Annotated in this window: 47 protein-coding genes, 1 rRNA gene and 1 pseudogene; 18 read left to right on the top strand and 31 right to left on the bottom strand. The window is 58.3% G+C overall.

The genetic code is table 11. From position 1 onward, the window contains the following. Together HY067_06645 and HY067_06640 are read right to left on the bottom strand one after the other, a co-directional pair. A 16S ribosomal RNA gene (locus tag HY067_06645) occupies window positions 1-721 on the bottom strand; the annotation flags it as partial. Between the two features lie 284 nt (window positions 722-1,005). After that, window positions 1,006-2,202, bottom strand: a complete 1,197-nt coding sequence (locus tag HY067_06640) for a tyrosine--tRNA ligase (GenBank protein ID MBI3527631.1) — start codon at window positions 2,200-2,202, stop codon at window positions 1,006-1,008. Window positions 2,203-2,338: 136 nt separating this feature from the next. Between HY067_06640 and HY067_06635 the strand changes: the two genes are divergently transcribed. Next, window positions 2,339-3,658, top strand: coding sequence for a M23 family metallopeptidase (locus HY067_06635; protein MBI3527630.1), 1,320 nt, complete (start codon window positions 2,339-2,341; stop codon window positions 3,656-3,658). 51 nt (window positions 3,659-3,709) lie between these two features. Then, window positions 3,710-4,810 carry an anhydro-N-acetylmuramic acid kinase gene (locus tag HY067_06630; GenBank protein ID MBI3527629.1) on the top strand — a complete coding sequence of 367 codons (1,101 nt, stop codon included), beginning with the start codon at window positions 3,710-3,712 and terminating at the stop codon, window positions 4,808-4,810. Window positions 4,811-4,885: 75 nt separating this feature from the next. On the opposite strand, the gene erpA is transcribed toward HY067_06630, so the two are convergent. The 6 genes and pseudogenes from erpA to rplM form a co-directional block, all read right to left on the bottom strand. Beyond that, on the bottom strand, window positions 4,886-5,236 hold the full coding sequence (erpA, locus tag HY067_06625; GenBank protein MBI3527628.1) for an iron-sulfur cluster insertion protein ErpA: 351 nt from the start codon (window positions 5,234-5,236) through the stop codon (window positions 4,886-4,888). A 57-nt stretch (window positions 5,237-5,293) separates the two neighbouring features. Continuing rightward, window positions 5,294-5,701, bottom strand: coding sequence for a polymer-forming cytoskeletal protein (locus tag HY067_06620; protein ID MBI3527627.1), 408 nt, complete (start codon window positions 5,699-5,701; stop codon window positions 5,294-5,296). 13 nt (window positions 5,702-5,714) lie between these two features. Then, window positions 5,715-6,458 carry a hypothetical protein gene (locus HY067_06615; protein MBI3527626.1) on the bottom strand — a complete coding sequence of 248 codons (744 nt, stop codon included), beginning with the start codon at window positions 6,456-6,458 and terminating at the stop codon, window positions 5,715-5,717. Further along, window positions 6,455-7,482 (bottom strand): annotated as a pseudogene (locus HY067_06610) (N-acetyl-gamma-glutamyl-phosphate reductase). Before HY067_06610 ends, HY067_06615 begins: the two are co-directional and overlap by 4 nt. A gap of 98 nt (window positions 7,483-7,580) precedes the next feature. Continuing rightward, a complete protein-coding gene (gene rpsI, locus HY067_06605; protein MBI3527625.1) occupies window positions 7,581-7,973 on the bottom strand; it encodes a 30S ribosomal protein S9 in 393 nt (130 codons plus the stop codon). 8 nt (window positions 7,974-7,981) lie between these two features. Then, window positions 7,982-8,410, bottom strand: a complete 429-nt coding sequence (rplM, locus tag HY067_06600; GenBank protein ID MBI3527624.1) for a 50S ribosomal protein L13 — start codon at window positions 8,408-8,410, stop codon at window positions 7,982-7,984. A 259-nt stretch (window positions 8,411-8,669) separates the two neighbouring features. Here rplM and HY067_06595 point away from each other — a divergent pair, with 259 nt between their 5' ends. After that, a complete protein-coding gene (locus HY067_06595; protein MBI3527623.1) occupies window positions 8,670-9,833 on the top strand; it encodes a Do family serine endopeptidase in 1,164 nt (387 codons plus the stop codon). Window positions 9,834-9,853: 20 nt separating this feature from the next. Here HY067_06595 and tatC read toward each other — a convergent pair whose 3' ends face one another. From tatC to HY067_06485, 22 genes are all read right to left on the bottom strand, one after another. After that, window positions 9,854-10,600 carry a twin-arginine translocase subunit TatC gene (gene tatC / locus HY067_06590; GenBank protein MBI3527622.1) on the bottom strand — a complete coding sequence of 249 codons (747 nt, stop codon included), beginning with the start codon at window positions 10,598-10,600 and terminating at the stop codon, window positions 9,854-9,856. Between the two features lie 50 nt (window positions 10,601-10,650). Then, entirely contained in the window at window positions 10,651-11,112 is a 462-nt protein-coding gene (gene tatB, locus HY067_06585; protein ID MBI3527621.1) for a twin-arginine translocase subunit TatB, read from the bottom strand. 27 nt (window positions 11,113-11,139) lie between these two features. Beyond that, window positions 11,140-11,364, bottom strand: coding sequence for a Sec-independent protein translocase subunit TatA (gene tatA / locus HY067_06580; GenBank protein ID MBI3527620.1), 225 nt, complete (start codon window positions 11,362-11,364; stop codon window positions 11,140-11,142). A gap of 25 nt (window positions 11,365-11,389) precedes the next feature. Beyond that, on the bottom strand, window positions 11,390-11,755 hold the full coding sequence (locus HY067_06575; GenBank protein MBI3527619.1) for a histidine triad nucleotide-binding protein: 366 nt from the start codon (window positions 11,753-11,755) through the stop codon (window positions 11,390-11,392). A gap of 53 nt (window positions 11,756-11,808) precedes the next feature. Continuing rightward, window positions 11,809-12,132, bottom strand: coding sequence for a phosphoribosyl-ATP diphosphatase (locus HY067_06570; protein MBI3527618.1), 324 nt, complete (start codon window positions 12,130-12,132; stop codon window positions 11,809-11,811). Further along, entirely contained in the window at window positions 12,129-12,524 is a 396-nt protein-coding gene (gene hisI / locus HY067_06565) for a phosphoribosyl-AMP cyclohydrolase (GenBank protein ID MBI3527617.1), read from the bottom strand. Before hisI ends, HY067_06570 begins: the two co-directional genes overlap by 4 nt. Next, entirely contained in the window at window positions 12,521-13,291 is a 771-nt protein-coding gene (hisF, locus tag HY067_06560; GenBank protein ID MBI3527616.1) for an imidazole glycerol phosphate synthase subunit HisF, read from the bottom strand. Before hisF ends, hisI begins: the two co-directional genes overlap by 4 nt. A 127-nt stretch (window positions 13,292-13,418) precedes the next feature. After that, the gene (hisA, locus tag HY067_06555) at window positions 13,419-14,183 is read right to left on the bottom strand and encodes a 1-(5-phosphoribosyl)-5-[(5-phosphoribosylamino)methylideneamino]imidazole-4-carboxamide isomerase (GenBank protein ID MBI3527615.1); all 765 of its coding nucleotides are present in this window, start codon (window positions 14,181-14,183) and stop codon (window positions 13,419-13,421) included. 80 nt (window positions 14,184-14,263) lie between these two features. Continuing rightward, on the bottom strand, window positions 14,264-14,950 hold the full coding sequence (gene hisH, locus HY067_06550) for an imidazole glycerol phosphate synthase subunit HisH (protein MBI3527614.1): 687 nt from the start codon (window positions 14,948-14,950) through the stop codon (window positions 14,264-14,266). A 48-nt stretch (window positions 14,951-14,998) separates the two neighbouring features. Further along, window positions 14,999-15,586, bottom strand: a complete 588-nt coding sequence (gene hisB, locus HY067_06545; protein MBI3527613.1) for an imidazoleglycerol-phosphate dehydratase HisB — start codon at window positions 15,584-15,586, stop codon at window positions 14,999-15,001. Window positions 15,587-15,623: 37 nt separating this feature from the next. Next, window positions 15,624-16,721 (bottom strand): histidinol-phosphate transaminase, encoded by a 1,098-nt coding sequence (locus HY067_06540; protein ID MBI3527612.1) that lies wholly within the window; start codon window positions 16,719-16,721, stop codon window positions 15,624-15,626. Continuing rightward, window positions 16,718-18,019: a histidinol dehydrogenase gene (hisD, locus tag HY067_06535; protein MBI3527611.1), complete on the bottom strand. Its 1,302-nt coding sequence runs from the start codon at window positions 18,017-18,019 to the stop codon at window positions 16,718-16,720. Before hisD ends, HY067_06540 begins: the two co-directional genes overlap by 4 nt. After that, window positions 18,016-18,666, bottom strand: a complete 651-nt coding sequence (locus tag HY067_06530; protein ID MBI3527610.1) for an ATP phosphoribosyltransferase — start codon at window positions 18,664-18,666, stop codon at window positions 18,016-18,018. Before HY067_06530 ends, hisD begins: the two co-directional genes overlap by 4 nt. A 28-nt stretch (window positions 18,667-18,694) precedes the next feature. Next, complete coding sequence (gene murA / locus HY067_06525) at window positions 18,695-19,948, bottom strand: UDP-N-acetylglucosamine 1-carboxyvinyltransferase (protein ID MBI3527609.1); 1,254 nt, start codon at window positions 19,946-19,948, stop codon at window positions 18,695-18,697. A 13-nt stretch (window positions 19,949-19,961) separates the two neighbouring features. Continuing rightward, window positions 19,962-20,198: a BolA family transcriptional regulator gene (locus tag HY067_06520; protein ID MBI3527608.1), complete on the bottom strand. Its 237-nt coding sequence runs from the start codon at window positions 20,196-20,198 to the stop codon at window positions 19,962-19,964. Between the two features lie 13 nt (window positions 20,199-20,211). Then, a complete protein-coding gene (locus tag HY067_06515) occupies window positions 20,212-20,985 on the bottom strand; it encodes an ABC transporter permease (protein ID MBI3527607.1) in 774 nt (257 codons plus the stop codon). Between the two features lie 3 nt (window positions 20,986-20,988). Next, entirely contained in the window at window positions 20,989-21,891 is a 903-nt protein-coding gene (locus tag HY067_06510) for an ABC transporter ATP-binding protein (GenBank protein MBI3527606.1), read from the bottom strand. 43 nt (window positions 21,892-21,934) lie between these two features. Further along, window positions 21,935-22,219 carry an STAS domain-containing protein gene (locus tag HY067_06505; protein ID MBI3527605.1) on the bottom strand — a complete coding sequence of 95 codons (285 nt, stop codon included), beginning with the start codon at window positions 22,217-22,219 and terminating at the stop codon, window positions 21,935-21,937. After that, entirely contained in the window at window positions 22,216-22,863 is a 648-nt protein-coding gene (locus HY067_06500) for an ABC transporter substrate-binding protein (protein ID MBI3527604.1), read from the bottom strand. Before HY067_06500 ends, HY067_06505 begins: the two co-directional genes overlap by 4 nt. Window positions 22,864-22,895: 32 nt before the next feature. Then, window positions 22,896-23,366 carry an outer membrane lipid asymmetry maintenance protein MlaD gene (gene mlaD / locus HY067_06495; protein MBI3527603.1) on the bottom strand — a complete coding sequence of 157 codons (471 nt, stop codon included), beginning with the start codon at window positions 23,364-23,366 and terminating at the stop codon, window positions 22,896-22,898. Window positions 23,367-23,369: 3 nt separating this feature from the next. After that, the gene (mlaE, locus tag HY067_06490; protein MBI3527602.1) at window positions 23,370-24,164 is read right to left on the bottom strand and encodes a lipid asymmetry maintenance ABC transporter permease subunit MlaE; all 795 of its coding nucleotides are present in this window, start codon (window positions 24,162-24,164) and stop codon (window positions 23,370-23,372) included. 1 nt (window position 24,165) lies between these two features. Further along, the gene (locus HY067_06485; GenBank protein MBI3527601.1) at window positions 24,166-24,969 is read right to left on the bottom strand and encodes an ABC transporter ATP-binding protein; all 804 of its coding nucleotides are present in this window, start codon (window positions 24,967-24,969) and stop codon (window positions 24,166-24,168) included. A gap of 226 nt (window positions 24,970-25,195) precedes the next feature. On the opposite strand from HY067_06485, the gene HY067_06480 reads away from it, so the two are divergent. The 12 genes from HY067_06480 (at window position 25,196) to HY067_06425 (ending at window position 40,271) form a co-directional block, all read left to right on the top strand. Then, the gene (locus tag HY067_06480) at window positions 25,196-26,638 is read left to right on the top strand and encodes a sigma-54-dependent Fis family transcriptional regulator (protein MBI3527600.1); all 1,443 of its coding nucleotides are present in this window, start codon (window positions 25,196-25,198) and stop codon (window positions 26,636-26,638) included. After that, a complete protein-coding gene (locus HY067_06475) occupies window positions 26,638-28,035 on the top strand; it encodes an AAA family ATPase (protein MBI3527599.1) in 1,398 nt (465 codons plus the stop codon). The genes HY067_06480 and HY067_06475 overlap by 1 nt, the downstream gene beginning before the upstream one ends. A gap of 155 nt (window positions 28,036-28,190) precedes the next feature. Next, window positions 28,191-29,996, top strand: coding sequence for a secretin N-terminal domain-containing protein (locus tag HY067_06470; protein MBI3527598.1), 1,806 nt, complete (start codon window positions 28,191-28,193; stop codon window positions 29,994-29,996). Then, a complete protein-coding gene (locus HY067_06465) occupies window positions 29,993-31,312 on the top strand; it encodes a tetratricopeptide repeat protein (GenBank protein ID MBI3527597.1) in 1,320 nt (439 codons plus the stop codon). Before HY067_06470 ends, HY067_06465 begins: the two co-directional genes overlap by 4 nt. 10 nt (window positions 31,313-31,322) lie before the next feature. Beyond that, complete coding sequence (locus tag HY067_06460; protein ID MBI3527596.1) at window positions 31,323-33,029, top strand: type II/IV secretion system protein; 1,707 nt, start codon at window positions 31,323-31,325, stop codon at window positions 33,027-33,029. Window positions 33,030-33,105: 76 nt separating this feature from the next. Further along, window positions 33,106-34,311 (top strand): type II secretion system F family protein, encoded by a 1,206-nt coding sequence (locus HY067_06455; GenBank protein ID MBI3527595.1) that lies wholly within the window; start codon window positions 33,106-33,108, stop codon window positions 34,309-34,311. A 4-nt stretch (window positions 34,312-34,315) separates the two neighbouring features. Then, a complete protein-coding gene (locus HY067_06450; GenBank protein MBI3527594.1) occupies window positions 34,316-35,857 on the top strand; it encodes a hypothetical protein in 1,542 nt (513 codons plus the stop codon). After that, window positions 35,858-36,469 carry a hypothetical protein gene (locus HY067_06445; GenBank protein ID MBI3527593.1) on the top strand — a complete coding sequence of 204 codons (612 nt, stop codon included), beginning with the start codon at window positions 35,858-35,860 and terminating at the stop codon, window positions 36,467-36,469. It begins immediately after the preceding gene. After that, a complete protein-coding gene (locus tag HY067_06440; GenBank protein MBI3527592.1) occupies window positions 36,433-36,993 on the top strand; it encodes a hypothetical protein in 561 nt (186 codons plus the stop codon). The genes HY067_06445 and HY067_06440 overlap by 37 nt, the downstream gene beginning before the upstream one ends. Before the next feature lie 12 nt (window positions 36,994-37,005). Continuing rightward, window positions 37,006-38,619, top strand: coding sequence for a hypothetical protein (locus HY067_06435; protein ID MBI3527591.1), 1,614 nt, complete (start codon window positions 37,006-37,008; stop codon window positions 38,617-38,619). 21 nt (window positions 38,620-38,640) lie between these two features. Then, window positions 38,641-39,285: a type II secretion system protein gene (locus HY067_06430; GenBank protein ID MBI3527590.1), complete on the top strand. Its 645-nt coding sequence runs from the start codon at window positions 38,641-38,643 to the stop codon at window positions 39,283-39,285. After that, a complete protein-coding gene (locus tag HY067_06425; GenBank protein MBI3527589.1) occupies window positions 39,282-40,271 on the top strand; it encodes a hypothetical protein in 990 nt (329 codons plus the stop codon). The genes HY067_06430 and HY067_06425 overlap by 4 nt, the downstream gene beginning before the upstream one ends. A gap of 92 nt (window positions 40,272-40,363) precedes the next feature. On the opposite strand, the gene HY067_06420 is transcribed toward HY067_06425, so the two are convergent. Further along, entirely contained in the window at window positions 40,364-42,073 is a 1,710-nt protein-coding gene (locus HY067_06420; protein ID MBI3527588.1) for a HAMP domain-containing histidine kinase, read from the bottom strand. Window positions 42,074-42,547: 474 nt separating this feature from the next. On the opposite strand from HY067_06420, the gene HY067_06415 reads away from it, so the two are divergent. The 3 genes from HY067_06415 to HY067_06405 all read left to right on the top strand — a co-directional run. Continuing rightward, window positions 42,548-42,901: a hypothetical protein gene (locus HY067_06415; GenBank protein MBI3527587.1), complete on the top strand. Its 354-nt coding sequence runs from the start codon at window positions 42,548-42,550 to the stop codon at window positions 42,899-42,901. Window positions 42,902-43,016: 115 nt separating this feature from the next. After that, window positions 43,017-43,694 carry a prepilin-type N-terminal cleavage/methylation domain-containing protein gene (locus tag HY067_06410; protein ID MBI3527586.1) on the top strand — a complete coding sequence of 226 codons (678 nt, stop codon included), beginning with the start codon at window positions 43,017-43,019 and terminating at the stop codon, window positions 43,692-43,694. 135 nt (window positions 43,695-43,829) lie between these two features. Then, window positions 43,830-44,325, top strand: a 496-nt coding sequence (locus HY067_06405) for a prepilin-type cleavage/methylation domain-containing protein (GenBank protein MBI3527585.1), incomplete at its 3' end; no start/stop codon positions are given.

Here is a 44,325-nt window from a genome sequence, read left to right as displayed (position 1 = left end):
GTGTTCCTCCACATCTCTACGCATTTCACTGCTACACGTGGAATTCCACCCCCCTCTGCCACACTCAAGCCCGCTAGTTTCAAGCGCAATTCCCAGGTTAAGCCCGGGGATTTCACACCTGACTTGGCGAACCGCCTGCGCACGCTTTACGCCCAGTAATTCCGATTAACGCTCGCACCCTACGTATTACCGCGGCTGCTGGCACGTAGTTAGCCGGTGCTTCTTATTACGGTACCGTCATCAGTCAGCGCTATTCGCCCTAACCATTTCGTCCCGTCCGAAAGAGCTTTACAACCCGAAGGCCTTCTTCACTCACGCGGCATGGCTGGATCAGGGTTGCCCCCATTGTCCAAAATTCCCCACTGCTGCCTCCCGTAGGAGTCTGGGCCGTGTCTCAGTCCCAGTGTGGCTGATCATCCTCTCAGACCAGCTACGGATCGTCGCCTAGGTAGGCCTTTACCCTACCTACTAGCTAATCCGACATCGGCCACTCCCGCAGCGCGAGGCCCGTTTCCAGGTCCCCCGCTTTCCTCCTCAGAGCGTATGCGGTATTAATCCGGCTTTCGCCGAGCTATCCCCCACTCCAGGACATGTTCCGATGTATTACTCACCCGTTCGCCACTCGTCGCCAGGGTTGCCCCCGCGTTACCGTTCGACTTGCATGTGTAAAGCATGCCGCCAGCGTTCAATCTGAGCCAGGATCAAACTCTTCAGTTCAATCCCTTCTTCTCAAAGCTTCTTCACAGGACAGGCGTCCCTCCATCCCGAAGGACAAAAGAACCGGGCGATCACCCTCGACCCGTTCCCGTGCAGCGCCCCAAAACCACGAAGCACCCACACGCATCGGCTGTTTAGTTTGTTAAAGAGCAACGCCGTTTTCCGGCGGCCGTTTCCGGCGAAGGTGCGCATTATACGGATCGAAATCCTTCGGTCAACATTTTTCGGGGTTTTTGCAGAAAAAACAGCTTGTTTGGCGACGCTGCAACCGAATCGCGAAACAAGCTGTCAGGACAGCAACACCCGCGCGAACTTGCGCTTGCCTACCTGGATGACGAACGGTCCGCCGGCGGGCAACTTGAGGGCCTTATCGCTCACTTTCTCGCCGTCGAGCTTAACCCCACCCTGTTCGATCATGCGCATGGCTTCGGAGGTGCTGGCGGTCAACCCGGCCTGTTTGAGAATCTGAGTAATAGGCAGGGCTTCGCCCCCCGCTGAAAGCGTCAACTCGGGGATGTCTTCCGGTATCTCCCCTTGCTTGAATCGTGACTCGAAATCCGCGAGTGCCCGCTCGGCCGCCGCGCGATCATGGAAGCGCGCCACGATCTCCTGTGCAAACGTAACCTTGATGTCGCGCGGATTGCGCCCCGCCGCGACTTCATCCTTCCATTTCCTGAGTGTGGCCAGCGACTCGAAAGACAAAAGCTCCATGTAGCGCCACATCAGTTCGTCGGAAATCGACATCAGCTTGCCGAATATCTGGTCGGGACTTTCTGCAATTCCGACATAATTTCCAAGCGACTTCGACATCTTGTCGTCGCCGCTGAGCCCCTCCAGCAACGGCATCGTCAGAATGCACTGCGTCGGCTGTCCGTAGTCCTTCTGCAACTCGCGCCCCACCAAAAGATTGAATTTCTGATCTGTGCCGCCGAGCTCCAGATCTGCCTTCAGAGCAACGGAGTCATATCCCTGCACCAGTGGATACAGAAATTCATGGATCGCAATCTGCTGGCCGCTCTTGTAACGTTTGCCGAAATCGTCGCGCTCGAGCATGCGCGCCACGTTGTACTTCGCTGCCAGCTTGATCATGTCGACGGAAGTAAGCTTGTCCATCCAGGTCGAGTTGAACGCCACCTCGGTCTTTGCTGGATCGAGAATCTTGAAAATCTGCGCCTGATAGGTCTTGGCATTTTCCGCGATCTGATCTCGGGTCAGAGGTGGTCGTGTGGCATTTTTCCCCGTCGGATCACCGATCATTCCGGTGAAATCCCCGATCAGAAAAATGATGTGATGGCCGAGCTCCTGCAGCTGCCGGAGCTTGTTGATGAGAACCGTATGCCCAAGGTGAAGGTCGGGAGCAGTCGGATCGAATCCGGCCTTCACTCGCAGCGGCCGGCGCAACCCGAGCTTCTCTACAAATTCCGTTTCGATGAGCAACTCGCTGCACCCGCGTTTGGTAATTTCCAGTTGTTCTTTGATATCCATGTTGTTTGTTGTAACGGTCAGATTCCGTCTACGTGCCGGGAGGCCCACCGGCTGGAACGCTAGTTGCGAGTTCCGGGTTACGTTCAGTGGGGGATTCTGCTAATCTCCGCGCCAAGTCGGCAAATAATGTGAGTGCATGTCGTTGAACAAATACAAAATTCTAGCGCAAAAGCCAGCGTCCGAGCCGCGATCGTTGTGGCACCACTGGCCTGTGGTGGTCGCGATATTGCCGTTTTTCGGCGTTGTTGCCGCATTCGGTATCGCACCGGATACCGTTCCGGAACCCGTCGAACTGCAGCACGTCGTCGAAGACATCGCCCTTCCCGCAGCACCTGTCGCATCCCCGGAAGAGACACGATATTGGCGCGAGGAGCGCATCCAGCGCGGCGACACCGTCGCTTCGGTGTTGGCGAGATTAAATGTAAACGACGCTGATGCGTTGACTTATCTGTTGCAGGCCAAAGATGTCCGCTCGCTATACCAGCTGATCCCCGGCCGGACCATTCGTGTTGTGACGACCGACGACGGCCGACTGGAATCTCTTGCCTACGTGAATACCGACGGGCGCCGTCTTCATGTCACTCGCGGCGAGTCAGGATTTTCCTCGTCCGAAGAGTTGCCGCAAACCGAGCAATGGGTAATGCAAAGTTCAGGGGAAATCGAGACTTCGCTTTTTGCGGCAACGGACTCTTCCGGCATCCCGGAATTTGTAGCCCTGCAGCTCGCGGAAATCTTTTCCAGCGACATCGACTTCCATCGCGATTTGCGTCGCGGCGATCGCTTCTCCGTGGTCTACGAAGCGCTGGCTGCCGATGGCGAATTTGTAGGGTTTGGCCGAGTATTGTCTGCGGAATTCGTCAATCAGGGACACCCCTTCCGAGCAGTATTTTTCCGCGACGATCAAGGACGCAACGGCTATTACACTCCCGACGGACGCAACATGCGCAAGGCTTTCCTGCGTTCCCCGATCGAATTCTCTCGCGTGACTTCCGGATTCACCAGCGCGCGTTTCCATCCGATCCTCAAGACGTGGCGCGCCCATAAAGGGATCGACTACGGCGCACCCACCGGCACGCGGGTACGCGTGACTTCCGACGGCTATGTCACCTTTGTCGGTCGCAAGGGTGGCTATGGCAACGTCGTGACCGTGCGCCACCCCAATGGCTATGTCACGTTGTATGCGCACCTGTCCGGATTCAGCCAGGGTCTGCGGCAGGGAAAACGCGTAGTGCAGGGGGAAATCGTTGGCTTCGTTGGCAGTACCGGACTGGCCACCGGTCCGCATCTGCATTACGAATTCCACGTCAATGGCGTGCATCAGAATCCGATGCGACTCGCCATGCCTCCTGGGCCGCCGATAACTGCGCAGTTGCGGCCCGCCTTCGAAGAATTCGCCCAACCCCTCTTCGCGCGGCTGGACATGCTGCGCAATACCGACCTCGCCCGTCTGGATTGAAATCCGTCGACAGCATCCGCCATCCCGGCTGACTGTTGCCTGCTAGACTTCATGTCCATGGCGAGCGCAGAGCATTACATCGGCCTGATGTCCGGAACCAGCCTTGACGGCGCGGACGCCGTCTTGATCGACTTTTCCAGCGGCGGGCATCGGATCATTGGCGAGGCCTTCTTGCCTTTTGGAGATTCGCTGCGCGCCAGACTGCTGGCTATTCATAAACCTCAATCCGACGAGATTCATAATGCGGCGGTGCTCGGCAACGAGCTTGCGCAAATTTACGCACGGGCCGTTCACAAGTTGATGAGCAAGACACGAGTGAGTTCCACCGGTGTGCTAGCCATCGGCTGTCACGGCCAGACGATTCGGCATCGTCCCGATGCCGGCTACACTATCCAGCTCGGCAACGGCGCATTGCTGGCGGAGCTGACCCAAAATATTGTGGTCTGCGATTTTCGCAGCCGCGATATTGCTGCCGGCGGCGAAGGCGCACCGCTGGTCCCCGCATTCCATCAAGCGATGTTTGGCCACCCCTCGATCCATCGCGTCATCGTCAACATCGGCGGCATTGCCAATATCACTGATCTGGGATCCGGTACAGTTCAAGGGTTTGATACCGGACCAGGCAACATGCTGATGAATGCCTGGATCCAACAGCATCTTGGAAAGCCTTTCGACCGGGATGGCGCATGGGCAAAAGGCGGACGCTGCATAGACGACCTTCTGCAGGCACTGCTTGGTCACGAGTATTTTTCCCGCAATCCGCCCAAGAGCACAGGCCGCGAGCTTTTCAATCTCGCCTGGCTCGAAGAGCGGCTTTCGGGAAAAGAAAATCCGCGGGATGTCCAAGCCACCCTGCTTGCGCTGACCGCCGTCAGCATCGCACGCGCCGCCAAATCATGCTGCGACGGCGCGAAGGAGATCTACGTATGCGGCGGCGGCGCAGCCAATTCGGCGTTGATGTCAGGACTCGCTGCCGCACTTCCCGGGGTGACGATCACAACAACCGCGAAGCTTGGCATCGATCCCGACTGGGTGGAAGCCTGCGCGTTCGCCTGGCTCGCCCGCCAGGCTCTGCTCTTGCACTCCGGAAATCTTCCCTCTGTAACCGGTGCGAAGGGTCCGCGAATTCTGGGCGCAATTTACCCGGCATAGAAACAATTTTCCTGGCCTGGAAAAACCAAAAGGCGGCAATTCATGCCGCCTTGCGTTCGTTGCCCTGGCTGGACTTTACGCGGTAAAGGAAGAGCCGCATCCGCATGTGGAAGTCGCGTTCGGGTTCTTTATCACGAACTGCGCACCTTCAAGACTTTCCTGATAGTCGATTTCCGCGCCTACCAGATATTGATAACTCATCGCATCGATCAACAGCGTCACGCCGTTCTTCTCCATGGATGCGTCATCTTCATTCATGTCCTCGTCAAAGGTAAAACCGTACTGGAAGCCCGAACAGCCGCCGCCCGTGACGAACACGCGCAACTTGAGGCCGGGGTTACCCTCCTCGTCGATCAATTCCTTCACCTTCTTTGCCGCGTTGTCCGTAAACATCAGCGGCGACGGCATTTCAGTAACGGCGTTCATTGCCTGCTCCCGAAGTGAACCCTGCGCAAACCATTATCTGGCGCCGGCGCCAGCCGGTCAATCTCCGCCAGACCCTTTCAGCGACACGACTTTCTGCGCCTTGTCCTCATCCTGGTGCACCAACCTGCCCTGCACCACCGCACCCAACTGAATTTCCAGCGTCCGGTAATACACATCTCCTGTGACATTGGACTTGGGCTGCAGTTCGACATATTCGGCGCCGTGAACCGGACCGATCACGGTCCCATTGATAACGGCGTGCGAAACTCTTATTTCCCCTTCAATTTGGGCCTTTTCGCTCAAAACCAAGGTGCTTGGCTGATCATCGGACGTCAATACGTTACCGCGCACCCGCCCGTCCACGCGCAAGCCTCCACTGAACGAAATGTTACCTTCGACGATCGTGCCCGCGCCGATCAAGCTGTCTATGCGATTTTGCGGTTTTGGGGGTTTGGCTCCGAACATAGCAGTACTCCGCTCACGACAGGGTCACGGTCTGTGTCGACACCGGCGTCGGGTTGCCGGTTTCCAAGACGCGAACCTGCACTTTCTTGATGACAGCGCCGGGAGGCACCAGAAATGTCCCCTCGACGCGCTGATAGAACTTGAACGCCAAATTATACGCCTGGCTCCCGTCGTCCCCCTTGGGAATGCTGATGACTTCCGATTTTCCACCCTGTTCGAGATCGACGATGAACTGCAGTCGTCCGCGGAAATCCTTCACCCGTTGTTTGGACTGCGCAATCAAAAGACGATAGCGATATTCACCGGGTAGGGCATCTGACTGTACGCGGAATCGGTTCACACTGATGCCGCCGGCTTCCCCTCCGGACGCCATCAGCGTCTGGAAGAAAGCCAGGTCCTCCTTGAGCAGCGCATTCTCTTCTGAGAGGTTGCGTATCTGTCCCGACAGATTTCCGTGCGTCGCCAGTTCGATCTGTAGCTGGCGCTCGGCGGCCGCAATCTCCCGACTCAATGCAACGTTTTCATCCTGAAGCTTGGAATTCAGGTCTTGCAAGTGACTCTTCTCTCGCTGGGCTTCGCTGTTGTCGAATCCTGCGTACTGACGGCCAAGGTCGTATGTCAGCCAACCCACACCAACGACCGCGCCGGCAAACGCCGCCACTGAAAGCCAACGCCAGTACCACGGCACATGAGTGTGAATCGCAACTTTGGGGGCGGCGATGCCGAAGCGGCGCTTTATGGCCCTGATCAGCGTCACGGCAATAGCGGTACGTGTTCGATGCCAATGGTCTCCGGCAGCCCGAACATCAGATTCATGTTCTGAACCGCCTGCCCGGCGGCTCCCTTAACCAGATTGTCGATGACCGAAAGTATCACCACTGCGTCGCCACCACCGGGGCGATGCATCGCGATTCTGCAATCATTGGCACCCCTGACCGAACGTGTATCCGGATGACTTCCGGGCGGTAGGATATCGACGAATGGTTCGGTTGCGTAGCGCTTTTCGTAGAGCCCCTGCAGATCAACCGCCTTGGTCAATCGAGCGCATAGCGTCGCGTGGATGCCGCGTATGGCGGGCATGAGGTGCGGCACGAAGGTGAGGCCCACTTTCTTTCCCGCTGCGCGGCTCAAGCCCTGCGAAATCTCGGGCAGGTGCCGGTGCCCCGGCACTCCGTAAGCCTTGAAGTTATCCGAAGCTTCCGAGAACAGAATATGCACCTCGGCCCTCCGCCCTGCACCGCTGACGCCCGATTTTGCATCGGCAATCAAGTCGGGGTTGTCTACAGCTCCTGCTTGGATCAACGGCAAGAATCCCAGCTGAACCGCCGTCGGGTAGCAGCCTGGATTGGCAACCAGGCGTGCCTTGACGATCTGATCCCTATTCATCTCGGGAAGGCCATAAACAGCCTCGGCAACGAGGTCCGGACACGCGTGAGTCATGCCGTACCACCTTTCCCATTCGGCAATGTCTTTATGCGAAAATCCGCTGCGAGATCGATTACGCGAACGCCCGCTTTGAGCAACGCCGGCGTTTCTGCCATCGCCACGCCGTTGGGCGTGGCGAAGAACACGACATCGCATTTCTCGAGGCCGACCGTCGCAGGATCAGAGAAGTTGAGCGTCACCCGCCGGCGCAGGCTGGGGAATAAGTCGGCAACCGGTGTGCCTGCCTCCTTACGTGAAGTGATGACCGCCAGCTCGGCTTCAGAGTGTGTCGAAAGAATCCGCAGAAGCTCTACGCCGGTATAGCCAGTGCCTCCGACGATGCCAACTTTTTTCATGTTCGCCAATGACTTATTGAGCTTTGATGATATAACCTGATAAGGCATTGACGCAAATAAAAAAGCCGCCCGCAGGCGGCTTTTTTTGTCTCATGGCACTATCGCTTGGAGAACTGCTTGCGGCGTCGCGCCTTGTGAAGACCCACTTTCTTTCGCTCGACTTCTCTCGCATCCCGGGTAATCAGCCCCGCCTTGCTGAGAACCGGCTTGAGCGACGCGTCGTAATCGACCAACGCTCGAGAGATGCCATGTCGGACGGCACCAGCTTGGCCCGACTCCCCGCCGCCATCGACATTGATCAGGATGTCGAACGTATCCAAATGATTGGTCAATACCAGTGGCTGGCGTACGACCATGCGACCGGTCTCGCGGGAAAAAAACTCATCGACCGGCTTGTCATTGACGATAATCTTGCCTTTACCTGGCTTGATGAAGACACGCGCAACCGCGCTCTTGCGGCGGCCGGTTCCATAGTTGTACTGGATTGCCATGTAATTCCCTAAACGTTGAGAGTTTGCGGTTGTTGTGCCGAATGCGGATGATCGGACCCCGCATACACCTTCAGCTTTTTCAACATCGCGTAACCGAGTGGCCCCTTGGGCAACATGCCTTTCACCGCCTTTTCCAGCACGCGCCCAGGGAAACGGCCATGCAACTTGGCAAATGTCGCACTGTAAATACCACCCGGGTAGGTGGAGTGGCGGTAGTACACCTTCTGCTCCGCCTTGTCGCCGGTAACACGCAGCTTTTCGGCATTGACGACGACGATGTAGTCACCCGTGTCGACATGCGGAGTGAAAGTCACCTTGTGCTTTCCCCGCAAGCGCTTGGCAATCTCGGAGGCGAGGCGCCCCAATATCTTGTCGGTGGCGTCGACCACGAACCAGTCGCGCTTTACCTCATGTGATTTGACTGAAAACGTCTTCATGGCGGATGTTCCGCGGGGGTCATTAACGAAAGCCGCGTAGTGTAGTTGAACGCCCCATCGCTTGTCAAACCAGGTTTTCCAACTCAAGTAGCGGATTTCTAAGCATTTATGAGCCAGTTATCCATCTGCGTGCGACGGGTGGATAACGGCATCACTGGGCGCCCCTCATTCTCGTAAGGAACCTAGACGCTTTAATGGCAAGAGCATTTAGTGAATAATGCGCTTCCTTACGCAGCCACCCTCCCGTCCACTTCGTCCCATGCGCAAGCTCTGGCTCATATTTGCTCAGGCGGTAACGATCAGCCTCGCGGCGCTGTTTGTCGTCGTGACGCTGAGGCCTGATCTCGTTTCCTGGACCGGACACAACGGCGGAATCGTCACTGTTCGCGAAGCAGCGGACGCACCGCGCGACCGTCCCTTGTTCGTATCGCTGAGTCCTGCCGCCAAGAAGGCGATGCCCTCAGTGGTCAATATCTTCACCAGCAAAGACGTCAAGGTTCCGCGGCATCCTTTCATGGATGATCCGTTGTTCAGGCGTTTTTTCGGTGATCAACTTGACGGCGATACGCAGCACAGTTCCAGTCTCGGATCAGGCGTAATCGTCGGACCGGAAGGTTACATATTGACGAACCACCACGTCGTCGAGGCGGCGGACGAAATTGAACTTGCGCTTGCCGACGGTCGCAAGACGCCGGCAAAGGTCGTCGGAACCGATCCGGAAACCGATCTGGCGGTATTGAAAGTAGGCATCTCCGGACTTCCCGCAGCGACTTTCGGCAACCCGGACAAGCTTTCTGTCGGCGACGTGGTCCTCGCCATTGGCAATCCGTTCGGCGTCGGGCAGACCGTTACGATGGGCATCGTCAGCGCGCTCGGGCGCAGCCATCTCGGTATCAGCACTTTCGAAAATTTCATACAAACGGACGCGGCAATCAATCCTGGCAATTCCGGCGGCGCTCTCGTTGATGCCACCGGCAACCTCGTCGGCATCAATAGCGCGATCTATTCACGCAGCGGTGGCTCCCTTGGCATCGGCTTCGCCATTCCCGCCAATCTGGCCAAGCAGGTAATGGAACAAATCGTCCGCACCGGATCGGTAACTCGCGGATGGATCGGAGTGGAAGTGCAGGACCTCTCTTCGGAACTGGCGGAATCGTTCAAGCTGTCAAACCTACGCGGTACCTTGATCGCGGGAGTCTTGCGGGGAGGGCCGGCGGATCGTGCAGGAATCAAGCCCGGGGACATTCTCGTATCGGTGGAATCGAGCCAAGTTCTCGATTCGACCAGCATGCTCAATCTGGTTGCTGCGCTCGAACCTGGGAAACAGGCCACGCTGAAAATCCTTCGCAACCGGAATGAAATGCTGGTAAAGGTGAGCGTCGGCAAGCGCCCGCGACCCAACCGTCGCAACGAACTCGAATAGCAACAGCTCGAATCGTTAACTCAGCCGGCAGAGCCGGACTGGGATTCCTTAGGACCAGGCTTGGTAATCCATTGCGACACGAAGATCCCCAATTCATAGAGGATCCAGAGGGGAACTGCGAGCATGACCTGGGAGACCACATCCGGTGGAGTGAAAATCGCCCCGACCACGAAAGCGCCGACGATCATGTACGGGCGTATTTCCTTCAGCGTCTTGACGTTTACCAAGCCCATCCTCACCAGAATCACCACCGCTACCGGCACCTCGAAAGTCACGCCGAACGCCAGGAATAAGGTCAGCACGAAATCCAGGTATTTGCCGATATCCGTCATCACCGCCACACCCTCCGGGGCGACCGACACCATGAAGTGGAACACCACCGGGAATACCAGGTAATACGCGAACGCCATGCCGCAGATGAACAACAGCGTGCTGGTAATGATGAGCGGAGCCACGAGCTTTCGCTCGTGCGCATACAGTCCCGGGGCCACAAATGCCCAGATCTGATAGAGCAGGTAAGGCAACGCTATTACGAAGGCGGCCATCATCGTTACTTTCACCGGAACGAAGAACGGCGCGGTCACTTCAGTTGCAATCAACCTTCCGCCCGCCGGCATCGAAGCGATCATCGGCTGCGCAAGCAACGCATACAGGTCACGCGCCCACGGAAAGAGGCAGATGAATACGAGCAGCAAGGCGAGTACGCAACGCAGCAACCGATCGCGCAACTCGATCAGATGCGACATGAAAGAATCCGGCTCGGCCATCGATTGTTGGATGTGTCGCGGAAAAGAGGCGGTAAGGATCCGGCTAAAAATCAGACCGGCTTGTCGTTCGTGGGCGGCTTGTCACGCTGCAAGGCCGACGTATCCGGCGGACCGTCAGCTGGTGTTGCCTCGCCAACGCTCGCCGTCGGATTTTCCGGAGCTGGCGTCCCAGGGGGCATCAACTGGATCCCGGTTACGGGAGCGATTGTCGTTTCGACCTGTTTTTGCACTTCGGCACCGGCCTGCTTAACCTCGCTGTCGATGTAATTGACTTGCGAAGTGACGGACTGCTCTATGGAGCGAGCAGCATCCTGCATCGTGGCCTTCAGCTTGCGCAATTCGTCAAGTTCGATTTCACGGTTGATATCCGACTTGACCTCGGAAACATAGCGCTGCAACCGCCCGAACAAGTGGCCGAGCGTCTTCGCCACGCGCGGCAGACGCTCGGGGCCGATCACGATGAGCGCGACGACCCCAATAACGAAAATCTCGGATGCCCCGATATCGAACATGACGGCGGCCGGAAAGAAGACGCTCGGTCAGATTTTGGTCTTGTCCTTCACTTCGCCTTCGAATGTCTGGCCGGCATTCGCGCTATCCAGCCTGGCGGCCGGTTTGTCATCATCCGCACTCTTCATGCCTTCCTTGAAGCCCTTTACCGCACCGCCCAGATCCGAGCCGATATTGCGCAGTTTCTTGGTGCCGAATATCAATAACACCACCACCAGAACGATTAGCCAATGCCAGATGCTGAATGAACCCATCTTGTGTACTCCTGAATCAAAATATCTACGTTGAGCGCTGGATCATTCCCGGCAGCGGATCTTTGCCACCGAGCACATGCATGTGCACATGAAATACATCCTGCCTGCCGATCCGCCCGGTATTGACGATAGTCCGAAATCCGTCCGTCGAACCTTGCTCGCGTGCCAATCGGCCCGCCAGCACCATCATTTTTCCCAGCACCATCTGGTGACATTCCTGCACATGCTCGAGAGATTCCACATGCTCCTTGGGAATCAGCATGAAATGCACTTGCGCCACCGGATTGATGTCGTGAAAGGCAAGTAAATCTTCGTCTTCATAAACCTTGCGGCTGGGAATCTCGCCTCTGACAATCTTGCAGAAGACACAGTTCTCGACTGACGCTTTCATCCGTCTTCGCTCAGGCAGCGCTACCGTTTTCGCACGGCTTGTCGATCATCGATTCATCCAGTCCGTGAGTTCTTTTCGTCGACGCCCGATATGCCCTCGCGACGTTTCAGTTCCGCAATCACATCGTCGGGACCGAGACCGTGCCACGCGAGCATGACCAGGCAGTGAAACCAGAGATCGGCGGTCTCGCGAACGATATGAAGTTTATCACCGTCCTTCGCCGCAAGCAGGGTCTCGGCCGCTTCTTCCCCGATCTTCTTCAGGACGGCATCGTGACCCTTTGCAAACAGGCCGGCCACATAGGAATCGGCCGGATCGGCCCCTTTTCGGGACTCGATGGTCTGCGCGAGGCGACGAAGAATGTCGGCGTCTATCATGGCTTCGAATCGTAGATTTCCCCGGGGTCTTTGAGAACCGGTTCGGCTTCCACCCACATCCCATTTTCGAGTTTTCGGAAAAAGCAGCGGCCGTGGCCAGTATGGCAGGCGATTCCCCCCACTTGCTCCACTTCGAGCATGATCACGTCGCCATCGCAGTCGAGCCGGACTTGCCTGACAAGCTGCACGTGGCCCGATTCCTCGCCCTTGCGCCACAAACGCTTGCGCGAGCGCGACCAGTATACCGCCCGGCCGGAACGCACCGTCTCCGCGAGCGCTTCGCGGTTCATCCACGCCGTCATCAGCAGCCGGCCTGTCCCGACCTCCTGCGCGATGACCGGGATCAGGCCATCGGAATCGAAAACCACCTCGTCAAGCCACGACTCGCTCACAGCCTGACCTCGATGTTGTTCTGCGCCATGAAGCACTTCGCCTGTTGCACGGTGAGCTCGCCGTAGTGAAAAACACTGGCTGCAAGCACCGCATCGGCCTTGCCCACAAGAACGCCATCGACCAGATCCTGAAGGCCGCCGACGCCGCCACTCGCGATAACGGGAATTTCCAGCGCTTCGGAGAAAGCACGCGTAATCTCCAGATCGAAACCGGCCCTGGTGCCATCACGATCCATGCTGGTAAGCAGGATTTCGCCGGCGCCTGCCGCTTGCATGCGTTTTCCCCACTCCAGCGCATCCAATCCGGTAGAACGACGACCGCCGTAGGTAAACACCTCCCAACGCACCGGCGTCGAACCGGGTACCCGCCTGGCGTCCACCGCGACTACGATGCATTGCGATCCGAATCGCCCGGCCGCCTCTTCGACCAGCTTGGGATTCTCTACCGCTGAAGTATTGATGCTGACCTTATCGGCACCAGCGTTAAGCAAGCGGCGCACGTCGTTGACTTCACGTACGCCACCTCCGACGGTAAGCGGAATGAAAACCTGCGAAGCGACCTGTTCGATGATTCCGAGTATCAGTCCGCGATTGTCGGCGCTCGCGGTGATATCCAGGAACGTGAGTTCGTCGGCACCCTGTTCATCGTATCGGCGGGCAATCTCGACAGGATCGCCGGCATCGCGCAACGCGACGAAATTGACTCCTTTGACGACCCGTCCATCAGTAACATCGAGACAGGGAATGATGCGCTTGGAAAGGCCCATGGCGGAAAGCTTTACGAGAAGCGAGAGTAGGTTCGAAGAAAAATGTAATCCGACGATCAGGTCGAAATGCCTGACAAGCTCTGGTCGGGATCGGTCTGGTCAAGGCGGCGCAATCAATGCGCCAAGCCTATCCTTTCTTCTTTTGGACATTCTCGCCCGCTATCTTGTCCGCAAGCTTCTGCGCTTCCGCGAAATCCAGCGTTCCTTCGTAAATCGCCCGGCCGGTGATGGCGCCTAAGATGCCCTCGCCTTCCGCCTCGCATAACGCCTTCACGTCCTTCAGGTCGGCAATGCCGCCGCTGGCGATTACCGGAACCGACAGTTCGCGGGCCAGGTTTACCGTCGCTTTGATATTGACTCCGCTCATCATGCCGTCGCGACTGATATCGGTGTAGATGATCGCTTCGACGCCCAGATCCTGGAATTTTTTCGCCAGATCCAGCACGTCGTGCCCCGTTACTTTCGACCAACCATCCACTGCGACCTTGCCATCCTTCGCATCCAGTCCGACCATGATATGACCGGGGAAGGCATAGCAGGCGTCGTGCAGGAAACCAGGCGTTTTCACGGCGGCAGTGCCAAGAATGATGTAAGTAATGCCGTCATCGAGATAGCGCTCGACAGTATCGAGATCGCGGATACCGCCGCCGAGCTGCACCGGGATGTCCCCGCCGATCGCCTTGACGACTGCTTTTACAGCCTCCTCGTTCTTCGGCTTTCCGACGAACGCACCGTTGAGGTCCACCAGATGCAGGCGGCGCGCACCTTTGCCAACCCAGTGCTTCGCCATCGCGCCAGGGTCTTCTGAAAAAACGGTGGCGTCCGCCATCAAACCTTGCTTCAAACGGACGCAATGTCCGTCTTTGAGGTCAATTGCCGGGATGATCAACATGGTTTGGAATGGATTCGCCGTACCAACCGAACGTTTATGACGCAGTCAGCCGGATTGCGTACCCGAATTGTGAAATCGTGTCAGACGTTAGCCGCAGGGACGGCGCGCGTTTGTATGGATACGCGCTTCGCCCCGCTCCAGGAAACGAAATTGGATAACAGACGTAAGCCAGCAGACTGGCTTTTTTCCGGATGAAACTGCACGGCAAAAATATTATTCCTTGCTACGGCGCAGGTAAAGCTCGACGGATACCGGCTGGTTCCGGCGACCAGGTCCTGGTCGGGCGTATCCACATAATAGCTGTGCACAAAATAGAAGCGACTGCCGTCGGCGATCCCTTCCCACATCGGATGGGACATGGCTTGGTAAACCTGGTTCCAACCCATATGCGGGACTTTGAGCTTTTCTCCCTGATCGCCTTGACTGAGAGGGCTGGAAAAGCGCACGACCTTGCCGGGAAGCACGCCCAGTCCCGGAGTATCCCCTTCCTCACTGCGTTCGAACAACATTTGCAGGCCGATGCAAAGTCCCAGAAAAGGCTTGCTGCGCGCAGCCTCGAGCAACGGCGCGCGCAGTCCGCGTGCGTCCATTTCGCACATGCAATCCGGCATGGCACCCTGCCCGGGAAAGACTACCCGCTCGGCCGCAAGGATGGCAGCCGGGTCACTGGTGACGGCTATGACTTTCGCCGGCGCAACATGCTCCAGCGCCTTCGCTACCGAGCGCAAGTTGCCCATCCCGTAATCGACCACTGCGATATCAATCATGAGCCAGTGTTTGCGGCTTCGAAACGACTGCCTGCATACCCAACCAGTTCAGAGGCTTCCCTTGGTGGAAGGCAACGTGCCGCCGGCTCGCGCATCGAGTTCGACGGCCATGCGTAGCGCCCGGCCAAACGCCTTGAAGATGGTCTCGGCCTGATGGTGAGCGTTGCGACCTTTCAGGTTGTCGATGTGCAGCGTTACCAGTGCGTGATTTGCAAATCCCTGGAAAAACTCGTGCACGAGATCGACGTCGAATTCGCCGATCAGCCCGCGGGCGTAGTCGACCGAATATTCGAGCCCCGGCCGCCCTGAAAGGTCGATCACCACCCGCGACAACGCCTCGTCCAGCGGAATGTAGGCGTGACCGTAGCGGCGAACGCCCGTTTTGTCGCCAATAGCCTTGATAAAAGCCTGGCCGAACGTTATCCCGACATCCTCGACGGTATGGTGCGCATCGATGTGAAGATCGCCTTTGGCCTCGATCTCGAGGTCGACCATACCGTGGCGCGCAACCTGGTCGAGCATGTGGTCGAAGAATCCGACACCGGTTGCAAGCCTGGATTTGCCACTACCGTCGAGATTGAGCCGAACCTCGATCTGGGTTTCGAGAGTATTGCGGGTGACTTGGGCTTGGCGCATGGGATAACGGTCTGAAATTGGCCTTATCCTAACTCAATTACGACAATGCCGACGACGGCGAGGCAGCGGTCGACTCGTTGAGAATTTCACCTAGGGCTCCTACCAGCGCTTCGCACTGCGCATCCGTGCCGACGGTAATGCGCAGATACGGCGCAATCCTGGCCGGGTTGTGAAAATTTCTCACGAAGATGCCGTGCCCGCGCAAGCGGGCGGCCAACTCGGCACCCGTGCGCCCGGCATGGCGAACAAACACAAAGTTTGCAGTCGAGGGGACAACGTCGAAATCCAATTTCACGAGCCCGGCAACCAGACGTTCACGACTTTCGACGACTCTGCGCCAGGTTTCCTCGTAGTAAGGCTCATCCTCGATCGCGGCGACGGCACCTGCCTGGGCGAAACGATCCAGCGGATAGGAGTTGAAGCTGTCCTTGACCCGGTTCAGCGCTTCGATCAGGTCCGGGTGACCTATCGCATAACCCACTCGCAGTCCAGCGAGCGAACGCGACTTGGACAGGGTATGCGTCACCAGCAGATTGGGATAACGCAACACCAGCGGCACGACAGATACGCCGCCGAAATTCACATACGCCTCATCGATCACCACCACGGAGCCGGCGTTCGCTTGCAACAGCCTTTCGATTTCCGCCTCGGCAAGCAGGCGCGCGGTCGGGGCGTTGGGATTCGGAAAGACAATCCCGCCATTCGCTTGCAGGTAGTCGTCGACATCGATCTCCAAGGAATCGGTCAGCGGAATCTCCCGGTACTCGATGCCGTACAGACGGCAATACACCGGATAGAAGCTGTAGGTGATGTCCGGAAACAGGGCTGGTGCCTCGTGCTTGAGCAACGCTTGAAAGGTGTGCGCCAAGACCTCGTCCGAACCATTGCCCACGAATACGTATGCCGCTGGCACCTCATGGCGCATGGCGATCGCCTGCCTCAGCCGTTCGCTGACAGGATCGGGATACAGCCGCAGGGAATCGCCCACTTCGGCACGCAGTGCCTCCAGCACTCGCGGGCTGGGGCCATAGGGATTCTCGTTGGTGTTGAGCTTGACCAGGTTGGGCAACTTGGGCTGCTCTCCCGGAACATAGGGTGTCAGTCCCTCAACGACGGCACTCCAGAAGCGGCTCATCGATGGATCCGGTACTGAGCGGATCTTGCGTGCGCGGGAAGCCCCTCGCCGCCGGCCAATTCGGCCGCGATAAGGCCGAGCTTGCGTGCGCCTTCGGGTGAGACTTCGATCAAGCTGGTGCGCTTTTGAAAATCATAAACGCCCAGCGGCGATGAAAAACGCGCGGTGCGCGAAGTCGGCAGCACGTGATTCGGCCCGGCGCAGTAGTCGCCCAATGCTTCAGACGTATAGCGGCCAAGGAACACGGCGCCGGCATGGCGGATTTTCTCAGCCCAGCGTTGCGGCTCTTCTACGGACAGTTCCAGGTGCTCCGGTGCGATGCGGTCAGCGATCGCGCAAGCCTCTTCCAGGTCGCGGGTTTCGATCAATGCGCCGCGCCCGTTCAGCGAAGCCGTGATTACGCTGGCACGCGGCATATCCTTGATTTGGCGATCGATGCTGGCGGCAACCTTTTCGATGAACCCCACCTCCGGACAGAGCAGGATCGCCTGCGCCATCTCGTCATGCTCGGCTTGCGAAAAAAGATCCATCGCAATCCAATCCGGATCGGTTCTGCCGTCGCAGATCACCAGGATCTCGGAGGGTCCCGCCACCATGTCGATGCCAACCACACCGAATACGCGGCGTTTCGCAGCAGCAACATAAGCGTTGCCGGGGCCGACGATCTTGTCCACTTGCGCAATGGTTTGGGTGCCGTAAGCCAGTGCCGCCACCGCCTGCGCGCCACCGATGGTGAATACCCGATCCACGCCAGCGATACTGGCCGCCGCCAATACCAAATCGTTGCGTTCACCGCGAGGGGTCGGCACCACCATGATGATTTCGGATACACCCGCGACCTTTGCCGGCAATGTGTTCATCAACGCGGTGGACGGATAAGCCGCCTTTCCGCCAGGGACATACACGCCGACACGATCCAGGGGCGTGACTTTCTGTCCCAGCGTGGTGCCGTCGGATTCCGTGTATTGCCAGGACACCAGCGGCTGGCGTTCGTGATAGCCGCGAATGCGCGCGGCCGCCTGTTCGAGTGCGTCCCGTCGGGCTGGGGACAGGCCGGCGAGCGCCCGGTCGAGTTCGTTCCGCGGAATTTCGAGCGCGGCGAGCGATTCTGCCTCGATCTGGTCAAACCTGTTCGTGTATTCGAGAACTGCCTCATCACCGCGCGACCGTACATCCCGCAAAATCGCCTCGACGGTGCGCTCGATGCGCTCATCCTGGTGGCTTTCGAAAGCCAGCAACTTCGTGAGCTTCGCTTCAAAACCCGATTCACGGGTCGACAGGCGCGCGATCCGGGTCATGCCGGTTCCTTCAGCGTCGCCGCACGAAATGCGTCGATCACCGGCTGAATCTGCAGACGTTTGAGCTTGAGAGCGGCCTGGTTGACGATCAACCGTGCGCTGATCGGCATGATCTCCTCGACCGCCTTCAGTTGGTTTGCACGCAGCGTATTGCCGCTGGAGACCAGATCGACGATGACATCAGCCAGTCCGACCAGAGGCGCAAGTTCCATGGACCCGTAAAGTTTGATCAGATCGACGTGCACACCCTTTGCCGCGAAGTGTTCGCGCGCCGTCTTGAGATATTTGGTTGCGACACGCAGCCGGGCGCCCTGACGCACGGCAGCTTCGTAGTCGAAGCGCTCGGGCACCGCCACCATCATGCGGCATTTCGCGATGCCGAGATCGAGAGGCTGGTAGAGCCCCGTTCCGCCGTGCTCGAGCAACACGTCCTTGCCCGCTATGCCAATGTCCGCGGCACCGTACTGCACATAGGTCGGTACATCGGAAGCCCGCACGATGATGACGCTCACGTCGCCGCGATTGGTCGGGATGATCAGCTTGCGCGAAGTCTCCGGATCTTCGGACGCGACGATGCCGGCCGCCTTCAGCAGCGGCGCGGTCTCTTCGAAAATGCGTCCCTTCGACAGGGCGATTTTGATGCTCATGAGCGTCGTCAAAATCCGTCGTTGCCCTCTAGTGGGCGCGCTTGATGCGTGCACCGAGCTGATTGAGTTTCTCTTCGATGCATTCGTAGCCGCGGTCGAGATGGTAGACCCGGTCCACCAGCGTCTCGCCTTTCGCTACCAGCCCGGCGAGCACCAGGCTCGCCGATGCGCGCAAATCGGTGGCCATGACATTGGCGCCTTGCAAACCGCTAACTCCCCGCACAATCGCCGTGTTTCCCTCCACTTCGATATCTGCTCCCAGCCGGCGCAATTCCTGCACATGCATGAATCGATTTTCGAAGATCGTCTCGGTTACCACCGCGGTGCCCTGAGCCACGCTGTTAAGCGCCATGAACTGAGCCTGCATGTCGGTCGGAAAGGCGGGGTAAGGCGCCGTGCGCAAGCTAACGGACTTGAGAGCCCCGTTGGTCGACAATCGTATCCAGTCGTGGCCATGTTCGACTTGCGCCCCGGCTTCTTGCAGCTTGCCAATTACGGCGTCGAGGATATTCGCGCGCGTGCCTTTAAGCTTGATTTCCCCGCCCGTCGCGGCAGCGGCGCAGAGAAATGTTCCGATCTCGATCCGGTCCGGCATGACCCGATGAGTTGCACCTTGCAGTTCCCGGACACCTTCGATCGTTATTACATCGCTGCCAGCACCCCTTACCCGGGCGCCCATTGCGTTCAGGCATTCTGCAAGGTCAATGACTTCCGGTTCGCGTGCCGCATTTTCGAGTACCGTCACGCCGTCGGCCAACACCGCCGCCATCATCAGATTTTCGGTACCCGTCACCGTCACCAGATCCAGAACGATGTGCGCACCCTTGAGCCGTCCGGCACGAGCAAGGATATAACCTTGCTCGATGTCGATCTGCGCTCCCATCGCTTGCAGGCCCTTGATATGTAGATCAACCGGCCGCTGGCCGATCGCGCAACCGCCCGGCAACGACACCCGCGCTTCGCCGAAACGCGCAATCATGGGCCCGAGCACCAGAATCGATGCGCGCATGGTCTTTACCAGTTCATAGGGCGCCGACAGGTTATGCAGCTTCGCCGCCGTCAGCCCGACGCCAAGCTTTTCGTCGAGCGAAACTTCCACGCCCATCTGCGCCAGCAGATTCAGCATGGTGGTCACATCGCGCAGGTGAGGAACGTTCTGCAGCCTGAGCGTGCCGGGAGTAAGGAGCGAGGCGCAAAGAATGGGCAGAGCGGCATTCTTGGCGCCGGAAATGCGCACTTCCCCGGTCAGCGGCACGCCGCCATGGATGACGAGTTTGTCCACGTGGCGCGTACGGCTAGTGAGCGGCCCAGTCTTCCGGCGTGAAGGTTTTCATCGATAACGCGTGAATCTCTTCGCGCATGCGATCCCCCAGCGCCCGATAGACGACCTGATGCTGCTGGACCCGTGACTTGCCCCGGAACTCGGAACTGACGATCACAGCCTCGAAATGATGGCCGTCGCCGGTCACGTCTACGTGATCGCACACAAGGTTTTGCTGGATGTAGGACTTGACCTGTTCGGGGGTGATCATAAAACAACTTCCGTCAATTGCGCAGCTTGTAGCCGCGTTTGAGCAGCGACAAGGTGGCGAATGATAAAGCCAAAAGGCAACCGCCCACAATCGCGAAGCTGAGCTTGGGCGAAACGTCCGATACGCCGAAGAAGCCGTAGCGAAAGCCATCGATCATGTAGAAAAACGGATTGAAGTGCGAAACCTCCTGCCAGAAAGGCGGCAGGGAATGTATCGAGTAGAACACGCCCGACAGAAAGGTCAGCGGAATGATGATGAAGTTCTGGAAGGCGGCAAGCTGGTCGAACTTATCGGCCCAGATGCCCGCGACAATGCCGAGCGTGCCAAGCAGTCCCGAACCCAACAGTGCAAACAACAACACCCAGAGCGGACTTTGCATCGGAACGGGGACAAAAATCGAGGTGATGGCGAATACGCCGAACCCGACCACGACACCGCGCACGGCAGAGGCCAGAACATAGGCTGAAAAGAATTCGAAGTGCGACAGCGGGGGCAGCAGAATAAAAATAATGTTGCCCGTGATCTTCGACTGGATCAGGCTGGAGGAACTGTTGGCAAAGGAATTTTGCAGTAGCGACATCATGGCCAACCCCGGCACGAGGAAGGCGGTATAACGCACGCCCGGATAGACCTGCACATGCTCTTCCAGCACATGGGAAAAAATCAGCAGATACAGCAACGCCGTGAGCACCGGGGCCAGGATGGTCTGGAAACTGACTTTCCAGAATCGCGTGATCTCCTTGCGAAACAGCGTGGAGAAGCCGGCTATCGGTACGGACTTGGGCATGGCTCAATCTCTACGCATGATCTCGACGAAGACCTCCTCAAGATCGGGCTGTTCCAGTTCCATGAACGCCACCACGAGACCGTTTTTCCGGAGTTCACCGAGCACGGTTTCGACCTCCGCGTAGTCCCGCAGCGCAAGCAGGTATTCCCCGTTCGTTGGGGCCGTCGCCATCATTGGCACGAGTGACTCCGGCAGAAGTCCGTGCGCCAGCCTTAGTCGCAACTGGGTGCCGGAATAACCTTTGAGCAGATTATGCGTGGAATCAAGCGCGACCAGTTTGCCCTGCTTGAGCATGCCCACGCGGCTACAGAGTGCTTCTGCTTCGTCGAGGTAGTGTGTGGTCAGCACAATGGTATGGCCATCGCCATTCAACTGGCGGATGAATTGCCATAATCCCTGGCGCAACTCGACGTCCACCCCTGCGGTCGGCTCGTCGAGGATGATGACCGGCGGCTTGTGCACCAGCGCCTGAGCCACCAGAACACGCCTTTTCATGCCCCCCGACAGTGCGCGCATGTTGAAATCGGCCCGATTCGTCAGATCGAGCCGGGCCATGACTTCGTCGATCCAGTCGTCATTGCGGCCAAGTCCGAAATAGCCCGATTGGAACTGCAGCGTCTCGCGCACCGTGAAAAAAGGGTCGAACACGAGTTCCTGAGGCACGACACCGAGGGATCGCCGCGCACCGCGGTAATCGGCCGCCACATCGTGGCCCATCACCTTGAGACTGCCGGCGTCCGCGCGGGCCAGGCCGGCGAGAATGCTGATCAGCGTGGTCTTGCCCGCGCCATTGGGGCCAAGCAGCGCAAAAAATTCGCCCTCCTGGATGTCGAGACTGATGTCGGCGAGCGCCCGTACTCTCCCATAGGCCTTGGAGACCCCACTTATCTCGATGGCAGGCTGCACGGCAAACGGGGAGGGCGCTGCTTCGTCGGGTTATCGGAAATGGCTAGTCGGCCGCAACCGGAATCAGGTCGACGACGCCGTAAAGATCCGCCAGGCTCTGCAAATCATGGCCCAAGTTCGCAAAAGCGATCTGCCTGCCGCTGCCGCTGAAACGCCGGGTCCATTCCAGCAGCAGGCTCAATACTGACGAATCGGCGCGGATCACCCCTGCGAGGTCAACGATCACCCTGTCGCCATCGAAAGCGGTGCCTTCTGCGATCAAGGCCCCGACGTTGTCGAGCGTGACCGGGCCATGGATCAAATAGCGATTTCCCTGCTTGACGATCATTTATTGGACGCCGGCGGTGTTTTGCCGCTGTTTTTGTCGACCAGACTCTTGATCAGTCCGTCGATTCCACCGTTCTGGATCTCTTGGGCGAACAGATTGCGATAGTTGATGATCAGGCTGGCGCCGGCCACGCGTATGTCGTAGACCTTCCAGCCTCCCGCCGTATTGCCCATATCGTAGTCGACCCCCATCGGTGGGGCGCCTCCGGGCAACTTGATCAGCGTCTGCACGGTTGTTTCAGTATCCGCGGGATTCATCTTGTACGGTCGGAATTCGACTGCAATCCCGGTGTAAGCAGTAAACGCGGCCGAATAGGAACGCACCAGCAACGCACGAAATTCCTTGACCAGTGTTTCGCGCTGCGCCGGCGACGCGTCGCGCCAGGGGCGGCCTACCGCGAGGCGCGTCATGCGTTCGAAATCAAAATGCGGTGCGACTTTTTCCTCGATCAGTTGCACTATTCTTGCCACATTGCCCGCCCGAATGTCCTTGTCGCTGCGCACGACATTCAACACTTCTTCGGTCGTCTTGCGCACCAGCACATCCGGCGGAACTTCCTCGGCTCTCGTGGAGATGGCAGTTGAACACGCCATCAACAATGCGATAAGCCATCGCCCTATCACTTCCTGACTTCCTCTTTGCATGGGCATTGTCCTGGTTGAATCCGCATTTATCATTATTTGCCGGCGCCGGATTCGGCAGCTTTGCCGTAAAGAAACTGGCCGATCACTTTTTCCAGCACGATCGCCGACTGCGTAATCTTCAGGCGGTCGCCATCCTTGAGATTTTGCTCGTCCCCCCCGCCATCCATGCCGACATATTGCTCGCCGAGCAGGCCCGCGGTCAGTATGGACGCCGATGAGTCCTTCGGAAACGGATAACGCTTGTCAATTCGCAGTGCAACATTGGCACGAAAGGTCCGCGTATCGAGGGAAATTCCTTCTACCCGGCCGACCACTACACCCGCACTTTTCACTGGGGCGCGCACCTTCAAGCCCCCGATGTTGTCGAATTCCGCGATAACCCGGTAACCGTCGGACACACTCACGCCGCTCGCGTTCCCGACCTTCAGCGCCAAAACGAACAGTGCCGCCACGCCAGCGGTCACAAAAATTCCAACCCATAGGTCCAGTGTGGTCCGCTGCATGATTCAGACTCCTGTAAACATAAACGCGGTCAACACGAAATCCAGTGCCAGTACCGCAAGGGCGGAGGTAACAACCGTCCGCGTTACTGCGTGCGATACGCCTTCCGCGGTCGGCGGCGCATCATAACCTTCGAACAAGGCAATGGCCGTAACTGCGGCGCCGAATACGATGCTCTTGATCACCCCATTCAAGATATCATCGCGCAGATCGACGCTCGATTGCATTTGCGACCAGAACGCTCCGGAATCGACGCCGATGATGACGACGGTGATCAGATAGCCACCAAATATCCCCATCACGCTGAAGATTGCCGCAAGCAGCGGCATCGACAGAAAACCGCCCCAGAACATCGGACTTATTACTCGCGCAAACGGGTCGACTGCCATCATTTCCATGGCCGACAATTGTTCGGTTGATTTCATGATGCCGAGTTCCGCGGTCATCGCCGACCCCGCGCGACTGGCAAACAGCAGCGCCGCAACGACTGGCCCCAGTTCTCGCACCAGTGCCAGCGCAACCAGGGTGCCGACTGCCTCTGCGGAGCCGTAGCGTTTCAGTGTTTCGTAACCCTGCAGACCGAGCACCAAGCCGACGAACAGGCCCGATACGATGATGATGATGAGGGAAAGCACGCCCGCGAAGTGGAGTTCATCGATGGTCAGATGAAACCGTCGAAACGACAGACCTGAGCGCAGCATCACCAGCCCCATGAAGCGGGTTGCGGAACCCATGCGCCATACCGCATTGATCGTGCGGCGGCCGACGAGCCGTAATCCGCCGGAAAGGGATCTCAACATGTCAGCGGCCGAACCCCAGATCCTCGCCATAGGCTGGCGCGCCGTAGTGGAAGGGCACCGGTCCATCCGACTCTCCATGAACGAATTGATGCACGAAGGGTTCCGTGGACTCAGCTACCTGTCGGGGAGTTCCCTCCGCGACGACATGGCCGCCGGATAAAAAGTAAACATAGTCCACGATCTTCAAGGATTCCTGAACATCGTGGGTGACGACGATCGACGTCGCGCCGAGCGCATCATTCAACCGGCGGATCAAATTGCCGATGATGCCGACCGAAATCGGGTCCAGGCCGGTAAACGGCTCGTCATACATGATCAGCATAGGATCGAGTGCAATCGCGCGTGCAAGCGCCACGCGCCTCGCCATCCCGCCGGACAATTCGGCGGGCTTGAGCGCCTGGGCGCCGCGCAATCCGACTGCATGAAGTTTCATCAGGACAAGATCGCGGATCATCGATTCCGGAAGGTCGGTGTGTTCGCGCAGGGGAAACGCAACGTTGTCAAACGCACTCAAGTCGGTAAACAGGGCGCCGAACTGAAACAGCATGCCCATCTTCCGGCGCATGGCATAAAGCTGCGTGTGCGACATGTCGTGAATGGGGCTGGCATCCACCCGCACTTCACCGCGATCCGATTTTAGCTGGCCGCCGATCAACCGCAGCAACGTGGTCTTGCCGGTACCGCTCCCGCCCATGATCGCGATGACTTTCCCGCGTGGGAAAACCATGTCCACTCCCTGGAGGATGGGGCGCCGATCATATGAAAATTCGACGCGCGAGAATTCGACGAGGTTATCGGAAGGCACGTAAAAAATCGGGTGGCGAAATCAGGGCTGCATTGTAACGGAGAGCGGCATTCATCGCCGTACCGCGCAATTTTCGGTTGGACCCGCATGCAAGCGTCTGGGTTACCTTGCCCGGGAAACAGAATAGGCGGCGCTTCTACCTCGCAGGTCACCTAAACCTATGAACAATCAAGCCCTTCTGGCACAATAGCGCGACGCCGCCGCATCCTTGCCGGCCATCGGACAAATGGATACACAGAGCGCATCGAAACCGGAACTGCTGATCGTCGACGATGACCCGCTTATCATCGACACGTTGAGTTTCGTGCTCGGCAAGGACTATAACGTCAGGGCGGCCACCTCCAGAACTCAGGTGAAGAGTCTGCTTCGGCAGCTCGATGCCGCGCCGGAACTGGCCCTGGTGGATTTGGGCCTGCCACCGACGCCGCATCGTCCGGACGAAGGCTTCCAATTGATCACCGATCTGCTGGCCCATTCCCCGTCGATCAAAATCCTGGTTCTGTCCGGACAGAACGACGAAGCCAATGCCCGCTATGCCCGCACGCTGGGCGCGGTTGAGTTCATTTCCAAGCCGTGCGAGCCGGATGTACTCAAAGCGATGCTCGCCAAGGCAAGACGCATGGCCGAGGTGGAGCAGTCATCCGCCAAAGCGGATACCGGGCTCATCGGCGGAGGCTTTGCGATAACGAAGCTGCATCAGCAGATAGCACAGTATGCGACGGCCCCGTTCCCCGTGCTGATCGAAGGCGAATCCGGCAGCGGCAAGGAGCTCGTTGCGCAATCGCTGCACCGGCAAGGCCCGCGGGCCGGGAAGCCCTATCTCGCACTCAATTGTGCCGCCATTTCGCCGTCGTTGGTCGAGCCAACGCTTTTTGGTTACGTGAAGGGTGCGTTCACCGGCGCCAGTTCCTCGCGCTCTGGTTATTTCGAGGATGCGCACGAGGGAACGCTGTTTCTCGACGAAATCGGCGAGTTACCGCTCGAGTTGCAGGCGAAATTGCTGCGAGTGCTGGAAAATGGCGAATATCAGCGCGTCGGCGAAACGCAAAGCCGGGTCTCCAATGCACGGGTCATTGCCGCGACCAATCGTGATCTGCGCAGGGAAGTGCGTTCAGGGCGTTTTCGCGCGGATCTCTATCATCGGCTCTCGGTGTTCTCGATATCGGTGCCCTCGTTGCGCGATCTCGGCGAAGACAAGGTAAGGCTGCTCGAGCACTACTCTGCACTCTATGCGCGTCAGAGCAATGTACAGCCATTCAAACTCGATCACAAATCCCTCGAGCTGTGGATGCAATACGGCTTTCCCGGGAATGTGCGCGAGTTGCGCAACATCGTCATCAGGCTTGGCACCAAATACCCCAGCGAAACGATCAATAGCGAGCAGCTACTGGGCGAGCTCGACTGGGAAGACCCGATGTCGACACAATCCGAGGTCGGCCAAGTCAAGGACTTCAAGACCTCCGTGGAGGTGGCCCGCAAACATTTGCAGACCAAGAAGGGTTTTCTCCTGGACGAGGCGCTTCGCGATCTGGAAAGAAGCTATGTTGAAGCAGCCCTGGATATCACACGGGGCAATCTGAGCCAGGCGGCGAAATTGCTGGGAATTCATCGCACGACCCTGTATAGCCGCATGCAGAACTACGCTCCTGGCATGGAGGAGGGGACCTGATGTACTACGAGTTCTTCGGTCTTAGCCATGCCCCTTTCAAGATCACACCCGATACCGATGTATTCTTCGAGGGCGGCAATCGCGGTGCGATCCTGGAAGCCTTGATCTATGCGATCACGCACGGCGAAGGCATCATCAAAGTGACAGGCGAGGTGGGCAGCGGCAAAACGATGCTATGTCGCGTTCTGCAAACGCGCCTGCCGCAGAATGTGGAGACGGTCTATTTGGCCAATCCGAGCGTATCTCCGGAGGAAATTCTCCATGCAATCGCCTTCGAAATGCAATTGCGCGTACCGAAGGATGCGAGCCACCTGGAAGTCATGCACGCGCTGAACGATTACTTGGTCGAGCGCCATAGCCAGCAACGCCAGGTCGTCGTCTTCGTGGAGGAATCCCAGGGCATGCCGATTTCCACGCTGGAAGAAATCCGGTTGCTCTCCAACCTGGAAACCAAGCAGCATAAATTGCTGCAGATCTTGTTGTTTGGACAGCCCGAGCTGGATGAAAACCTGCGGCAGCAAAACATACGGCAATTGCGCGAGCGTATTACACACAGCTTCAACCTCATGCCGCTCGATGACGAAGATGTCAGGGCATACCTGACTTTTCGCCTGCAAGCGGCCGGATATCACGGGCCTGATTTATTCAATCGGAGAGTGATCACTTACATGACCCGAGCCTGCGACGGCTTGACGAGGCGTCTCAATCTCGTTGCCGACAAAGCGCTCCTAGCCGCTTTTGCCGAAGGCACGCACAACGTCAGTTTGAATCACGTCAAAGCCGCGGTGCGCGACAGTGAATTCAGCAACGTCGAACCACCGCGAGGACATGCGCCCGTTACCTACGCTTTAGCAGGGCTGGCGCTGGGAGGCATGCTCGGCATTGCCGCCTTTGCGACCTATCAGGCATTTACCGCACCCAAGGCTCAAGTCGTGCCAACAGCGGCTGCCCCTGCTCAAGTTTCGCAAGCAGCGCCGGAGGCAATCGTCGTGGCGAATGCCCCGGCCGTTCCTGCAACTCCTGGCCCAGCAACTGGAGCACCTCCAGAGACAAGCGCGCCTCCCGACGTGCTGGAACAGCGCTTGCTCGCAACCGACCAGTGGCTTGGTGAGCAGAACGGGGGCTTCTACAGCATTCAGTTGCTCGGTTCAGACGACCCTGAACTCCTAAGAGAGTATTTCAAAACAATCGCTAAATATCTTGAAATAGAAAAGGTTTATGTGTACCGTACCACTGCGAATCGGCACCCTTCCCTGACCGTTTTGTATGGGACTTTCGCAAACCGGTATGAGGTCACGCGGACGCTGCAGAATCTGCCGGACGAGTTGAAATTCAACCGGCCTTATTACCGGACTATCCAGGGCATCCGCTCTGAAATCGCCCGCCAAAGGTCATAGAAGCCGGCGTATCGGTGCTTGGGGAATGAGGCGGGAGTTTTGTGCCTAGTAAAGTACGAAAAACTTTGACGGGTCCGAGAATGCTCATTCAAGGGGGAAAATCCGCTTCACGCGCGGGCGTGGAGTTGTTTTCTGTGGCGTTTGCCAGGCGCCACATGCTGCCAGCCGACGTCGTGGCGGCAGTCATTTCCTTACTTGCCCTGTCCGTCGGCGGCTGTGCAACCTACCAGCCGACCGTTCCCCCTTCGAAAGGCCATATCAACGCCGACCAGTTTCCGGCGAAGGCGGCGGATGAAAAGATCCTGCCACCGGTTACCACCAGCAATTTCGTCCCTCTCCCCAAGCCGCAAGTCAAAGCCCCGACGTACAGCGTTGTGGTCAACGAAGTGCCGGTAAAGGAGTTGCTTTTCGCTCTGTCACGGGATACCCGGCAGAACATCGATGTACACCCGTCCATACAGGGTCTGGTGTCGTTGAACGCAATTGACGAAACCCTGCCGGCCATCCTCGAACGCGTCGCGCAACAGGTAAACATCCGTTATCGCACCGAAGGCAAGACCATCCTGGTGCTCCCGGATTCCCCGTATTTCCGGACCTACAAGGTCAATTACGTGAACATGAGCCGCGATACGGCGTCGAGCATCGGCGTAAGCGGCGAGATCAGCGGCTCGACGGTTGGCGGTGGCGGCCAGTCGGGAGGTGCACAGGGACAAGTCGCCGGCGGTACCTCGAACACCAAGGTGGACACCAAGTCCGTCAACAATTTCTGGGACGTCCTGCGGCAGAACATCGAAGCGATTTTGTCCGCCAGCAAAGCGATTTCGCAATCCGCCGACCAGCGGGCTGCACGTGCCGAATCCGAACGCGCGGCCAAGGAAGAACGGATTGCTCAGGCTGAAGCCGTATCGCGCGCGGGCGGAAATGCGGCTTCGTTGTTCACCACCGCTTTCGGCACCGGCTCAATTGCACCGACGGATACCAAGAATGAAATCGTTGTAAATGCGGTGACGGGTACAGTATCGGTATTGGGCACGGAAAAGCAGCAGGTGCTAATACAGCAATATCTGGACAGCGTCGGCTCGGCGTCACAGCGGCAGGTGCTGATCGAAGCCACCATCGTCGAGGTGAAGCTCTCCAACAACTATCAGGCCGGCGTGGACTGGAGCCGACTGGCCGCTTCGATCGGCAATGGCGCCTCGTTCACGCAGCAATTGATCGGCGCGCCACCGACGGGGGCTCCCAACGGCCTGACGATCGGCTACACGAATCCGAACTCCCGCGTGGGCGACGTCAGTGCGACCATCCGCTTGCTCGAGCAGTTCGGCAACACAAGGGTGTTATCGAGCCCGAAGCTCATGGCGCTCAACAACCAAACCGCGCTGTTGAAAGTGGTGGACAACGTCGTCTACTTCAATATCGAGGCGCAGACCAATACCAACCAAACCACCTCCACCACCACTTTCACCACAACCGCGAAGACGGTTCCGGTAGGACTGGTGATGAGCGTGCTGCCGCAGGTTACAGATTCAGGAACGGTAAATCTGACGGTCAGACCGACGATTTCGCGGATTTCGGGCACGGTTCAGGATCCTAATCCTTCACTGCGGGCTCAGTTCACCGCTACGGGAGTCCAGACCTCCCCTGCGATACCAAACCTGATCCCGCAGGTCCAGGTTCGGGAAATGGAATCTGTGCTGCAGGCAGGCAGCGGCCAGACCATCATTCTGGGCGGGCTGATGCAGGATGACGTGCGGCGCGACCGCGATGCCGTGCCCGGTCTGGGGCGGCTGCCCTCCCCGGCGAGCGACGTCTTCAGTTTCCGCGACGAAGCAGTGAGCAAGACCGAGCTGGTGATCTTCCTCAAGCCGACCGTAATCAGCAACCCGTCGTTGGATAGTGACGAGCTCAAGTTTTTCCGCCGTTTCCTGCCGACGATCGATCCGAGCGGCAAAACGCCATGAGCTTGTTGCTCCAAGCCCTGCAGAAAGCCGCAAAGAGCCGCGAAGAAGGCGAGGTCGATCTTTCGGTCGACGCATTGGCGATGGCGGACGAATTAGCGCTGGAACCGACGCTGTCGGCGCCGCGTACCCACCAGGATTCTCCCGAATCGCCCACCTCCGCGCAGGCCGCAACCGTGGTGCAGGCTGGGAGCGTGCCGGCATTCGATGCGCTCGATTACGCGCGCGAGCACTACATGCTGAGCCTTATCAGCATCGCGATTCTATTGGCCGCGGGATACGGGACTTATGTCTACCTGCAAGTGAGCCAGCCGTTTCGCCATTCGACGCCGGCGCCGTCACCGTTGGCAGCACCCACCGCCCAAGCGCCTCCCGTGAATGCGCCGCCACTATCGGCAAATGCAAAGATCAGCGGAATGCCGGGGAGCACGACCACGCCCGTTACCAGTGCCGGAGCAAGTGCCGCTGCCATGGCCACCGAACGGGCTGCTGCTGCCCCAGACCAGCGCACTCCGCCCGCATCACCTTCAATCCTTGACGAACCGGCTGCCAAAGCGGCGGTGGCCAGGGAATCGACGGCCACCAAGCCTTTCCCCGGCGCGGCGACAAAACTGCGTCGCCGGCCCGAGTCGGCACCGCTCGCAGATGCAAGCGATTCGATCGAGACCGTCGTAATCCCGACCTTGCAGTCCAAGCCCTCGGGAGATATTTCGGTGCGTCGTGACGCGGCCAGCGTAGCGCCGATCAGTCCGACGCTGATGAAAGCCTACGAAGCTCTGCAAAGCGGGGACCATGCGCGCGCCAAAGGGCTGTACGAACAAGTCCTGCAGGCCGAGCCGCGCAATATTGATGCCTTGCTCGGATTAGGAGTGATAGCGCTGAATGAAGGTCACATCGACGATGCCAGTCGGTACTATCAGCGGGTGTTGGAGTTGGATCCGCGCAATTCTTATGCGCAGGCGGGCTTGATCTCGATTGTCGGCGGCGCGGATCTGCAGGCCAGCGAATTCCGACTGAAACAATTGATTGCACGCGATCCATCCGCGTTCCTCTATTTCTCCCTGGGCAATCTCTACGCCGAACAGGGGCAGTGGCCTTCCGCGCAGCAGACCTATTTTCAGGCCTATCAGATGCAACAGGACAATCCGGATTACGCGTTCAACCTGGCCATCGGCCTGGAGCATCTCGGCCAGAATCGGCTTGCGCTCGATTACTACCGCAAAGCCTTGGATCTGTCCTTCAAGAAAGGCCACGCCAACTTCGATCAAAGCCTCGTCATCCAGCGCGTCGGGCAGCTTTCCACTCGCGTAGAGCAGTGAGCTAGCGCCGATGTCCGAGCAGCGCAAGAAGCTTCGTCTGGGAGAGTTGCTGGTTCAGCAGGGCCTGATCACCCACGATCAGTTGCGCATCGCGCTCACCGAGCAGAAATCCCAGAACATGCCGATCGGGCGGCTTCTGGTCAGACTCGGATTCGTCACCGAAGCGGTCATCCGCGACATCATGGCGCGGACCATCGGCCAGGAAAGTATCGATCTTTCCCAAGTGCTGGTGGACGCCGAAGCGCTCAAACTGGTTCCGCAGGAGTTTGCCCGGCGTCATCGCCTGCTTCCAATCGCCTATGACGCCGATCAGAATCTGCTGATAGTGGCGATCACCGAAGTGTTCAACGTCGTCGCTTTGGATCAGTTGCGTGCCACGCTTGGACACAACATCCAGATGAAGACGGTGCTCGCCGGTCAGGCGCAGCTCGACGAATTCATCGACCAATTCTACGGCCACGAGCTTTCCGTCGACGGCATCCTGCGGGAGATCGAAACCGGCGAAATCGATTATCAGAGCCTGCAGCAAGCGGGTTTGGACGAGTACACCCAGCCGATCGTCCGGCTGGTCGGTGCGCTGCTGGTCGATGCTGTCAAGCGCGGCGCTTCGGACATTCACTTCGAGCCGGAATTCGCCTTTCTGCGTATCCGCTACCGCATCGACGGCGTACTGGAACAGATACGCAGCCTGCACAAAAACTACTGGCCGGGCATCGCCGTCAGGATCAAAGTCATCAGCGGAATGAACATAGCCGAAACGCGCGCGCCGCAGGACGGGCGTCTTTCGCTCAACCTCAACGGGCGGCCGGTGGATTTCCGCGTGTCCTCTCAGCCCACGATCTGGGGCGAGAACATCGTACTGCGCGTACTCGACCGCGAAAAATCGATCATCAGTCTGGAGCATATGAAGCTGCCCAAGCCGGTGATGGCGAAACTGAACCTCATGCTCGCCCGCCCTGAAGGCATTCTGGTTTTGACAGGCCCGACCGGGAGCGGCAAGACAACGACGCTTTATTCACTGCTCGCCAAGCTCAACGTCGAATCCGTGAACATCATGACACTGGAGGATCCGGTTGAATATCCGGTGGCGATGATGCGGCAGACTTCTGTCTCCGAAATGGCAAAGATAGATTTTGCCAACGGCATTCGCTCGATCATGCGCCAGGACCCGGACATCATTCTCGTAGGCGAAGTCCGCGATCGTGAAACCGCCGAAATGGCATTCCGTGCAGCCATGACCGGCCATCAGGTATTTACAACCCTGCACACCAATTCGGCGCTCGGCGCCTTTCCGCGGTTGCTGGACATCGGCATCGCGCCCGACATCATGGCCGGCAACATTATCGGCATCATCGCGCAACGACTGGTCCGGGTGCTCTGCGCCTACTGCAAGGAAGCCTATACGCCCTCCGTGGAAGAACGACAGCTTCTCGGGCATGAGATCGACGGAGAATTCAAGGTTTTCCGGCCCGTGGGATGCAATCGTTGCAACAATCGAGGCTACCGCGGCCGCACCACGGTCATGGAGATCCTGCATATGGACGCCGACCTCGACGAACTTGTCGCGCGACGCGCAAGCCCGAGAGAAATGCGCGAGACTGCCTTTGCCAAGAACTTCCGTTCGCTAGCCGAGGAAGGCGTGGCGCGTGTAGTGGAAGGCACGACGAGCCTGGCGGAGGTAGCTCGCGCCATCGACCTGACAGGTCGTGCCAGATAGAGCGCAACATCAGCAACAGTGCGCATGCCACGAGGGCATTCGCAACGTAAACGGTTAGAGCACACCCAGGCAACCAATGGCCGCATATCAGTACAAGGCAATCGATCGGACCGGACGCCCGGCACGCGGCAAACTCGACGCAGCGAACGAGGTGGACCTCGAGTTGCGCCTGAAAAAAATGGGGCTCGACCTCATCATCGCACGGCCGGTGCGCAGTCAGGGTCCGTCGATTTCCGGCGGCAGCATTAAGCGCCAGGACCTGATCACTTTCTGCTTCGATCTGGAGCAGGTTACACGCGCCGGCATTCCGTTGATCGAGGGCCTGCGCGATTTGCGCGAAGGCATGGAGAATCCGCGCTTCCGCGAAATCCTGACATCGGTACTCGAAGATATCGAAGGCGGCAAGACGCTGTCTCAGGCGCTCGGCGGATTTCCGCGCGTCTTCAATACCGTATTCGTCAGTCTGATACGGGCCGGCGAACTTTCCGGCACTTTGACCGAAGTATTCGAGAATCTAGGGGCTACACTCAAATGGCAGGATGAATTGATTTCCCAGACCAGGCGCTTGCTGGTCTATCCGTCGCTGGTCTTCGTCGTCGTCACGGGTGTAATGGTCTTTCTGCTCTTGTATCTCGTCCCGCAGGTCACCCAATTGTTGAAAACCATGGGGCTGGCATTGCCGATTCAGACACGGATACTGATCTGGCTGTCGAACTTCACCGCCACGTGGTGGCCCGTGCTCCTGGTCTTACCGATCATAACCGCGGTCGTCATCACTTTCATGGTTCGCACCAGACCGCGGTCCCGCTACCTGTTCGACTACGCGATCCTGCATTTGCCCGTCACAGGGGAGATTCTGCAAAAGATCATTCTCGCCCGCTTCGCCAATTTTTTTGCACTGATGTATCGCTCGGGCATCACCATTCTGGAGGCCGTAAAGACAAGCGAGGACATTGTCGCAAACCGCGTGATCGCGGATGGCCTGCAACGCGCGGGACAGCAGATCAACGCCGGCGAAAGCATGTCTGAAGCGTTCCAGAATCTGGGCATGTTTCCTCCACTGGTGATCCGGATGCTCAGGGTGGGAGAAACCACGGGCGCGCTGGATACTGCGCTGATGAATGTAACTTATTTCTACAACCGCGACGTGCGGGATTCGGTCGACAAGGCTTTGAAGCTGCTTGAACCAACGCTGACGCTGGTCCTCGGTGGCATGCTGGCGCTGATCCTGTTCTCGGTATTGACGCCGGTGTACGATGTCATCGGAAAACTGAAACTCTAGCGCGATGGCGGCCAAACTCCTGCTCTGCGTATCGAACGACCAGGCCACGGTTGCCGTCTGGCGCCGGCGCCGCCTGCTGTCATGCACGCGTTTCGAGAATAACGAGGGAGGCTGGATCGCCTTCGGCAATTTTCTTCGCGGTGCCCATGGCCTGCCGATCCACATCATCGTGGATACCGTTGAGGAAGATTTCCGTTTCGAAACGCTACCGCACATCCGCGGTCGCGACCGGACGGAAATGGTCGGCCGCAAACTCAAACAGCTTTACCGCGCCACGCCGTATTACTCTTATGCACTGCAAGAAAGGGAGACTGGCAAGCGCCGCGACGACCGCTACCTTTTCGCGGCGCTGACAAATCCGGATCTGCTCATTCCCTGGCTGCGCGCAATCGAAGCCGCAGGCCTGCCCGTATCCGGAATCTATCCATTGGCTCTGGTCAGCGTTTCCCTGATCGATCGCCTGAAACTGAAACATCCCAATCTGCTGATCATCACCAAGGACAATGCCGGCCTGCGGCAAACCTTTTTCAAGAATCTGAAATTTCGAATCAGCCGGTTGACGCCGTTGCGTGGCGCCGCCGATGCAGCCGATCAGCACTACGCGGATGAAATCGGCAATACCCGGATGTATCTGGATGCGCTCACCGTTACGCACGTCGATGACACTTTGGAAATCGTCATTCTCGACCAGAACGGGTCGTTGTCGAGCTTGCCTTCGGCGATCATGCGGGGTCGTCCGAACGTGCAATGTCAGTATTTGGACATCAAAGACATTCACTCGCGTTTCGGCATTCCCGTCGCGGATCTTGAAGCGTCGACCGACGTCCTGCACCTTCACCTCCTCGGCGAGCAGGCGCCGACGCTCAATCTCGCCCCGCCCCACCTCACGCGCACGTACCAGCGCTTCGCCGCCGGGAGGTGGGTATACGCCGCCTCGGGAGCGACACTGGTCGGCGCCGTGATATGGAGCGGCGCGAACGTCTACCAGGCAATGGGCATAGACCAGAATGCCCTTGCCGTACAACAGCAGACCCGGGACTATCAGGTCAAATATCAGCAAGTCACGGCGGAATTCCCGGATGCACCCACGACCGCCGACAACCTGCGCCACACGGTCGAAATTGCAGAGCAGATTCGGACCGGACTGCGCACGCCGGAGACGATGTTCTCGATCGTCAGCCATGCGCTCGATGCTTCGCCCGACATCCAGCTTCAGCGCATCGAGTGGCACTACGGCGATTCGCTGGCATCCAAACCCGGTATGAAGCCGACTCAGACTTTGCCGACAGAACCCGGCAAGCTCATCCAGAGTGGTGTCGTGTACGGAGAAGTCACCCGTTTCGAAGGCGACTATCGCGCGGCAATGAACGCCATCAACAACTTCTTGCAACGGATAGCGCAAGACAACGCCGTCGCCGAGGTCAAGGCGCTGAAATTGCCTCTCGATGTGCGATCCGAGTCAGGATTGAACGGCAGTACGGCGGCTCTCCCGGGAAAGGAAACAGCCCAGTTCGAGATCGCCGTCGTGTTCAGGAACGGGGCCTAGATGAAGCTGTCATCGAAAGACTTCGGTGCGATGAAGATGCCGGCGATTGCGCTGACGATCGCCGTCGTCGCGTCTTTCGCGATGGTAGCGTTCACATCGAACCAGCGCACGCAATCCGAGAGGCAATACCGCGATCAGTTGACTGCCCTTCAGGAAGCGCGAACCCGCTATCGGCGCTCCGGCGACGAGCGTGAAACCGTGATGCACTACATTCAGGCCTATCGTCAGCTTGAAAAGATCGGCTTTGTCGGTGCCGAACAACGCCTCAACTGGGTGGAAAGCCTCCGCATAGCGAATGCACAGGCCGGTTTGTTCGGTGTGGATTACCAGATGACCGCACAGGCGCCGTTCCCATTCGTCGCCAAGGACAACCCGGTCAGCGAGCGGGTCAAGCATTCGCAGATGAAGCTCTCCTTCGGCGTGCTGCACGAAGCCGACCTGATGCGACTGTTCAACGCCCTCTCCGCACAACAACCGGGATTGTTTGCGCTGACTGGATGCTCACTGGACCGCGCCGCGCGACAGGGACCCCCTTTGCCGAGACAGGCCAACTTGACCGCCCAGTGCGATCTGTCATGGGTGACGATCGATCCTGGAAAGAGTGCGCAATGACACGGGGTCTGTTTTTTGTCCTTCTGCTTCTGACCGCGATCGCGTGGAGGTCGGTGCAAGCGGCCGAACCCATGGGACGGTTATTCTTTACCCCCGCGCAACGCAACAGCCTCGATGCCGGCAAAAAACTCAACGATGCAACCGCCGCGCCAATCCGGCGCGGCCCAGCAGCCGTGACCCTGAACGGCGTCGTCTTGCGCAGTGACGGCGAAAGCACGGTCTGGGTAAATGGACGGCCATCGAATCGCGGAGCATCTGCCAATGTTATCGCGACGCCGACTGCCGATCCTTCTTCCGCCCACGTGAAAGTCCCGGGATCAGCCACGAAGAAAATACGTGTGGGCCAGCATCTGGACACCAGGACCGGGGTCGTTCGCGAGAGCTATGCGCCGCGGCCGCGCGAAGCCGCTGCTCCAGCCAAAAACGCAGCCGATTCGCCGGTTCCTGGTGTCGCTGGGAACGTCGAAAACGAAGCACAGGCAACACGGAACCCTGCTGCTGGCAGCTCTGCCGGGCAACGGTGATTTTCTCAGCCCATGGCCCAGCTGCGCTCGCGCGCCTTCGCTTCCCACAGGATGATTGCGTCCCGACAGCGGTTCGATACACAACGCGGCATTTCGCTGATTTTAGTGCTGGTCATGATCGCGCTGGCAACCGGCACGCTGGCAGTGACACTGCTCAGTAGTTTCGGAACCAAGTTGCGCAGTGATCGCGTAACCGAGGCGGCACTGGCAAAGGCCAAGGAAGCCTTAATCGCCTATGCCGCTACCGACCCCAATCGTCCTGGCGAACTGCCATGTCCGGACACCAATAACAACGGTCAGATCGACATTGGCGTAGATACTGCCGGCAGCAATTGCACTTCGTTGGTAGGTCGCCTGCCTTGGCTCACCCTTGGTATTCCAGACCTTCGCGACGGCAGCGGCGAAAGACTCTGGTATGCGTTGTCCAACGATTTCCACGCCAATGGAAGCGTGCCGCTCAACAGCGATACCCCCGGACAACTTGCGGTTACCGGCATCACGCCCGAAACAAATGTCGTTGCCATCGTCTTTGCTCCGGGCCCTACGCTCGGCGGCCTTGCCCAAAGCCGGACGACCGCCAACGCGAATACCGCATCACAGTACCTCGAAGGCACCAATGCGACATCGACCACCGCTTTCGTAACGGGTGACGCGTCGGCAAACTTCAACGATCGCCTGATCACCATCAAGCCGGCGGAAATCTTCCGATTGGTCGAGAAACGAGCCGCGCATGAATTGCGCCCGCTCATCAACAAGTACTATTCGGACTGGGGTCGCTATCCGTTTGCCGCGCCTTTTAGCAACCCGACATCCTCAAACTTCAAAGGCGTAGTGGCCACGAACGATGGCCTGTTGCCGGTAACCCAAGACCCGACTTTTGTCGCTTGGAATACCGTCGCCTCGACCGTCACCGTCAGCGGCGGCATCACGTTGGGCGGCATCCCGTCTTGTGCGGTAGTCGCCGGCAACTTCCTGGATTGTTCGGTTCCGATTTTGCTCTCATTGCTGGGACAGACGATAACGGTAACTGCAGTCGCAAACAATGTCGGGAATGCACTGCTGGTAAATCCCGTGCTGGAGCCCGCCATCCAATATACCGGACCCGGATTCACCCGCGACCCCGCGCAGTTCAACCTGTCCCTGAACGCAGCCGCTCAAGGACTGATCCGCGCGGTCGGTACGACCCCCTTATTGGTTCTACCGCAGACATTCCATATCAAAGTCCCGCTTCCGTCCTTTAGTCCCCCCGTGCTTCCTGCGTGGATCATGAACAACAATTGGCATCACGTCATCTACTACGCGGCCGCTCCAGGCCTGACGCCTGGCGGCGCGGGAAGCTGCACTCTAGCGGTGACCCCGTGCATTACTACGCCGCCCGCTCCGGGAGCGAACGGATGCCTTAGCATTTGCAACAGAACTACCGGAGTCACGAGCGACAATGTCAACGCCCTGATCGTCATGACCGGTGGAGCCCTGACTGGACAGACCCATCCGTCGTCAACCCTCTCGGATTATCTTGATGCCGACGGCAATGCGTACGGTAACCCGTCTGTCTCCGATCTGATCTACGAGAGCAAACTCGTCACGGCCACATTCAATGATCAGCCGTTTGCGCTGACGCCCTGAATGAAATCAACTCTCTCCTTCATGGCGACAAAGACACAAGCCGGTTTCTCGCTTATGGAAGTCGCGATCGTGCTGTTTGTGCTCGCCCTCCTGGCCGGATCGGTTCTGGTGCCGCTGTCCGCCCAGATGGAGCAGCGTAATTACGACGAGACAACGCGTACGATGAACGACGTGCGCGACGCATTGCTCGGTTTCGCCGTCGTTAACAAGCGCCTCCCATGCCCGGATACGGATGGCGATGGCGCCGAGAACGTTTCCGGAGTCGCGTGTAGCAGCGCTCAAGGCAGTTTGCCCTGGGCGACGTTGGGAATAGGCGCCACGGACGCCTGGGGACAGCCTTTCTTGTATCGCGTCACCTTGGCCTTCGCCAACCCTAACCCGGCCGCGCCCATTACCCTCGCCACCGCCCCGGACATACGCATCTGCCAAAGTGCCGGCTGCACATCGACCCAGAATGTCGTTGCGGTTGTCGTATCGAAAGGCAAGAACCAGGGAACCTGCACCGCAGCGTGCCCTGACGAAGTGGAAAACAGCAATAACGACGTCACGTTCGTAAGCCGGATCCGCAGCCAGCCGGGCGCGGGCAATGAGTTCGACGACGTGCTGGTCTGGATTCCCGCCACGACGTTGTTCACCCGAATGATCGCGGCGAATCTGCTTCCATGATGGAAAGCTCCGGTCGTACAGTAGTCTGCAGCGTGCTGTTTCTCGATATCGTCGAGTACTCAAAGCAGACGGTTGCCGATCAGATCAAGCTGAAGCAATCGTTCAACCGTACGCTTTCCAAAGCACTGGACGCAGTTGCTGCACGCGACCGTGTCATCCTCGATACCGGCGATGGAGCGGCGATCGCCTTTCTCGGCGACCCGGAAGACGCCCTCTTCGTTGCACTCGCCATCCGCGACAACACGGATTTACCGGTACGGATGGGAGTCAATCTCGGTCCCGTCCGCCTGGTAAAGGACATCAACGGCCAGGCCAATATGATCGGCGACGGTATCAACGTCGCCCAGCGGGTGATGAGTTTTTCCGAACCCGGCCAGCTTCTGGTGTCGCGCTCTTTCTACGAAGTGGCGTCCCGTCTGTCAAACGACTACGCCAACCTGTTCACGCATGAAGGTTCCCGCTCTGATAAACATGTGCGCGAACACGAGGTGTACTCGGTCATCATGGATTTTCGTGGGGATCGGGGTACGGTAGCGAAAGAAACTTCTAAGCCGGCACAACGAGGTGACGCCTGGCGCGCGGTTGATCTCCCCTCAGCACATGCGAGGTCCAAATTGCATGACGAGAACCAACCCGCGCAGATTTTCGATGCGGGCGCAAATCTCATTGTTTCCGGATACAGTAAATCGCGCGTTGAAGAAGCATTGGACAAACTGGCGAAGGCCGGATCCCGAATCATTTCACCGATAACACAAGTCAGCGACAAGTGGATAGCCAGCTGTGAACATCCCAAGGCTCCCGTCAGCGCCTGCAAGGTTGCGATCATCGGGGGCAAGCAAATCGTGACGGGGCCGACGCAGGAAGCCGTCTCCATGAAGGTGGAAGAATTGATTCACTTCGGCTCCGTGCTCGTAAACGAAATTACGCTTGTCCACGGCACATGGACCGCCGTTTGTCAGACAGGCAATCGGGAGCATCAATGGTAGCTACGGATTTGGCCTGGCTTGGATTTGGCCTGACTAGGGCCGAAATGCGAGCAGGCTTATCGGGATTCTCTGCTACCGGCGGGACATCCTGTTCAGGCGGATTGGGATAACGTGAAACAAACCCGCCCTTGCTGATTGCTCGACAATGCGACTTCGTAACCCTGCTCCCGTGCAAAGCGGGCCACCTGATACATGCCAATGCCGAAACCGCTACTGGATTGCACCGGGGAATTGAACAACCGCGTAGCAAGCGAATCGGGAACCGGCAATCCGTCATCGCAGACCGACAACGCAAATCCATCGCTCCATTGCAGCCTGACCAGAATACGCAAGTTATTTTCCAACTTTCGCTTTTCCAGCGCGTTCTGCAAAAAATTCTCGGCGACCGACGCAAACAGGTCCGCGGGCAACGTGCTTTCTTCAGGCAATAGCCCGCCCTCGAACTCTATGCGCTCGTGGGCAAAGCGCTGCCGCAAGTCCTGCCACCAGTCTTTGCCGGGTGCCTTGTCCTGGCCGATCTGCGGCTTCGTATTGAGCTTGTCGAGCGTGATTTGCAGACGCTGCGTGATTTGCGGCAGTTGCCGCTGCATCAACAGCCGCAATGCTTCCGAATCGCTCTCGTCGCTGGTCTCCGCCGCGGCACACAACGAACGCAGCGTCTGCAGCAGATTCTTGACGTCGTGGGTGAGCCGCGAGCCGGTTTCGTAAATCGCCTGAACATAGGCGTTGCGGCGTTGCTCCTGCTCGCGCATCTTGGCTTCGTAATAATCTCCCAACAATCTCGCGAGAAGGCGGATGTGCAGCACCAGCGCGGGGCTCGGCGACCAGCGGGTGTAAAGGGTCAGGATCAATCCTCCAAAGGTGAATGCGGTCGGGTATTTTGTGATCTCCCCTGCATTCCCCTTGGAAGTCCGCGATTGCCAGCTGATTCCAGACAGCCACGGCAAACCCGCCATCTCGTGAGCGGCCACAATGACGAACTTGTCCGGATCGCGCTCGCGATCCGCCAGCCCCGCAAGGCTGTGCATCCAGCGCTCGAACGGCACGCCGATGCTGAGAAAATAGCGCGTGACCAACTGCCCGATGCCGGCGAATCCGGCACGCGGATCCCACAACAGCGACAGCGCAACCAGCAATCCCGCCGCAACGATCAGCGCCTGCGCCAGCGCTATGACGTAATTGCCGTGACTGACCTGCTTGATCACGAAGGCTCCCAGCACCAGCACGACGACCAGGAGAAACAGCAACAGGCTGTAGAACAAATCCACCGAATAGGCCGACGCAGTCTGCGATTTTTCGGTACGCACGAAGAAGATCGCAACCGCCGGAATCACCAGCCCGTAACGCACCAGCGCCTGGAAAATATCTGAAAAGACCTGATCGGGAAATAAATGAGGAACAACCCAGGTGAGCAGCACCGAGAGCAGATAGACCGCGGCGAGAAGGGAAACGACGCGCTGGCCAAAATTCTTGATGCCGGGAACGTTGCCGCCGATCAGGGAAAACAGAACCGATATCCATAACGCCATCAACCACCAGCTGCCCGCCGCGATCAACAGAACGGCGGCGGCGATGATCAATCCCATCTGTCCGGGGAACAGTTTCTGTCCGCCGCGCCAGAGCGGTTGCCATAGAAGGAAGAATCCAAAATGCGAGAGCAACAGCGCGCGAGCCAGCGGATCGCTCAATTCGAGCGTCAATGCGCAATGCAAGGCCAGAAGCGTCAACGACAGCCAATGCTGCTGTCGGATCGCGGCGATGGCGCGTTGCAACGGGGTGTGGGCGGTCGCTTCGACGTTCATTTTTCGGGTTTCAACCTTGGCAAGAGTTTACCGCACCCGTCCAAACTATCCGCGCGTTCGATCGATGCAACCGGCGTCTGCCCTGGTTCGCTGGCTTTTTGATGGGCAAAATACGCCGGATGTACCGTCGACGCATCCTGGGTCCGGGTCAAAATGGCAGCGCTGGATTTGACGAAAACTCGACGTACGCGACGGAAATATAACGATTCCTGCGAGTCTTTTCCGCGTGCGGAATTTCGAAAGATGCGCCGTGACGATGTTATCGTCTACCGATAAAATCATTATGTTCAATACGTTAACTCAATTCTTGCGCCGCCCGAGATTATGACCGCATCATCAAAACGCTCCATCAACCCTATCATGCGTCCCCTGATCGCTCAATAAATCACCCGTATCACCGCAACGAGGCGCTGGCACACTTCTGGCGTAAGAGGAGGCACTGGGCATTCCCCGGGAGATCAAAAGGGAGCAATCATGATCATCGGTCTGCTGCTGGGGGGCGTACTCAAGGGCCAGGAATTGATCAACAATGCGAAGGTCAAGAGTTACGCGACCGACTTCCGCAACATCCCGATCCAGCTCTATGGCTACCAGGACAAGTTCAGAGCGCTGCCCGGCGATGATGCACTCGTGGTTACGCATATCCCGACTGCAACGCTCGCGACCACACCGGCCGTCGCTACGGTAGGCAACGGCGTGATCAACGGCGTTTGGGACACGACCACCAACACGGACGAAAGCTGCTCGGCCATCCCGGGAGCGCCGTCCACCACGGCCGCAGTACAGGCTGCTCCTGCGGACAGCTTTACAGTGTGCATGAGCATTTAATACCTTAACTTTCGTCAGTTTCCGACCAATAGCCCGCCTCGCGCGGGCTATTTTTTGAACGCGGTTCTGGCGTACGGGTACCTGTCGAGAGTTTCTCTCGATGAAACGAGCAATCATGACGCATCGGAATAATAATAAAGGATTCACACTGGTCGAAATTGCGATCGTACTGGTCATCATCGGTCTGCTGCTGAGCGGTGTTCTGAAGGCACAGGAATTGATCAACAACGCCAAGGTCAAGCGCTACGCGACCGATTTTCACAACATCCCGATCATGCTCTACGGCTACCAGGACAGGTTCAAGGCGTTGCCCGGCGACGATGCACAAGTCGTGACTCATCTTCCGGCCGCTACGCTTGCCGCTACCCCGACCGGTACGGTAGGCAACGGCATGATCAACGGCGTCTGGAACTCGGCCACCAACTCGGACGAGACCTGCCTGTTCTGGCAGCATGTGCGACTGGCCGGACTGGCTCCCGGTTCCGCAACTGTCGATTGCAGCTTGCCAAGCTCCGACTACTGGCCGAAGAACGGGAACGGCGGCCAGATCGGCATCCAGAGCAACACCGGTTTCGTCACGATGACCGGGACGATGAATGGCAGCTATATCATCTGCTCGACGAACATACTGGGCCAGTATGTATTGCAACTCGATGCCACACTCGACGACGGCGATCCCGCAACCGGCTCCATGCGCGCCATCCAGACGACCAGCGCCGGAGGTGCTCCGTCCACCACGACCACGGTGCAGGCCAACCCCGCGGACAGTTTCATCGTCTGCATGGGCATCTGATGCGCCCGCCAGTCTCCGACAAGATAGCCCGCTGCCAGCGGGCTATCTCTTGACTTCGACTGAAACACTTGGCATCCCCACGACAGAAAGGGAGCCATCGGTCTGCTGCTGGGGGGCGTACTCAAGGGCCAGGAATTGATCAACAATGCGAAGGTCAAGAGTTACGCGACCGACTTCCGCAACATCCCGATCCAGCTCTATGGCTACCAGGACAAGTTCAGAGCGCTGCCCGGCGACGATGTAAACGTTGTAGCGCACATCCCAGGCGCTATTAAAGCGACGGCCCCGGTCCTCGCTGACGTAGGCAACGGCGTGATCAACGGCGTTTGGGACACGACCAACCCACACGACGAGAGCTGCCTGTACTGGCAGCACGTGCGACTCGCCGGCTTGGCGCCGGGGTCGACGACCGTTGATTGCTCGGCGAGCGCCGATTACTGGCCGAAGAACGCGAACGGCGGCCAGATCGGCATTCAGAGCAATACCACCACGTTTGTGACAATGACCGGCACCATGAACGGCAGCTATATCATCTGCTCGAAGAACATCCTCGGCCAGTTCGTACTGCAACTCGATGCCACGCTCGACGACGGCAATCCGGCAACGGGTTCCATGCGCGCCATCCTGCAAT

This window comes from Betaproteobacteria bacterium (assembly GCA_016194905.1).
Lineage (GTDB): Bacteria > Pseudomonadota > Gammaproteobacteria > Burkholderiales > JACQAP01 > JACQAP01.
Note: the sequence above shows the minus strand (reverse complement) of the source record. Positions and strands in the feature narration are given on the sequence as shown.

Bases quoted from the DNA above. Each gene is read 5' to 3' on its own strand.
- HY067_06640 (MBI3527631.1), bottom strand. From the start codon at position 2,202: ATGGATATCAAAGAACAACTGGAAATTACCAAACGCGGGTGCAGCGAG.
- HY067_06635 (MBI3527630.1), top strand. From the start codon at position 2,339: ATGTCGTTGAACAAATACAAAATTCTAGCGCAAAAGCCAGCGTCCGAG.
- HY067_06630 (MBI3527629.1), top strand. From the start codon at position 3,710: ATGTCCATGGCGAGCGCAGAGCATTACATCGGCCTGATGTCCGGAACC.
- erpA (MBI3527628.1), bottom strand. From the start codon at position 5,236: ATGAACGCCGTTACTGAAATGCCGTCGCCGCTGATGTTTACGGACAAC.
- HY067_06620 (MBI3527627.1), bottom strand. From the start codon at position 5,701: ATGTTCGGAGCCAAACCCCCAAAACCGCAAAATCGCATAGACAGCTTG.
- rpsI (MBI3527625.1), bottom strand. From the start codon at position 7,973: ATGGCAATCCAGTACAACTATGGAACCGGCCGCCGCAAGAGCGCGGTT.
- rplM (MBI3527624.1), bottom strand. From the start codon at position 8,410: ATGAAGACGTTTTCAGTCAAATCACATGAGGTAAAGCGCGACTGGTTC.
- HY067_06595 (MBI3527623.1), top strand. From the start codon at position 8,670: ATGCGCAAGCTCTGGCTCATATTTGCTCAGGCGGTAACGATCAGCCTC.
- tatC (MBI3527622.1), bottom strand. From the start codon at position 10,600: ATGGCCGAGCCGGATTCTTTCATGTCGCATCTGATCGAGTTGCGCGAT.
- tatB (MBI3527621.1), bottom strand. From the start codon at position 11,112: ATGTTCGATATCGGGGCATCCGAGATTTTCGTTATTGGGGTCGTCGCG.
- tatA (MBI3527620.1), bottom strand. From the start codon at position 11,364: ATGGGTTCATTCAGCATCTGGCATTGGCTAATCGTTCTGGTGGTGGTG.
- HY067_06575 (MBI3527619.1), bottom strand. From the start codon at position 11,755: ATGAAAGCGTCAGTCGAGAACTGTGTCTTCTGCAAGATTGTCAGAGGC.
- HY067_06570 (MBI3527618.1), bottom strand. From the start codon at position 12,132: ATGATAGACGCCGACATTCTTCGTCGCCTCGCGCAGACCATCGAGTCC.
- hisF (MBI3527616.1), bottom strand. From the start codon at position 13,291: ATGGGCCTTTCCAAGCGCATCATTCCCTGTCTCGATGTTACTGATGGA.
- hisA (MBI3527615.1), bottom strand. From the start codon at position 14,183: ATGTTGATCATCCCGGCAATTGACCTCAAAGACGGACATTGCGTCCGT.
- hisH (MBI3527614.1), bottom strand. From the start codon at position 14,950: ATGATTGATATCGCAGTGGTCGATTACGGGATGGGCAACTTGCGCTCG.
- hisB (MBI3527613.1), bottom strand. From the start codon at position 15,586: ATGCGCCAAGCCCAAGTCACCCGCAATACTCTCGAAACCCAGATCGAG.
- HY067_06540 (MBI3527612.1), bottom strand. From the start codon at position 16,721: ATGAGCCGCTTCTGGAGTGCCGTCGTTGAGGGACTGACACCCTATGTT.
- hisD (MBI3527611.1), bottom strand. From the start codon at position 18,019: ATGACCCGGATCGCGCGCCTGTCGACCCGTGAATCGGGTTTTGAAGCG.
- HY067_06530 (MBI3527610.1), bottom strand. From the start codon at position 18,666: ATGAGCATCAAAATCGCCCTGTCGAAGGGACGCATTTTCGAAGAGACC.
- HY067_06520 (MBI3527608.1), bottom strand. From the start codon at position 20,198: ATGATCACCCCCGAACAGGTCAAGTCCTACATCCAGCAAAACCTTGTG.
- HY067_06515 (MBI3527607.1), bottom strand. From the start codon at position 20,985: ATGCCCAAGTCCGTACCGATAGCCGGCTTCTCCACGCTGTTTCGCAAG.
- HY067_06505 (MBI3527605.1), bottom strand. From the start codon at position 22,219: ATGATCGTCAAGCAGGGAAATCGCTATTTGATCCATGGCCCGGTCACG.
- HY067_06500 (MBI3527604.1), bottom strand. From the start codon at position 22,863: ATGCAAAGAGGAAGTCAGGAAGTGATAGGGCGATGGCTTATCGCATTG.
- mlaD (MBI3527603.1), bottom strand. From the start codon at position 23,366: ATGCAGCGGACCACACTGGACCTATGGGTTGGAATTTTTGTGACCGCT.
- mlaE (MBI3527602.1), bottom strand. From the start codon at position 24,164: ATGTTGAGATCCCTTTCCGGCGGATTACGGCTCGTCGGCCGCCGCACG.
- HY067_06480 (MBI3527600.1), top strand. From the start codon at position 25,196: ATGGATACACAGAGCGCATCGAAACCGGAACTGCTGATCGTCGACGAT.
- HY067_06475 (MBI3527599.1), top strand. From the start codon at position 26,638: ATGTACTACGAGTTCTTCGGTCTTAGCCATGCCCCTTTCAAGATCACA.
- HY067_06470 (MBI3527598.1), top strand. From the start codon at position 28,191: ATGCTGCCAGCCGACGTCGTGGCGGCAGTCATTTCCTTACTTGCCCTG.
- HY067_06465 (MBI3527597.1), top strand. From the start codon at position 29,993: ATGAGCTTGTTGCTCCAAGCCCTGCAGAAAGCCGCAAAGAGCCGCGAA.
- HY067_06460 (MBI3527596.1), top strand. From the start codon at position 31,323: ATGTCCGAGCAGCGCAAGAAGCTTCGTCTGGGAGAGTTGCTGGTTCAG.
- HY067_06455 (MBI3527595.1), top strand. From the start codon at position 33,106: ATGGCCGCATATCAGTACAAGGCAATCGATCGGACCGGACGCCCGGCA.
- HY067_06450 (MBI3527594.1), top strand. From the start codon at position 34,316: ATGGCGGCCAAACTCCTGCTCTGCGTATCGAACGACCAGGCCACGGTT.
- HY067_06445 (MBI3527593.1), top strand. From the start codon at position 35,858: ATGAAGCTGTCATCGAAAGACTTCGGTGCGATGAAGATGCCGGCGATT.
- HY067_06440 (MBI3527592.1), top strand. From the start codon at position 36,433: ATGGGTGACGATCGATCCTGGAAAGAGTGCGCAATGACACGGGGTCTG.
- HY067_06435 (MBI3527591.1), top strand. From the start codon at position 37,006: ATGGCCCAGCTGCGCTCGCGCGCCTTCGCTTCCCACAGGATGATTGCG.
- HY067_06430 (MBI3527590.1), top strand. From the start codon at position 38,641: ATGGCGACAAAGACACAAGCCGGTTTCTCGCTTATGGAAGTCGCGATC.
- HY067_06425 (MBI3527589.1), top strand. From the start codon at position 39,282: ATGATGGAAAGCTCCGGTCGTACAGTAGTCTGCAGCGTGCTGTTTCTC.
- HY067_06420 (MBI3527588.1), bottom strand. From the start codon at position 42,073: ATGAACGTCGAAGCGACCGCCCACACCCCGTTGCAACGCGCCATCGCC.
- HY067_06415 (MBI3527587.1), top strand. From the start codon at position 42,548: ATGATCATCGGTCTGCTGCTGGGGGGCGTACTCAAGGGCCAGGAATTG.
- HY067_06410 (MBI3527586.1), top strand. From the start codon at position 43,017: ATGACGCATCGGAATAATAATAAAGGATTCACACTGGTCGAAATTGCG.